The sequence below is a fragment of the Lachnoclostridium sp. Marseille-P6806 genome, assembly GCF_964238185.1.
Classification (GTDB): Bacteria; Bacillota; Clostridia; order Lachnospirales; family Lachnospiraceae; genus Brotaphodocola.
On record NZ_CAXSLG010000007.1, the window covers coordinates 1 to 57,671 of the forward strand.

A 57,671-nucleotide genomic window follows, 5' to 3' on the forward strand; every position below is an offset into this window, starting at 1 on the left:
TTCAGGGTTTTAAACACTGTTCAATCTTTCATTTTCAAGGTTCATTTCGTTGTTGCTTTTGTTCTCAGCAGCAACTCATTTATCTTATCACAGTCGCTTGCGTTTGTCAACAACTTTTTTTAATTTTTTTATTTTTCTTTTTCAGTCATTTTTTGACTAAAAATATCATTTGGAATAGAGAGCGGAGAAAGAGGGATTTGAACCCTCGCGCCGGTTGCCCGACCTACACCCTTAGCAGGGGCGCCTCTTCGGCCTCTTGAGTATTTCTCCGAATTCATAATTCCATATGAGTTGTCTGATTCATTTCTGTCTCAGACGCATTGACAATTATACTGGATAATGTTTTATTTGTCAACTATAATTTTATCAAAATTTTTCAGTTTTTTTCAGCAGCTTTTCAAAGCCCCTTTTCAGCTTATCTTTCTTTTGTTTTCATACAGACATTCCCTTATTCTGCGTATTCCTTTACAGCAGTTTCATAAAGATTGTTTCCCTGGCTGTCAATCACTACGATAACCGGAAAGTCCTCTACCTCCAGCTTTCTGATTGCCTCTGTTCCTAAGTCATCATAAGCCACTACCTGAGATGCCTTGATTCGCTGGGATAGCAGTGCTCCGGCTCCCCCCACTGCCGCAAAATACACGCAGCTGTTGCGCACAATTGCCTCTTGTACAGCTTTCGTACGTTTTCCCTTACCAATCATTGCCCCCAGGCCTAAATCCAGCAGAGCCGGGGTATACTTATCCATACGGCTGGCTGTTGTCGGACCTGCCGATCCAATGGGACGCCCTTCCCTTGCCGGAGACGGTCCCATGTAATAGATAACATTTCCCTCTAACTCAATAGGAAGAGGTTCCCCTGCATCCATGGCATCCTGCATTCTTTTATGTGCTGCATCACGCGCGGTATAGATAGTTCCTGTCAAATATACATAATCTCCTGCTTTCAGGCTTTTTCTGTCTTCCAGAGATACTGGTACGTTAATTCTTCGATTCATATGCTTCTACCTTCCTTTCCCTCTTTCTTAAATCACCCGGTGCACATGTCTGTTTACATGACAGCAAATATTTACTGCAACCGGAAGACCTGCAATATGGGTTGGATATGTTTCAATATTTACAGCAAAAGCTGTTACTGTTCCGCCCAGACCTCCTGGCCCAATTCCCAGTCCATTGATTTTTTCCAGCATTTCCTTTTCCAGCTCTCGGACATAAGGAACCGGAGACTCCTCCTTCAGATTTCTTGTCAGGGCATGTTTTGCCATAAGAGCACATTTTTCAAACGTACCTCCAATTCCCACACCGATCACCATAGGCGGGCAGGCATTGGGGCCTGCATCTCTTACAGCCGTTAAAATAGCCTCCTTTACCCCCTCAATTCCATCTGCCGGCTTCAGCATAAATACACGGCTCATATTTTCACTCCCGAATCCTTTGGGTGCCAGAGTGATTTCAACCTGATCCCCCTCTGTAATTTCATAATGAATAACAGCTGGAGTATTGTCCTTTGTATTTTCCCGATAAATTGGATCTTTAACTACAGATTTTCTTAGAAATCCATTGACATAGCCATTGCGCACACCCTCATTGATAGCTTCTGTCAGACTTCCGCCTTCAAAATGGACATCCTGCCCTGCTTTTACAAAAACCACAGCCATTCCGGTATCCTGGCAAATAGGAATCATCTCATCTCCGGCAATCTGAAGATTTTCCTGGAGCTGGCTGAGAATCTGACGGCCAAGGGGAGATTTCTCATTCTCTGCCGCACATCCCAGGCACTCCTTCATATCTTCTGACAAAAAATGATTGGCTTCTATGCACATTTCCTCAATGGCTTTGGAAATTACACCTGTATCAATGGTTCTTAACATATATTTTCCCTCCGAAATTCCCCTTTATGATTTCTTTTTTTATTCCTGTCTGCAAATCTGCTTCTACCAGAAACAGCCCGGCAAAACCGGGCTGTTTTGATGCGTGCCTGGCCGTCTCAGAAGGTCAGCCGTATATCAAAATTGATTATTCGTTTTCTATACTGTTTTCCTCCGGCTCTTCCTCCAGATGCAGCTCCTCAATACCGTCTCCCTCTGATTTCTTTCCGTCATCTCTTACCTTGGCAATGCTGGCCACGCGAATATCAGAATCCTGATCCACGTTCATAAGCTTTACGCCAGAGGTATTTCTTCCGATTACGGAAATATCATCTACGGAAATCCGGATCACAACGCCTTCTGTTGTAATCATCATAATATCATGATCATCATGAACCAGCTTGGCACCAATCAGATCTCCTGTTTTTTCCGTGATCCGATAGCAGAGTACGCCCTTTCCGCCCCTGTTCTGAGCCGTAAACTCCTCAATCGGAGTCCGCTTGCCCATTCCATAGGCAGAAACAACCAGAAGACTTTCTCCCTGCGTATGCATCTGCATCGCAACAACCTGATCGTCTTCGTTCAGCTTCATACCGATCACGCCCATCGATACGCGGCCGGTTACGCGAACGTCGGTTTCATGGAAACGGATACACTGCCCCTTTTGCGTTACCAGGAAAATATCCTTGGTATCGTCTGTTACCTTTACCTCGATCAGTTCATCATTTTCACGCAGCACAATAGCCTGAAGTCCGTTTTTGCGGACATTTCCATATTCCCTTAGTGGTGTTTTCTTCACCATTCCGTCCTTAGTTGCCATAAACAGATAATCTGACTCCTGATATTCCTTCATAGGAATAATAGCCGTGATCTTCTCACCCGGCTGCAGCTGAATCAGATTCACAATTGCCGTTCCTCTGGCTGTGCGGCTTCCTTCCGGAATTGCATAAGCCTTCAGACGGTATACCCGTCCCTTGTTAGTAAAGAACATGATATAATTATGGGTCTTTGTCAGGATCAGATCTTCAATGTAATCCTCATCAATGGTCTGCATTCCTTTAATTCCCTTGCCGCCCCGGTTCTGGCTCTTAAAGTTGTCTACGCTCATTCTCTTAATGTAGCCCAGCTTTGTCATTGCCACAATGGTATTTTCATTGGGAATCAGATCCTCCATGGACATATCAAATTCGTCAAATCCGATCGATGTTTTTCTGTCATCTCCGTATTTTCCGGAAATCACTGTGATCTCTTCTTTAATCACGCCCAGAAGCTTCTTCTCATCTGCCAGAATTGCCTTTAACTCGCTGATCTTTTCCATCAGCTCCTGATATTCATTTTCCAGCTTCTCCCGTTCCAGACCTGTCAGAGCCCGCAGACGCATATCTACGATTGCCTGAGCCTGAGCATCGCTCAGACCAAACCGTTCTGTCAGCTGAAGCTTTGCAGACTGCACATTGGCAGATCCGCGGATAATCCGGATAACCTCGTCAATATGATCCAGTGCGATCAGCAGGCCTTCCAAAATATGCGCCCGCTCCTCTGCCTTATTCAAATCATATCTGGTTCTTCTTGTAACAACCTCTTCCTGATGCTTCAGATAATATTTCAGCATATCCAGAAGATTGAGGATCTTCGGCTCATTATTTACAAGAGCCAGCATAATCACGCCAAAGGTATCCTGAAGCTGCGTATGCTTTAACAGCTGGTTCAGAACCACATTGGCATTTACATCGCGGCGCAGCTCAATTACAATCCGCATACCCTGGCGATCTGATTCATCTCTCAGATCGGTAATTCCGTCTACCCGCTTCTCCTTTACCAGATCTGCTATTTTTTCGATCAGGCGCGCCTTGTTTACCAGATAAGGAAGCTCTGTCACAATGATTCTGCTCTTTCCGTTGGGAAGAGTCTCAATATCAGACACAGCCCGCACACGGATTTTTCCGCGACCGGTTCTGTATGCCTCATCAATGCCCGCCTTTCCAAGAATTGTTGCTCCTGTGGGGAAATCCGGCCCCTTTACAATGTCAAGAATCTCCTCCATTGTAGTTTCACGGTCTTCCTCAATCCGGTTATCAATGATCTTTACCACAGCGCTGATAACCTCACGCAGATTGTGAGGCGGAATATTTGTGGCCATACCAACAGCAATTCCGGTAGTTCCATTTACCAGAAGGTTTGGGAAACGGGAAGGAAGAACGGTAGGCTCCTTCTCTGTCTCATCAAAGTTTGGAGCAAAATCTACGGTATCCTTGTTAATGTCTGCAAGCATTTCCATGGAAATCTTACTCAGTCTTGCCTCTGTATAACGCATGGCTGCAGCGCCGTCTCCGTCTACAGAACCGAAGTTTCCATGGCCGTCTACCAGCGGATACCGGGTAGACCATTCCTGAGCCATATTGACCAGGGCTCCGTAAATAGAGCTGTCTCCATGGGGATGGTATTTACCCATGGTATCGCCCACAATACGAGCGCACTTCCGGTGAGGCTTATCCGGCCCGTTGTTCAGCTCGATCATAGAAAACAGCACTCGTCTCTGAACAGGCTTTAAACCATCGCGCACATCAGGAAGTGCCCGGGCGGCAATTACGCTCATGGCATAATCGATATATGATTTTTCCATGGTTGACTTCAAATCAATATCGTGAACTTTATCAAAAATATTTGGTTCCATAATTTTCTCCTTACAATCAGATGTCCAGATTCTGTACGTATTTTGCGTTGGCCTCAATAAATTCACGCCGCGGCTCTACCTGATCCCCCATCAGGGTTGTAAAGGTCAGATCCAACTCTGATGCCACATCATCATTCATATTTACGCGAAGCAGAATCCGACGCTCCGGATCCATGGTCGTCTCCCAAAGCTGCTCTGCATCCATTTCACCCAGACCCTTGTACCGCTGAATTTTATTATTGTTGTCGCGGCCTACCTCTTTCAGAATCTGATTCAGCTCCTCATCACTGTATGCATACCAGATTTTTTTATTTTTCTCCAGCTTATATAAAGGCGGCTGCGCCAGATAAACGTGTCCCTGGCGGATCAGCTCCGGCATAAACCGGTATAAGAAGGTCAGCATCAGCGTACTGATATGAGCACCATCTACATCCGCATCTGTCATAATAATAATCTTATGGTAGCGGAGCTTGGAAATATCAAAATCCTCATGAATTCCAGTTCCAAAAGCCGTGATCATAGCCTTGATCTCAGCATTGGCATAAATTTTATCCAGCCTTGCCTTCTCTACGTTGAGAATCTTTCCACGAAGAGGAAGGATCGCCTGAGTATCCCTGGAACGGGCAGTCTTTGCAGAACCGCCTGCAGAATCTCCCTCTACGATAAAGATCTCACACTTTTCCGGCTCCTTGTTGGAACAGTCTGCCAGCTTTCCAGGCAGCGCCATTCCTTCCAGAGCCGTCTTCCTTCTTGTCAGATCCCGGGCCTTTCTTGCTGCGGCTCTTGCTCTCTGGGCAAGAACAGATTTCTCGCAGATGGTTTTTGCTGCAGTAGGATTCTGCTCCAGGAAATAGGTCAGCTGCTCGCTTACCACTCCGTCAACAGCTCCTCTTGCCTCACTGGTACCCAGCTTCTGCTTGGTCTGTCCCTCAAACTGAGGATCCTCGATCTTGACACTGATAATACAGGTAAGACCTTCCCGGATATCCTCTCCGCTTAGATTCGGTTCGCTGTCCTTTAAAAGCTTATTTTTGCGGGCATAATCGTTGATCGTTTTTGTCAAAGCATTTTTCAGACCAGCCAGATGGGTTCCTCCCTCTGGAGTATTTACGTTGTTTACAAAGCTGTAAATACTTTCCGTATAGGAATCATTGTGCTGCATGGCAACCTCTACGAACACTCCGTCCTTCGTTCCTTCACAGTAAATCACATCGCTGTAAAGGGGCACCTTACCCTTGTTTAAGTAAGTAACAAATTCCTGAATTCCGCCTTCATAATGGAATACCTTTTCCCGTTTTTCCTCCCGATCATCCTTCAGCAAAATCCGCAGTCCCTTGGTCAGAAAAGCTGTTTCCTGAAGACGGATTCTTAAAATTTCAAAATCATAAACAGTCTCTTCAAAAATCTCCGGATCCGGCAGGAAATGAACCTCTGTTCCGTGCTGATCGGCCGGGCAGGTTCCCACAACCTTCAGCGGATACATAACCTTGCCCCGCTCATAGCGCTGCTGGTAGATCTTACCGTCCTGATAAACACGTACCTCTAACCAGGTGGACAGAGCATTTACCACAGACGCGCCTACGCCATGCAGGCCGCCGGATACCTTATATCCCCCACCGCCGAATTTTCCGCCAGCATGCAGAATCGTAAAGACGACCTCAACTGCCGGAATTCCAGCCTTCTTCTGAACCCCTACCGGAATTCCACGACCATCATCCATAACAGTGATGGAATTATCCTGGTTAATGGTTACCTGAATATTCTGGCAATATCCGGCCAAAGCCTCATCTACCGCATTGTCTACAATCTCGTATACCAGGTGATGAAGACCTGTCGAAGAAGTGCTGCCAATATACATGCCAGGCCGTTTCCGGACTGCCTCAAGCCCCTCCAGAATCTGAATCTGGTCTGCTCCGTATTCTGCACTCATATTGTTTCCTCCTAGATTTATGTTTAGCTGTAACTGTTTATGGCGGGGCATCTTCTTGTTCGTCTTTGCCGAACAAGAAGCATCGGAGATTTCCCGCCGCCCTGAATAGTTACGTTGAATTTCTAATTTTCTCTTGTCACAGTTCCATCTACCACCTGAAACAATCTGTCAATCCGGAAACGGTTACTGACAAAGTCCTCCACTCCCGTACAGGTAATCATGGTCTGAATATGATGAATTGCCGATAAAAGCTGATTTTGCCGGTGTCCGTCCAGCTCGGACAATACATCGTCCAAAAGCAGGATGGGATAATCCCGCACCAGCTTTTTCACCAGTTCGATCTCTGCCAGCTTCAGGGAAAGGGCCGCTGTTCTCTGCTGCCCCTGAGAGCCGAATCTCCGGATATCAATTTCATCCAGAAAAAATCCAATATCATCCCTGTGCGGCCCAGTCAGCGTTGTTTTCTGCTTCCTGTCCTGAGCACGGCATTTTTTCAGTTCTGCCTCCAGCTGATCGGCAGAAGCATTGGGATCATAAACAATTCTGAGATTTTCCTTTCCTCCGGAAAGATTCCTGTGAATTCCATTGATCATATCATTCAGCTGATCGATAAACTCCTCCCGAAGCCGGATCACCTCTTTCCCATACTGAACCAGCTGTAAATCCCATACATCCAGGGTTTCCTCGTATTCTGGATGAAACATCAGCTCCTTTAACAGCCGGTTTCTCTGCATCAAAACCCGGTTATAGGAGGTCAGTGAATGAACATACAGCTTGTTTAGTTGACATAACTCAAGATCGATGAACCGCCTTCGCTCCGCAGGACCATTTTTTATCAAATTTAAGTCCTCCGGTGAAAAAAATACCACATTGACAATTCCAAAAAGCTCACTGGCCTTTCGTATGGGAACCCCATTAATAGCGATTCCCTTGGCCTTGTTTTTCTTCAGATGCATATCGATTCGATATGGTACGTCATTTTTTCGGATATTCAGTTTAATATGGGATTCATCCTCGTGAAAATGAATCAGCTCCCGATCTTTACTGCCCCTGTGAGACTTGGTGGTACAGCATACATACACCGCTTCCAGAATATTTGTTTTGCCCTGGGCATTATTTCCGTACAGAATATTGGTTCCGGGATCGAATTCCATATGTAATTCCCGGTAATTCCGGTAATTTTTCAGTTCAATTGACTCAATGATCATAATGTTATCCGGATCGTCTCTCCCTGAAAGAGTACTTCATCTCCGTCACGGAGCTTTTTGCCCCGCTGATATTCCACCTGGCCGTTGACCTTTACCAGTCCCTCTTCAATAGCATACTTGGCATCTACGCCGGACTCTACCAGTCCGGCTGCCTTCAGTGCCTGTCCAAGCTTAATGTATTCATCTCTTAACTTAATAATTTCCATTTTTCACTCCTGTTTTCAACCTTCATTAATAAAGTTTACCGGAAGGATCAGATAAATATAGGTTCCCTCCTCGTCCTTAATAAAGCAGGGGGATTTAGGATTCATCATATACAGCTCCACTTCCTCGTCATCGATCACCCGAAGGGCATCCAGAAGGAATTTGGGGTTAAATGCAATCATAATATCTTTTCCTGCTTTATAGGCAGACACATCAGCATTCATGGAACCGATGGTGGATCTTACCTTCAGGTTTACATTGCTGTCCTCTACATTCAAAATGATCGGTTTTCTGTCGCTGTCCCGGATCAGAATCATGGATCGATCAATGCTGTCCATAAATTCCCGCTTATTTACTTTAACCCGTGTTTCATAATCACTGGAAAGCATGTGATCGATCTTGAAGTATTCTCCATCGATCAGCCGGGATACCACCATAGTGTCGTCAAACTCAAATAGGATATGATTTTTGCTGAAAAAGATCTGAACCTCTTTTTCATTATCTCCACCTAAAATTTTACTGATCTCAGACAAGGTTTTTCCCGGAACGATCACCTTGTGGCTTTCATAGCTTTCCTTCAAAGCAATGTTGCGGATAGAAATTCGGTGTCCGTCTAAAGAAACCACTTTTAAAATATTTTCCTTTACCTCTAAGAGCTCACCAGCCATCATTTTGTTGCTGTCATTTGGTGAAATAGAAAAGATGGTCTGTCTGATTGCTTCTTTTAAGGTAAACTGGGACAGAGTAATATACTGATCCCGTTCAATATAAGGCAGATAGGAAAATTCCTCCCCATCTCTTCCAAGAATATTAAACAGGGCACTTTCACACTGAATGGTAGTATTAAACTTGTTATCAGAAGTAATGATTACCGGAGCTTCTCCATCCGGCAGTTTGCGGATAATTTCATAAAACAGTTTTGCATCAAGAGCAATTTTACCCCGTTCCAGAATGGATCCCTCTACTTTTGTTTCAATGCCAAGTTCCATATCATTGCCTGTCAGCTTGATCTGGTCTGCATCTGCATCGATCAGAATACATTCCAGGATCGACATGGTGGTCTTAGCGGGGATCGCTTTGGATACAATGCTGATACCGTTTAATAATGCGCTTTTCTGAAACTGGAGCTTCATGTTGATAACTTCCTTTCTGTCTGTTGGTGGTGCTTTATAAAGCAATATATAATTAAATTTCGTCGTAATCGTAGTAGGGGCTGTGGGTATGTGTAAAAACCGTTTTTCCCTTGAAGATCAAGGCTTCAGGTCCGTTTATAAGTATGTTGATAACTCTTGGGAAGTCTGGGTAATTCTGGTGGATTATCCACAGAGCTGATTTCCAGCGAGGTTTACATAAAAAACGTGATCGATCTGTTCCACAGGGTATCCACAGCTTATACCCTGGTTATCCACAGAAAAATGTGCATAACTACTAATTATTGTGGATTAATCTTCTTTTTTAGTATATCTATTGTGTTTTGCAGGGTCGGATTGCCTTCCAGATCAGCTGCAATTTTATCAATTCCATGAAGAATTGTAGTGTGATCCCGGCCGCCTAAGGATTTTCCGATGTTCTGAAGTCCTGTATCCGTCATATTCCGGCAGAGATACATGGCAATCTGGCGCGGATATACAATTTCCTTGTTCCGACGCTGGGAAATAATATCCAGCGGAGTCAGGTTAAAGTGATCGGCAACTACTTCGATAATAAATTCCGGAGTAACCTCCTTCTTGTCACCAGGGGCAATAATATCCTTTAAGGCCTTTTCTGCCAGTGCAATATTGATTTCCCGGTTTTTTTCCAGTTTGGACAGAGCCACGATTTTCGTAAGGGCTCCCTCCAGCTCACGAATATTGGACTTAATATTGGTAGCAATATATTTGATGACCTCGTTATCAATATTATATCCTTCCATTTCCTCCTTTTTACGGAGAATTGCCATACGGGTTTCATAGTCCGGGGACTGGATATCCACAGTAAGACCCCATTCGAAGCGGGAACGAAGCCGCTCTTCCAGAGTTTCAATCTCCTTGGGCGGTTTATCAGAGGAAATAATAATCTGTTTTTTCGCTTCGTGGAGGGCGTTAAAAGTATGGAAAAATTCTTCCTGAGTACTTTCCTTACCAATAATAAACTGAATATCATCGATCAAAAGTACATCATTATTTCTGTACTTTTCCCGGAATTCTGTGGTGGAAATGTTGTTTTTATTTCGAATTGCATCGATCAGCTCATTGGTAAATTTCTCCGAAGTAACATATAAAATCTTGGCTTTCGGATTGTTTTTCAGAATAAAATTGGCAATGGACTGCATCAGGTGAGTTTTTCCCAAACCTACGCCGCCGTAGATAAACAGCGGATTGTAAATTTCACCGGGAGATTCCGCAACAGCCAGGGAAGCTGCATGGGCCAGGTTGTTGTTGGCGCCGACTACAAAGGAATCAAAGGTATATTTGGGATTTAAGTTGGCATTTTGCAGGGTAACGGGGCTGACCGCGTTTGGCGTAGCATTGATCAGCTGATTATCGGAAACGCTGTCTCTGATAATTTCGTCCTCAACAATAAATTCCACGTTGTCACAGCGGATGCCTGTTACTTCTTCAATAGATACCTTCAGCATGACGCTGTATTTTTTCTTAATATAGCCAAGAAAATTGGCGTCGGGAACGATGATCTGAATAATATTCCCTGGCTGCTTAAGAGAATAGATCTCAAGCGGAAGCAGCCAGGTCTGAAAAGAAACGTTGGATATCTCATATTCGTTTTTTAAATAGAGTAAAATTTCGTCCCATTTTTCTTTTAGTGTTTCTAACATACCTTTGTCTCCTAATCTTTTTCAGGTGGTATTCACAGTTATTGTGGATATTCCGCAGAAATTTGTGGATACGCAAATAAACCCAATCTAAAACCATTGTATAACAAAACGGCCATTTTTTCAACGAAAAACGAAAAAATATGGCCGTTTTGGTGAAATTATCAACATGGTTATCCACAAACTGTGGATAAGTTATCTACAATATCAACAGGCTCTCTGGATAGCTTCTGCCATAATTTGGGCAGCCAGTGTGCCGGCCATGTTGATATCTGCCGGAACGTCTCCGGTGGAAACTGCATAAATGGAATCTCCGTCCGCCATGGTTGCAACCGGGTTAATGCATCGGGCATAGGCGCACCGTGTCATGGATGCGATTTTGCTTAACTGGGCTTTTGAGAATTTTCCATTGGTAATGATTGCTCCGATGGTGGTATTGGATGAGGTAAGCTCTGTTTCTCCAGTAAAGAGATCCGTCTGCTGGCTGAAGCGGTACAGTTCCTCGCAGGTATCGCTGAAATGTTTTCTTTCCGGATCCAAAAGACCTGCAATTTTTTGCCCGGTTTCCGGATTGAAAATATCACCCAGGGCGTTTAACACTACAACAGCAGCCATTTTTAAGCTGCCAACAGATACGGCGCAGAGGCCGATCCCTGATTTCATGGAACGCTCCATGCCGCAGATTTTTCCGACAGAGGCTCCGCAGCCTGCTCCGATGCTGCCGCAGAGGCTTTTGTTAAAGTCAGCTGCGCAGGAAAAGGTTTCCTGCAGAGAGGAGACATTTTTGATCCAGTCTTCTGCCTGAACACAGGCCTCGTAGCCCATGGCTGCATCGGGGCGGATATCGGCCCGGCCCATTCCCAGATCGTAAATACAGGACTGGCAGACCAGAGGAACATTGGCAAAGCCTGTGGGATAGCCCATACCGTGTTCTTCCAGGTAGCGCATAACCCCGTCGCTTGCAGCCAGACCAAAGGCAGAGCCTCCGGAAAGAACGATGGCATTCAAGGGATTATCCGCGGTGACAGGAGAGGTCAGGGGCGTTTCCCGTGAGGCAGGTCCGCCTCCGCTGATATCTACGCCGGCAGCTGCGCCCTGATCGAATATCAGAACCGTAACGCCGGTTTTTGCTTCTTCATTCTCTGCATGGCCGATGCGAAGACCGGGGACGTCCGTAATGGGAATTTCCCTTACAAAGGATGATGGTTTCATAAATAAGTTCCTCCTGTTGTTTGAATTCTATTCCTTCAAATTTATCACAGTTATTTATCGCTTCAATGCCGCTGCCAGAGTCCTGCTGACTGCGCTGCCGAGAACCGTGCACGCCGCAGCTTCAATGGCGCCCTGGATTCCAACAAACAAAATAACGAAAATCAGCGGATTGGATGCGCCGAGAGATGCAGCAAGTCCCTGAACATAATCAGTATTGTAGAAGAAAAGGATCAGAGAGCTCATAAAAAGTACAGTGTTTAAAAGCGGGCAGGCCAGACAGGCAATAAAATAAGAAGCATTTTTAAATCGCGGTCTGAGAGCTGCAAAGATCAGCCCGCAGAGCCATCCCTCCAGAACACGGGGAACCATGCAGGTAAATGCCAGAGCGAGCGGATTGATGGAAAGCAGCATGGAGCTGAACGGACTGCCGCCGGTCATAGCTGTGATCAGGCTGGTAATACCGAATGCCAGACCGCAGACGGCTCCGGCCAGAGGCCCCATAAGGACAGCGCCTACAGCCACAGGAACGGTAAGAAACGTAATGGTCAGTCCCGGAGTTCGAAGATAGCCAAGAGGCGAGAAGGCCATGACAAAGATAATGGATATCATCAGCGCAAGCTGAACCATACGCTTCGTCTTTGCCTGGTGAGCCAGGTTCTGTGAGGGGATACGGGAATTCATTGGTGTTGAAAGTCTTGCATTCATCTTTGTTCTCCTTTTTCTTTCTGATAAAACGGCAGGAAGCATGCCTGTTTTTCAGGTAATAAGCGACAGTTTTCTTTTGAATTAAAAAGATCTGCCTTTCATATGGAAATAAAAATGAACGAAATTTAGGAATGGAAAAAGGCGCAGAGATATCGCTGCACATGGATATGGAAGCTGGAAAACAAAAGTCAGGTTGCAGCCTCATAGGGTCCGCACATAAGATTTTCCCGCTTTTTATAGGTTTAAATAGAAAAAATAATCCGCAGAGTACAGGGGTCTGCGAGCCCTTTTGTCCTGATACATTTTCCTAAGAATAACGTTCGACCCTATTATAGCACAAACAAATAGGGAGGTAAATACGGTTTTTCTAAGGAAAACACGCCAGTTTTTCATAAAAACCCTTGACGAAGCCGTATGTTTTCTATATAATTGAGAAGATGTTTGATTATAATAGTCGTAATATGTTTGACAGATAAGCGATTAATATTAGAGGAGGTGTGCGCCATGAAAATGACTTTCCAGCCAAAGAACAGACAGCGGTCTAAGGTTCATGGTTTCAGAGCTAGAATGAGTACTCCGGGTGGAAGAAAAGTATTAGCTGCAAGAAGAGCAAAAGGCAGAGCAAAATTATCCGCTTAATGAATCTAAGGTCACAAGAAATTGTGGCCTTTTTTTTCACATATGCACTGGAAAAAGATTTTCAGTGCATGAGTATTCATTAAGCCTTTGGTAAAAGACTATGAAAAGATTTCCAAGTATCAAAAAAAATTCTGATTTTCAAAAAGTATATCGAACAGGAAACTCCCATGCCAACAGACAGCTGGTTATGTATGTAATGCGGGCTGAGAGCCAGGATACACGTATTGGCATATCCGCCAGCAAAAAAGTAGGAAACAGCATTGTCCGCCATCGGCTGACCCGTCTGGTTCGGGAAAGTTTCCGGTTACACAAAAACATGTTAGAGACTGGATTAGACATCGTTGTAGTGGTTCGCGCCGCTGCAAAAGAATCGGATTACAAAACTATAGAGCGTGCATTTCTGCACCTCTGCGGGCTTCATAACATTTTAGAGAATCGAAGTGAGAAAAATGATTAAAAAAATTATGATCCTTATGATTCGGGGATATCAGATTTTTCTGTCTCCGATGAAAGTATGGACTCACTGTATTTACACGCCTACGTGTTCTCAATACGCCATTGAGGCACTGGAAAAGTACGGCGTGGTGAAAGGACTATGGTTGTCTGTGCGGAGGATACTCAGGTGCCACCCATGGGCAGAAGGCGGTTATGACCCGGTTCCGTAACGTATGAGGAGGTAGCACATTGGATTATTTAGTTTTGACAAAGGTTGAGGGCATGTTTATGGGCCCCATTTCCCAGGTATTGGGATGGATTATGGACGCGCTGTTTCGGTTTACCAGCTCCTTCGGTGTTCTGAATATCGGTCTGTCCATTATTCTGTTTACTCTGGTAGTGAAAATTCTCATGTTCCCCATGACCATCAAGCAGCAGAAATCATCAAAGATGATGACGGTAATGCAGCCAGAGCTGATGGCAATTCAGAACAAGTATAAGGGAAAAACAGACAATGACTCCATGATGAGAATGAATGTGGAGACAAAGGCCGTTTATGAAAAGTACGGTACATCCATGACCGGCGGCTGTCTGCAGCTGGTGATTCAGCTTCCCATTATGCTGGCTCTGTATCGGGTAATTTACACAATTCCCGCCTATGTGGGACAGGTTAAGGAATATTTCCTGCAGGTAGTATATGCAATTACCGGCGCTGCCAATGCAGGTGCTCTTCAGGAAGGCGCTGCAGCCAAGCTGGTTCAGTTTGCTACGGATAACAATATTCCGCTTACTGGAATGACAACCATTGGCGATCTGACCGGCGTTACCGGCGAAGCTCTGGCCAACAAGATGGTAGATATTCTCTACAAATTAAATCCGGCTCAGTGGACCGAGCTGGGAAATGCATTTCCGGATGCAGCAAATGTAATTGCAGCAAATTCTGCAGTCATCGAAGGAATGAACTCCTTCTTCGGAATCAATCTGGCAACCAATCCCTTCAATGGTTCCTGGGTGCCGAGTATTGCATGGCTGATTCCGATTCTGGCAGGCCTGACTCAGTGGTTAAGCTCCAAGCTGATGATGTCTGCTCAGTCTCAGCCCAAGCAGGATGATAACAGCATGGGAACTCAGATGATGAAGCAGATGAACGTTATTATGCCTCTGATGTCTGTATGGTTCTGCTTTACTTTCCCGGCAGCAATCGGTATCTACTGGGTAGCCAGCAGCGTGTTTATGATTATTCAGCAGGTAATTGTAAATGCTTATCTGAACAGAGTGGATATTGACGAGATGATTCGCAAGAACGTTGAGAAAGCCAATAAGAAACGTGCGAAAAAGGGTCTTCCGCCTCAGAAAATCAATCAGAATGCAACTGCCAGCTTAAAGAGCATGCAGGCTGCAGCTGAAAAAGAGGAAGCCCTTCGCGCAGAGAAGCTGGAGAAGACGAAAGAACAGGTTGAGGCTTCCAACGCTTATTACAACAATGACGCAAAGCCCGGCAGTATTGCTTCCAAGGCAAACATGGTTGCCAGGTACAACGAAAAGCACAACAAATAAATAAGGGGGGCAGGAAACGATGGACGATAAGATTACAGTATCTGCAAAAACATTGGATGAAGCAATTACAAAAGCTCTCATTGAATTACAGACAACGAGCGATCATCTGCAGTACGAAGTCGTACAGAAAGAAAGTTCCGGCTTTTTGGGATTTATTGGGGCAAAGCCCTGTGTAATTCGTGCGCGGGTTATGAGTGAGGAAGAGGAAAGAAAAATTGCGGCAGAAAAAGCCGCTGCCGAAAAAGCAGCAGCGAAGGCCGCAGCAGAAAAAGCCGCTGCTGAGAAGGCAGCAAAGGCTGCGGAGGAGAAAGCGGCCAGAGAGGCGGCCCAGAAGGCTTCTGCAGCATCTGAAACAAAAGAAACAGCAGCTTCTGCAAACTGTGAGGAACGTTCTGAGAAATCAGGCGGCAGACCGGAAAAGCGGGAGAAAAAGGAATTCCAGCGTAGAGAAGGCAAAAAGGAGGCAGCTCCCAGACAGGAGACTTCCGGAAAGCCTGTCAGAAGTGCAGAGGCAGAGCCGGAGGAAAAGCTTCCAAAGGAAAAACCAGCAGGAAAGGTAAATGAAGAGGCTGTGAAAAAGGCAGCAAAGGATTTCCTGCTTCAGGTATTCGGCGCTATGGGAATGGAAGTGACCATTGACACTGTTTACAATGCCGGTGAGAGAGAACTCCAGGTGATGATGAACGGCGACGATATGGGTATTCTCATTGGCAAAAGAGGACAGACTCTGGATTCTCTCCAGTATCTGGTAAGCCTTGTAGTCAACAAAGAAACGGAAGGTTATCTGCGCGTAAAGCTGGATACAGAGAATTACCGGGAGAGACGGAAAGAAACTCTGGAGACACTGGCGAGAAATATTTCCTATAAGGTAAAGAGAACCAAGCATCCGGTATCCTTAGAGCCGATGAATCCCTACGAAAGACGGATTATCCACTCTGCCCTTCAGAATGATCGGTATGTGGTGACCCGCAGTGAGGGCGAGGATCCCTTCCGCCATGTAGTGATTTCCCTGAAGAAGGACAGCTACAGCGGCAGCCGTAAGGAGCGTTACGGTTCTCGCCGCAGCGACAGAAGCCACGGTGAGAAAACTTATGATAAGACAGCACAGAAAACTCAGGAAAAGGCTGAGTCTGTGACAGAAGCCAGCACAGAGCCTGCAGAGACAGGAACTGTACAGGAGTAAAATTAGAAAACGGGGGTGTCTGGTAGTGGTTTGACCACCACCGGATGCCCCTTTGTTATTGAGAGGTGAAATATGCTGAAGGACAGAAGCTCAGATACGATTGCAGCAGTTGCCACAGCCATGAGCAGTTCCGGGATCGGAATTGTGAGAGTCAGCGGCAGCGATGCATTTTCGATTGTAAATGAAATATTTGAAAGTAAAAAGAAGAATTTTGATTTGAGAAAAGCTCCCTCTCATCGGGTTCATTATGGTATGATAAAGGACGGAGAGGAAATTTTAGATGAGGTTCTTGTGATAGCCATGCGGGGACCCCACAGTTATACAGCGGAAGACACAGTGGAAATTGACTGCCACGGCGGTGTCCTGGTAATGAAAAAAATACTGGAGACAGTAATCAAATATGGAGCCCGTCCGGCAGAGCCGGGAGAATTTACAAAACGGGCATTTTTAAACGGACGGATCGATCTGTCACAGGCAGAGGCTGTGATGGATGTGATTCATTCAAAAAATGACTATGCCATGAAAAGCTCAGTCAGTCAGCTGAAGGGATCCCTTTCCAGAAAAATCCGGAAGCTGAGAGAGGATATTCTGTATCAGATTGCATTTATTGAATCTGCCCTGGATGATCCGGAGCATATTTCTCTGGAAGGCTATGAGGATGAGCTGATGGAGAAGCTGAATCCTATGATCGATCAGATGGAATCTATGGTTCGCTCTGCTGACAATGGAAAAATTGTCACAGAAGGGATCAAAACGGTAATTCTCGGAAAACCCAATGCGGGGAAATCTTCTCTGATGAATGTTCTGGTGGGAGAAGAGAGGGCGATTGTAACGGATATTGCCGGAACAACCCGCGACATTCTGGAGGAGCAGATTCGGCTTCACGGAATTACTCTGAATGTGATCGATACGGCAGGAATTCGGGAAACAGAGGATATTGTAGAGCAGATTGGAGTATCCAGAGCAAGACAGATGGCGGATCAGGCAGACTTGATTATTTATGTGGTGGACGGCTCCAGACCCTTAGATGAAAATGATGATTTGATTATGAATCTGATCCGGGACAGAAAAGCAGTGGTTCTTCTGAATAAAACAGATTTGAAGACTGTGATTTCCGAGAAGGAGCTGTCAGAAAAAACGGGGCTGGATGTGGTTGCCGTGTCAGCCAGAGAGGAAACAGGGATCGATCAGCTGGAAAATAAAATAAAAGAGATGTTTTATGAAGGGGATCTGAAGTTTAATGACGAGGTGATGATTACCAATGTGCGTCATAAAACAGCCCTGTCAGGCGCTTTGGAGAGTCTGAAAATGGTAAAGCAGAGCATAGAAAATCAGATGCCGGAGGATTTTCTCACCATTGATTTGATGGATGCCTATGAGAAGCTGGGCACAATTATCGGAGAAGCGGTGGAGGACGATCTGGTGAATGAGATTTTCAGCCGGTTCTGCACGGGAAAATAAATGGAAAAGAGGTTGTTGGTCATGCCGAATGTGGAAGAGACTTATGATATTGTGGTGGTAGGCGCAGGCCATGCGGGCTGTGAGGCGGCTCTGGCCTGTGCCAGATTGGGGCTGGAAACCATCATGTTTACGGTCAGCGTAGACAGTATTGCGCTGATGCCCTGCAATCCCAATATTGGCGGAAGCTCAAAGGGACATCTGGTGAGGGAGCTGGATGCCCTTGGGGGTGAAATGGGAAAAAATATTGATAAAACATTTATTCAGTCAAAAATGTTAAACCAGTCTAAGGGGCCGGCGGTTCATTCACTCCGTGCTCAGGCGGACAAGCAGGAATATACCCGCCAGATGCGCTGTACTCTGGAAAATACGGATCACCTGACAATCCGTCAGGCTGAGGTTACAGAAATTATGGCAGAGCATGGGCAAATTAAGGGGGTAAAAACCTTTTCCGGGGCTGTTTACCACGCTAAGGCTGTGATTCTGGCTACAGGAACTTATTTGAAGGCCAGATGCATTTATGGCGATGTAAGTATGTATACAGGGCCGAATGGCCTGCAGGCTGCCAATTATCTGACAGAGTCCCTGGTGAAAAACGGGATTGAAATGTACCGTTTTAAAACAGGGACTCCGGCTCGTGTGGATCGGCGCAGCATTGATTTTTCAAAAATGGAAGAGCAGTTTGGAGATGAGCGGGTGGTTCCGTTTTCGTTTTCAACGGATCCAGAGTCTGTTCAGAAGGATCAGGTTTCCTGCTGGCTGACCTACACCAATGAGGAAACACACCAGATTATCCGTGCCAATCTGGATCGCTCTCCTCTGTTTTCCGGTGCGATTGAGGGAACCGGCCCCCGGTACTGTCCGTCTATTGAAGATAAGGTTGTGAAGTTTCCGGATAAAAACCGGCATCAGGTCTTTGTAGAGCCGGAGGGTTTGTATACCAATGAAATGTATCTGGGGGGAATGTCCAGTTCTCTTCCGGAGGATGTTCAGTATGCTATGTACCGGACAGTTCCCGGGCTGGAGAATGTAAAGATTGTCCGCAATGCCTATGCCATTGAGTATGACTGCATTAATTCCAGACAGCTGAAGCCTACCCTGGAGTTTAAGGCGATTCAGGGGCTGTTCAGCGGCGGTCAGTTCAACGGAAGCTCCGGATATGAGGAGGCGGCTGTTCAGGGCTTTATGGCAGGCGTAAATGCGTCTATGAAGGTTCTGGGACGGGAACCCTATGTTCTGGATCGCTCTCAGGCCTATATTGGAGTGCTGATCGATGATCTGGTAACAAAGGAAAATCATGAGCCATACCGGATGATGACTTCCCGGGCAGAATACCGGCTTTTGCTCCGGCAGGATAATGCGGATCTCAGACTGCGGGAGATTGGCCATGAAATTGGCCTTGTCAGTGATGAGGATTATGAGCGGGTTCTACAGAAACAGCGGGATATTGAAGCGGAGACAGAGCGTCTGGAGAAGACAACGGTAGGGGCCAGCCCAAAGGTTCAGGAATTTTTAGAGCGCCACGGCAGCACGCTTCTGAAAACAGGAGCAACTATGGCAGAGCTGGTGCGCAGACCGGAGCTGGATTATTTTTCTCTGGCAGAAATTGACAAAACAAGACCACAGCTTCCGGCGGATACTGCAGAGCAGGTGAATATCAATATGAAATATGAGGGATATTTAAAACGCCAGCAGCAGCAAGTGACTCAGTTTAAAAAGCTGGAAAATAAAAAGCTGGATATTGATTTTGATTACAGTACAGTGAAGAGTCTGCGGAGGGAGGCAGTACAGAAGCTGAATCTGTATAAGCCCTCATCGATTGGACAGGCATCGAGAATTTCCGGCGTATCTCCGGCTGATATTTCTGTTTTGCTGGTTCATCTGGAACAGATGCGCCACGGGCAGAGAGGACAGGAAATATAAGTATTTTGCTTATATTTCCTGAATAGTTACCCCGGAAAGAATCAAAAACAAAAGAAAAATACAAGAAAAAGAATAAATATACAAATAAAATACGGATGTATACATATTGACAATAAAATAACAATATAATTTTCTGATGGTTGTCCTGGATGGAAAACGGGAAGATGCAGATGCGATGTGAGCAGATAACAAGAGATACATGCAGAAGACGTCAGATGACTTCTACTGAGACATCAGACGTCTTCTGAAGCGTTGTTTTTATGTGTAAATGGAAGTGCTTTTTTGGAATATGAATCCTGAATATATGGAAATTCGGGATAGAGAGAAGGTGGATTATGGAACAGAAATTTGTGGACAGGATGAGATGCGAAACGGAGGAGCTTGGGATAACTCTGAGTGATCGGCAGTTAGAACAGTTTTATCAGTATTATGAAATGCTGGTAGAGTGGAATAAAGTAATGAATCTTACAGCGATCACAGAAATGGAAGAGGTGATTACCAAGCATTTTGTTGATAGCTTGTGTATTGTAAAGTCAGAAAAGGATCTGGAAACTTGCAGTAAAAAGGTGATCGATGTGGGAACAGGAGCGGGATTTCCAGGAATTCCTCTGAAAATTGCTTTTCCTGGATTGAAAATCACTCTCTTGGACTCTCTGAACAAACGGATCAATTTTTTGAAGGAAGTGTGCAGCGCTTTAGGGCTTTCTGAAGTGGAGATGATTCATGGAAGAGCAGAAGATTTTGGGAAAAATCCAAAATATAGAGAGAAATTCGATTACTGTGTTTCCAGAGCAGTAGCAAATACAGCAACTTTGTCGGAATATTGTCTTCCCTTTGTGAAGATTGGCGGCGCTTTTCTTCCGTATAAATCTGGAAAAATTGAAGAGGAGCTGAAGGAAGGAACGAAAGCTATTGAAAGTATGGGAGGCACGGTGGAAAATGTAATTCATTTTTCTTTGATCGGCGCAGATGCAGAACGTACCCTGGTGAAAATTAAAAAGATTTCGGCAACACCGAAGAAATATCCTAGAAAAGCGGGCGTTCCATCAAAGGAACCAATCAAGATGTAATTGCTTTTTACAAAATAAAAAATGAAAAGGAAGAGTGTTTTCTGGCACGGAGTTTCGCGCTGGAATGCACTCTTTTTTCTTTCTTGCAAATAAAAGAAAATGCTAATCCTGTAGATGCATTACTGTAAAAAGGAATTTTGTTTGGGAAAAAGATTTGACGCAGATAAGCTTCCTTGTTAAAAAGGTGTGATGATATTGTGAGTTTTACGAGAAAACTGTAATGTTTCACGTGGAACATTTGAAATATAAAGCGTGGCGCGAAGTCTGGCTATGTATTATATTAAAAAAAGATGCATGGCATGAATGAATATACAGAATAAATATTCAAAAATAACGCATATTAAAATGTATAAATATTATGTAAAAATGTATATACATAAATGAGAGAAAGGCAGAAAAAAGGGAATAATAGGAAAAAGAGGAAGGGGAAAGCGAGAGGGAGGAGCTGCCGCAAGCTGTTATAGGGGACAGATTCAGAGTAGTAAAACCTATTAGAATATGATAAAACGCAACCATTCAGGATAGGGGGAGAGCTGTCGGAAAAATCCGCTTACAAGCAAATTTGATACAGATTTTCCTGCCAGTTCTCGCATCGGAGGAATCTCCGGTGCTTCTTGTTCGGCTTTGCCGGACAGGAAGATGATTCGTCCTGAACAGTTACGATAGAATTAGTAATAGGAACGCAGGGCAAAAAATAATCGGAAAGGAGAGCATATGTATGACAACAAGAAAGGAAAATATCGTGATCCCAAAAGAAGCTTATGTAATCTGGGGAAAATTGTCGGCATTTGAAAAATATCCTGAGTGGAGAGCAGATGCGAGTGAAATAGAAATGATCGATGAAAAATGTTTTAAAGAGAGCAATCGAGAGGGATATAAAACGATTTTTACCATCGAAAAGTCGGTTCCGTTAACGTGCTTGAAGTTATGTTTGGAAAACGATAGCATGACAGGATATCGGGAGTTTTTGCTTGATTCCAGGGGAAATGAAACAGAGATTGAAATAACGGAAAGTGTAACATCAAAAAGGCTCTCTACAAGACCGATTGGGAAAAGTGTGTCTGAGCGGGTTTACTTACAGCAGGATTTAGAAAAAATCGTGGAAGATTTGAAGAGGATTTAATTGTAACTGTTCAGGACGGGGTGTTTCCTTTTCCGGCAAAGCCGAATAAGAAGATGCCTCGTCCTGAATAGTTATATTTAATTTTAAAATTTGGTATGTATTTCAGGGTAAAAACAGAAGAACGGATTTGAAAAAATGAAATACAGCGGAAAGTATAGATGGTTTCGTGGTTGATTCTTTAAGGGGTGTCAAGCGCCTGCACTATGAAAATTCAGAGAAAAGACTCATATGAAAACAAAAGTCTTTTCTCTGAATCTTTGCTGGGTAGGTAGATTTTACCTATATAATTAAAGCAGTAGAAGAATCAAATTAGTGTCTGTCCGGCACGATTTCGATCCAGTATCCGTCTGGATCCAGGATAAAATAGATTCCCATTTTTTCGTTTTCAAAGCAAATGACTCCCTGATCTTTGTGGAGCTGATGGAGACGATCGTATTCATCTGTTTTAAAGGCGAGATGAAATTCGCATTCTCCTAAATTATATGGCTCGGTTCGATCGCGAAGCCAGGTTAATTCCAGGGTAAAGTCGCTGCTTCCATCGCCTAAATAAACCAGTTTAAAGGAACCGTCTTCAGCCACTTTTTCTCTTACTGGCTCTAAATTCAAAGAATCTTTGTAGAATTTCAGGCTTTTTTCCAGATCAAGAACATTAAAATTAAAATGATTAAATGTTGTCATAAGCGAACCTCTCTTTGCGTTTGATTAAATGATTGTTTTTTATAACTGTTCTGAATAGTTACGTTTTTCATTATGAAAAATCATTCCTATGAAAGATAAACCCTCAGCAGCTATGGAAGTGCAGTGCGGATGCCAAATGACAGGATTAGCAGCTTGTTGTAAAACGAATTACGCAGTACAGGTTTAAAGGTTTCATAGAGATGCATCATAAACTTATTTAAAATGTTTCACGTGAAACATTTTGAAATTTGATGTTTGTTATAAAAATCTGCTGCAAAATAGTTTTACGACTTTTACGTAAAGAATGTTTCTACAAGATGCAGCACTTTTTCTGGAGATTCCAAATGAGGAAGACCTTTTGTTTCTGGGATAATAGCAGTTTCTATAGCAGGATTGCAGTCTTTATATTCATCCAGCCGTGTCTCGATATCGGAAACAGCAGAGCCGCCAATGATATAGAGACTATTATCGATCTTCCGAATCGCATTGGTAATGTTGCATTTGGTGTAATTACATTTAGAACTGGCGTAAATGGCCTTGGGAGCATTGCCTAAATGGGCTGCTTCATAGTAGCTGTCTATCAGTTTGGGTTTTACGGAAAATGGATTATAAAATCCGTGGGAGCATACTTCTTCTGCAATGATATGTTTGCTGGCTGCGATATGATAGAGCAGTGTTCCGATCACAGGCAGTTCAACCATAAATTTATACATTTTTGCCAGCTTGCCGGGAATCAGGCTGCAATCCAGAATTCTAAGCGGATTGATAAGCATAATCTGATCGAATAAATCCGGATCACTTGCACAGGCCATAACAGGGATAGAAGCAGATTCTCCAGAAGCAATAACATTTGTCCGATGGCCAATAACAGATTTAATGAAATCTGAAATCAGCTGTACATACAGATAATTGGTATAAGTCATGTTTATTTTTTCTGATCGACCACATCCCAGCAAATCTATGGTGTAAACCGTATAATGCTCTTGAAGCAACGGTACTAATTGACTCCACTCATGTCCACTGGCTGCAGCATGAATATCATGGATCAAAAGCAGTGGTTTTCCACTTCCTGTTTTTGTATAGTGGATGTTTCCCAATCGCCATTTATAACATAGGGATTTGGGCTCAGAAAGTAAATTTTTTGAAATAGCTGAAATCTTTATGCATTTATTGATTGCAGCAATCGATGCGGTTGTTCCGGCAGAAATAAGGAGTAAGGTGAAAAGCTTGTTTTTGGTACGCATAAATACCTCCCCTGAACAATATTGAGCTGCAAAAAGCTCAGTCTTTTCCTATTAGTATAATACAATTTTGCGTCATATACAACGAGAAACGAGGAAAAGTTGACGTACTGCTGAATAATTTATGGGGATTTTACGAAAATTTCATGAGAATAATTTTCTGATATACATAGGAAAAGATGGAAAAGTATGTTATACTTAATACCAATACAGATATTACTATACTATAGTAGCTGTTCAAAAAAGCGCATTTCCTGTTTTTAGACAATCGGTCAGGTTTATCTCCGCTTCTGGATAGTTACCAAGAATAAAGGAAAGAATATGGGAAGAATAATAGCAATTGCAAATCAAAAGGGTGGAGTAGGGAAAACTACAACAGCCATTAATTTGTCCGCCTGTTTAGCAGAGGCTGGACAGAAGGTACTTGCTGTGGATTTTGATCCGCAGGGAAATGCCACCAGTGGCCTTGGTTTTGAAAAGGGATATATGGATAAAACTGTTTACGAGCTGCTGATGGATGAATGTCAGTTGGATGAGTGTATCGTGAAGGAGGTTCAGGAAAATCTGGATGTCCTTCCATCTGACGTAAATCTGGCAGGAGCTGAGATTGAACTCCTTGATGTGGCAAATAAGGAATCACTGCTGAGAGCGGAACTGGAAAAGGTAAAAGATAATTATGATTTTATCATTATCGATTGTCCTCCTTCTCTGAGTCTTCTCACAATCAATGCACTGACAGCATCTGATACTGTTCTTGTTCCGATTCAGTGCGAGTACTATGCTCTTGAAGGATTGACACAGATTCTTCAGACTATTGATTTGGTGAAGAAAAAACTGAATCCGAAGCTGGAGTTAGAGGGAGTTGTGTTCACCATGTACGATGCGAGAACCAATCTTTCTCTGCAGGTGGTTGAAAATGTAAAGAAGCATTTAAACAGAACTATTTACAAAACAATTATTCCGCGGAATGTTCGTTTGGCAGAGGCACCCAGCCATGGAATGCCGATCAATCTTTATGATACTCGATCAACGGGAGCAGAAAGTTACAGAATGTTAGCAGCAGAAGTGATCAGCAGAGGAGAGGTATAATGGCACAGGCAAAGAGAGGACTTGGAAAAGGATTGGGAAGAGGACTTGGAGCTTTGTTTGGAGAAGATGTTGTTGAGGAAGTTGTTATGGATAAGAGAGGCAGCCATTCTCACGAAAACTCTGACAGCGAAGAAGAAAGAGTTTCTCGAGGAAGGAAACATACATCAACATCCAATGTGAAATCCAATGAGAAGAATCAAGATTCCACTTCTGAAAAAGTTGTACAGAAGAAAGTGGCAGAGGAGAAGATGTCTCAGACCCAGAGCTTATCTGGTGAAGTAGAGAAGCTGGAACCAAAAACACAGCCAGATGTTTCACGTGAAACATTATCAGATGGTTCTGTTGACAGAGCATCTGTTTTAGATTTTTCACTTGAACAGCAGGCGATCGAGAAACAGATTTCGGCATCTGAAAAAGGGGAAGAAACGCATGGCGAAATTTATGTGAAGCTTTCCAAGATTGAGCCAAATCGTTCCCAGCCAAGAAAAAATTTCGATGAGGAACAGCTTCAGCAGCTGGCAGATTCCATGAAGCGGTATGGTGTACTGCAGCCGCTTCTGGTACAGAAGAGAGAAAATGGATTTGAAATTATTGCAGGGGAACGTCGCTGGAGAGCTGCCAAGATGGCAGATTTGAAGGAGGTTCCTGTGGTAGTCCGGGAATATGATCCGCAGCAGACCATGGAAATCGCGTTGATCGAAAATGTTCAGAGAGAAGATTTGAACCCGATTGAAGAGGCTATGGCATATCAACAGCTGATTCAGGAATTTAATTTGAAGCAGGAAGAAATTGCGGAGAGAGTATCCAAAAGCAGAACAACGATTACTAATAGCCTGAGATTGCTGAATCTTGCAAAAGAGGTACAGCAGATGCTGGTTGAAAACCGTCTTTCCAGCGGACATGCAAGAGCGCTTTTGTCTTTAGAAGATCCCAAGCTGCAGATTGAACTGGCTCATAAGATTGAACAGAATAAAATGAGCGTTCGTGAAGTAGAAAAGGCTGTAAAGCTGATGGGAAAAGAAAAGAAACCGAAAAAAGAAAAACAGGTAGATGAAGCGCTTGAGCTGGTATTTCGGGATCTGGAAGAACGGATGAAAACGGTTATGGGTACGAAGGTAAATATTAGCCGAAAGGATAAATCAAAAGGAAAAATTGAAATTGAGTATTATTCGGAGTCGGAGCTGGAGCGTATTGTAGAATTGATTGAATCCATCCGGTAAGGGATATGCAAAAGACAGGAGTGAACAAAGATGGAAGGAAGTATTTTGAATAACCTGGGATTTGATCCCGTCTATCTTATCATTGCCCAGTCGGCTATCACATTGATACTGCTGGTCGTTGTTATTGTGTGTATAGTTAAGATAAAAAAGTTATACCGGCGGTATGATTATTTTATGAGAGGGAAAGATGCGGAATCAATGGAGGAAATGATCATAAAACAGATGGAGGATATTATTGATCTGAAATCTCAGGATCGGGCCAATAAAGATTCTATTCGCACAGCTAATAAGAATTCCAGAGCGTCTTTTCAAAAAATGGGTATTGTAAAATACAATGCGTTTAAAGGAATGGGCGGAAATTTGAGCTTTGCTCTGGCATTACTGGATTATACAAATACAGGTTTTGTGATTAACTCTGTTCACAGCAGAGAAGGGTGTTATCTCTATATTAAAGATGTAGATAGAGGTCAGACAGATGTTGCCCTTGGTAATGAAGAAAAAATGGCGCTGGAACAGGCCTTAGGCTATAAGGAAAAGAATATAGCTGCTCAGTAAGACAGCAAAAAAGCGCAGGGCAAATAGCCTGGAGGATAGCAGATACCAAAGCACAGGCAGTCTTGAAGTGGAAGAGAGAAGACACCAAAGCACAGGCAGCATTGAGGTGGAAGAGAGCAAACACCAAAAGCGCAGGCAGCCCTGAATTGAAAAAGAGCGGACATCAAAACCATAGACAGTTTGAAGTGAAAGAGAGAGGAACATAAAGGCGAGCAGGATAAGAGAAACGTGCGTGTGGCTGCAAATAAAAAAAGAAAATAGGACGATATCAATGAGGGGGGGCATTTGAAGAATGTTCCTCTTCGTTGTTTTATAAAAGAAGTTTGGCCTATGAAATAAAAGAACCATGAAATAAAAGGACTACGAAATATAAAAGAACTACGAGATAAAAGCTCAACAAGAAAGCCCAACAAGAAAACCCCAACAATAAAACTCCAACAAGAAAAACCTAACAAGAAAAACTCAATTAAGAAAACCTTAACAAGAAAAGCCCGACAAGAAAACCCCAACAAGAAAGACTAATAATAAAAGCCCATGCGAGAATAGGCGCTACGCACCGGAATTGCGACTTTCCCAGAACAGAAAGTATACTCCATTTATGGACTGTAAGAAAATAAAATAAAAATTACAAAATCATCACTGGTAGGGCGATATATCGCCCTAAGATCTTCCAAAATTCGACTAAACTAGTCCATAATAAGGAGGATTCTTCTGATGACGATAAGTGAAGCAACAAGCTATAGAATTACAGAATTATGTAAGGAAAAAAAGCTGAGTGGATATTCCGTTACCTATAAGGCCGGGATTCCTGCGTCAACTTATAAAAGTATTGTAAATGGAAAAAGCAAGAATCCGGGAATCGTTAATATCAACAGAATAGCAGATGGTCTTGGCGTAACGATTCGCGAGTTTTATGATTCTGATATTTTTGATGATCTGGAGCCGGATGAATAATTTATCAGAAGAAAGAAGGAACAACGTAAACCAGGCCAGGGAGCCCTTAGAAGAAAATCTGACAGATTCATAATATCATTATTTCGTATTCTATTTAAAAAATTTCACTCTTCACCGCGGTAATTCATGAAAACAAAATCAGGGTTTTATACATTTTGCATATAAAAGAATGAAAAAAAGTTTAAAAATTAGATATCATTTCATTGACAATTATTTAACGAGCAAGTATAATGCTTATAGTGACATTGTTAAAAAAATATCGACTTTTAAATGAGATATTTTATGTCGGACTTGAATATAGGAAACAGAAAAAACTTTTAGGATATCATTACTTTTATCATTATTTTATGGAGGATAAGTGACAATGGCAGAGAAGCAGACAATTGCAGTTCCCGAAATCATTGACAATGTAGAAGCTCTGGAAGTAAAGATGCAGGCAATGCGTGAGGCTCAGAAGATTTTTGCTACCTTTACTCAGGAGCAGGTCGATAAAATTTTCTACGAGGCAGCATCTGCAGCCAACAAAATGAGAATCCCGCTGGCTAAGATGGCAGTGGCCGAGACCGGCATGGGTGTTGTAGAAGATAAGGTTATTAAAAATAACTATGCAGCAGAGTATATTTACAATGCTTACAAGAACACCAAAACCTGCGGTGTGGTAGAAGAAGATAAGGCGTACGGAATCAAGAAAATTGCAGAGCCTATCGGTCTGGTAGCAGCAGTTATTCCTACTACAAACCCGACCTCCACTGCTATTTTCAAAACTCTGATTTGCCTGAAAACAAGAAATGCAATTATTATTTCCCCACATCCCCGTGCAAAAGAATCTACCATTGCAGCAGCAAAGGTTGTTCTGGATGCAGCTGTTAAGGCTGGCGCACCGGAGGGAATTATCGGATGGATTGACGTACCGTCTCTGGAGCTGACCAACACAGTTATGAAGGATGCAGATATTATTCTGGCAACCGGCGGCCCGGGTATGGTTAAGGCAGCTTATTCTTCCGGAAAACCGGCGCTGGGCGTAGGCGCAGGAAATACCCCGGTTATTCTGGACGACACTGCTGATATTAAGATGGCAGTAAACTCCATTATTCATTCCAAAACCTTTGATAACGGTATGATTTGTGCTTCTGAGCAGTCTGTAACTGTCCTGGCATCTGTTTATGATGAAGTAAAGAAAGAATTCGCATACCGCGGTTGCTACTTCCTGAAGCCGGAAGAGCTGGATAAGGTAAGAAAGACCATTCTGATCAATGGTTCTCTGAATGCAAAGATTGTAGGACAGAGCGCTTATAAGATTGCACAGCTGGCTGGCGTTGAGGTTCCGGTTGATACCAAGATTCTGATCGGTGAGGTTGAGTCTGTAGATATCAGCGAGGAATTTGCTCATGAGAAGCTGTCTCCGGTACTGGCTATGTACAAGGCTGAGACCTTTGACGAGGCAATCGTAAAGGCTGAGCGTCTGGTTGCAGACGGCGGTTACGGACATACTGCTTCCCTGTACGTTAACGTAAATGAGCAGGAAAAGATTATGAAGCACGCAGAAGCAATGAAAACCTGCCGTATCCTGATTAATACTCCTTCTTCTCACGGCGGTATCGGTGATCTGTACAACTTCAAGCTGGCTCCGTCTCTGACGCTGGGCTGCGGCTCCTGGGGCGGCAACTCTGTATCTGAGAACGTAGGCGTGAAGCATCTGCTGAACATTAAGACTGTTGCTGAGAGGAGAGAGAATATGCTGTGGTTCCGCGCACCGGAGAAGGTATACTTTAAGAAGGGCTGTCTGCCGGTAGCCCTGGATGAGCTGGGCACTGTTATGCACAAGAAGAGAGCATTTATTGTAACAGACTCCTTCTTATATATGAATGGCTACACCAAGCCGATTACTGACAAGCTGGACGAGATGGGTATTGTTTACCAGTGCTTCTCTGATGTTCAGCCGGATCCGACCCTGGCAAATGCACAGGCTGGTGCAAAGGCTATGACTGCTTTCCAGCCAGATGTAATTATCGCACTGGGCGGCGGTTCCGCAATGGATGCAGGTAAGATCATGTGGGTAATGTACGAGCATCCGGAAGTAGATTTCCAGGATATGGCAATGCGCTTCATCGATATCCGGAAACGTGTATACACCTTCCCGAAGATGGGTGAGAAGGCTTACTTTGTAGCAGTTCCGACTTCTTCCGGTACAGGTTCTGAGGTAACTCCGTTTGCTGTTATTACAGATCAGGAGACTGGCGTGAAATATCCGCTGGCTGACTATCAGCTTCTGCCGAATATGGCAATCGTAGATACTGACAATATGATGAGCCAGCCTAAGGGACTGACCAGCGCATCTGGCGTAGACGTTCTGACTCATGCTCTGGAGGCTTATGCTTCTGTTATGGCAACTGACTACACAGATGGTCTGGCTCTGAAGGCAATGAAGAACGTATTTGAATACCTGCCCACCGCTTACAGCGACGGCAGCAATGTAGAGGCAAGAAGCAAAATGGCTGACGCTTCCTGCATGGCTGGTATGGCATTTGCAAATGCATTCCTGGGTGTATGTCATTCCATGGCTCACAAGCTGGGCGCATTCCATCACCTGCCTCATGGTATTGCAAACGCACTGTTAATTTCCCTGGTAGTAGAGTTTAACGCTGCTGAGTGCCCGAGAAAGATGGGAACCTTCTCTCAGTATCAGTATCCGCATACCAGAGCAAGATACGCTGAGTGCGCACGTTTTGTAGGTATTCAGGCTGCAAATGACGAAGAAGCTGTTAAGAAGCTGATCGATAAGATCGAAGAGCTGAAGGCTGCTGTAGGCGTAAAGAAAACCATCGCTGAGTACGGCGTAGATGAGAAGTACTTCCTGGATACTCTGGATGCAATGGTAGAGCAGGCATTTGATGACCAGTGCACAGGCGCAAACCCGAGATATCCGCTGATGAGCGAAATCAAGGAAATGTATCTGAGAGCTTACTACGGAAAATAAGAGAAATACAGAAAAATATAATAAAATACAATAAAACAAAATCAGAGACTGAATGCGGAGAAACCGAAGATAGCGGAGACTCCCATCCAGTCTCTTTTTTATGTCATAGGAAAGAGCATCCTATGACATAAAAACGCTCCGCGAGGATCGCCATGCGGCGGCAGAGAATTTTGTTGCAGAAGCAACCCGCCGCAGGCGGAGAAGCTCGCTCGCGAGCTTCTTTTCACAGCTTTAAAACTACATCTACACAAAATTGTCCGTTATCATAAGAAAACTGCGACATACCATTGTATTTTTCAGCCAGTGTTCGGATGGAATACAGGCCGATTCCATGTTCCCTCTGTGTCTGACTGTTTAGCTGGCTTTTGGTAGTCTGGTAAATGCCGGATTCCTTTTTCAGGTTTCCGTCAGAGCTGTTGGAAGAGACGATATACAGACTGTTTTGTTCCAGAATTTCAATAGTCAGAATGAAATATCGCTCTTTTTCCGGAACTGTCCGGCATCCCGCAATGGCATTTTCCAGAATATTTCCCATCAGACTGGACAGATCCAGAGTGGAAATTGTCAGAGGATCAGGAATGGAAATGTGCCATTCTGTACGGATTTCTGCCGACTGCGCCATGGCATAATAGTGATGAAACAAGGCATTGAGTACTGCGTTTTTGCAGAAGGGGCGCAGCTTGTCCAGCGTCAGCACCTGCTGTTCATAGTCTGCTAAATATTTCTTCAGATTTTCCACGTCTCCGCTGTTTGCCAGGACAGAAAGCGCGTGGACAGAATGCTTAAAATCGTGGCGCAGGTGCCGCGTCTGCTCCATATGGTTATAAAGGATGTTGTACTGTTCCGCCTGGATTTCAAGAAAATGCGTCCGTTCCTGCTGGCGAAAGGAGTCGATTAAAAGAGTAACCGTATGATAGAAAAGAACGCAGAGAAACAGGAGAAGCCCCAGGAGCAGCGTGATACAGATCAGGAATATGAAAAAAACGCGGTTGACATGCAGGGTTTCGTAGGAATGAGGAATACACTGGATATTAAACAAAAGAAAGAAGCCGGAAACAGGCAGGGTAATATACCAGATGTGCTCAATGTCCAGACATTCGATCAGGTGGGCAAGTTTTTTGCTGAAAGAAAAAGAAAGAATCAGCGTTAAAAAAAGAGAGGCAAAAAGCTGAAACAAAACAGTATCAAGAAAAACATCCAGATACGTTCCATAGGGATGGAACCAGGCGCTAAAGGCAATAGAATAGAGGTAACAAAAGGACAACAGGGAGCAGTTGAGGATATAAACAGCAAGTGCCTTGGAAAGAGACACGTTCAGCGTTTTCCAGTAAAACAGAAAGAATATAGCAATAACTGGAAACATGACTGCATTGGCACCAATATGAAAAAACGTCAGAATCCATGCGGCAGCAGGAATGAAAAATAGATATACGAGTCCAAAAAGTCCTGCTGTGCGGGCGGGAGAATAGCGCAGCTTGGTTTTCATGGGAAGATAGCACAGGAGAGCAGCAGGAATCAGAACAAGAAATTGAACAAAACTTGCCAGAAAATTCATGGTAGGATCCTCCTTTATAATGTAAGAAGAAATTTTTCGGAAAATGTCTGTTTTGCAGGAATGCGGAGAAAAACTCAGGTGTGCCTGTGATGATGTTCGCTGCGAAGCCAGGAGAAATGGTATTGGCGAAGCGCATTTTCCAGCTTCTGGCTGTCCCGGACGCGAACAGGAAAGCTTGTGCCGTCAGTCAGAATGCAGGCTTTCTTTGTAAGGGCATGTATATAATCTGCATTGACAAGAATTCCCCGGTTAACTGACAGAAAACGCGGATCATGACCGGTAAGCCGAAGAAAATTTTCAGCAGTCATACGGCTGCGCAGATGTTTTCCGTCCTTTGTGCAAATATCCAGATAATGGGCATCATTTACCACAGACACAATATCAGACAGCAGAAGAGGAATCGTCTGCCGGCCGCTGACAATGTTGATACAGGGCGTCTGCTTTGGAAAATGTTTCTGGGCATCATCCAGGACCTGAAAGAGCCGTCTCTCAGAAAAAGGCTTGGTAATATAATCAAAGGCATGAAAAGAAAAGGCATCAGGCATAAAATCACTGGAGAAAGTGAGGAAAACCAGAAGACAGGCGTGATCGATTTCCCGCAGCTTTCTGGCCGTGTCAATGCCATTAATCCCTTTCATAAAAATATCCATAAAAACAATCTGATAAACGCCAGGCTGAAATGTGTTCAGAAACTCAGCTCCTCCCAAAAAGCAGGTAAGCTCTGTCGGTTCGCCGGTTCTGGTTTCAAAATCCTGGCAGAGAATTTTCATTTGTTCTATGCAACTCTGCTCATCATCTACGATGGCAATTTTCATGAGAATCACGTCCTTTTCTGTTTTATTTTATCATAAAAATATGGGGGAGTTCCAGTATTCTCTTTGTCTTTTCGAGGCCAGAAAATGTATGTTCGTGCCAAACGGATTGTTTTTTATAGGAAAAACCAATATAATAACTTCAGGGAAGGAATGATTGATTATATTAAAAAAAAGATAAAAAAGCAATAAAATGTACATAAAAAGTGCAGAATTTATGGCATTTCTGCGCATTTTATGTTATTCTATTTTTGTGACTGAATGCGAATGGAGAATTACACATTTCATTGGCGTTTTTTTGACAATCAATAGAGAATTCCTGCTGGTGTACTATATTTTTTCGGGGGGGGATAAAATGGAATTCCAAAAACAGACAGTGTTGGAGGTCTGTATGCTTGGAGGTTTTTCTGTTACCTATCAGGGAAAAGAGATTCTGATAGGAAGGAAAAATACCTTAAAATTTATCCAGCTTCTGCAGTTGATTTGGCTCAGGGGAGAAAGAAGAATTTCTAAAAAAGAGCTGATTGACGCGTTGTATGACCGAAGAGAAGTGGCGGACGCCAATAACAGCATCAACAATCTCCTCCATCAGGTAAAAAAACAGCTTCCGGCAGCGGGACTGCCAGACTGCAATTATATTATTCGTATAGAGGGAGATTATATGGCGGGAACAGAGATTCCAGTAAGAACCGATGTTCAGAGTTTTGTGGAGCTGGCGGAAGCCGGGGACAGAGAATTGAATGAAGAGAAAAGCGCCTGTTATTATAAGCAGGCGTTGGCTCTGTATAAGGGAGAACTGCTTCCTGATATTTCCACGGAGATATGGGTTATTGAGGAGAATCTGCAGCTGAAGATGATTTTTGATACCTGTGTTCAGAGACTGGCAGATTATTTCAAACGAAACGGAAAGGATGCAGAACTGGAAGCATTGTACGAAAAGGCTGTCAGGCTGTTTCCTTATGAAAATTGGCAGCTGGATCAGATTGATGCTCTTTTAGCAAAAGGAGAAAATGAGAGAGCTCTGGAGATTTATCATCAGATGGTTCAGCTGTATTCAGATGAAATGGGACTGGATCCTACACCGGAGATGCTGGAATGTTATGAGAAGATCAGCCAGAGTTCCCATGCGCTGCCGGGAGATATGGAATTTATTAAACGGGAATTGAGTGAAAAGAAGGAGGAACGCAGGCGGGGAGCATATTTCTGCGATTACCGGACCTTCACTGAGATCTGCCATGTTTCAAGAAGAAATATGGAACGTCTGGGAAAATCCATTTACCTGATGCTTTGTACTCTGAGCGATTATGAGGGGAAGCCGATCCAGAATCAGGAAAAGCTGAAGCTTCGCTCAGCGGATCTGGAGCAGGTGATTTGCGGATGTTTGAGAGAAGGAGATACCTTTACCAGATATAACCAGTCTCAGTATCTGATTATGCTGGTTGGAACCAATAAAGAGAATTGTGAGATTGTATACCAGAGAATCAAAAACCGGCTGAGGGAGAAGATTCAAACCAAGGCTTCCATCAGCTATACAGTGGCGTCGCTGGCAGATTTAAAAGATATTTAAAAAGAAATATAAGACAGATGAAGAGCAGGTAAGTGCAAAAAAGCGCTTATCTGTTTTTTTATACATTTTTTAAAAATTTAATATTTTTTAAGAGTTTCTTTAATAATCTGTCTGGTAAAGTGTCATATATAAGAGGTGAGAAAAATGGGGACAGTCGTTTACAATCTGTATGCACCCAATCTGATTTGTATTGGAATCGATGGGGGAAATAATGGAGAATATACTGGACGGATTTGGCATCAATATTCAGATGAGCCGCTGTCCTTTCAAGGAACCATGGAGATGGTACGGTCGATAGAAAATCTGTTTAATCAGTGGAATTTTCCACAGAGTTCTACAGACAGCCGTTCCTTTTCAACAAAGAAACCCGTTGCCGGAGAAGTACAGGGGAAAGGGGTCGAACTTCAAATGGATGCATCACGTTTACACAATAAAAATGGAGGAAAGGGAACCTTTGTCGTACATGTCAGGTACCGGCAGAATGCAACCTGGCAGGGAGACGTCATCTGGGCAGAAAAAAATGAACGCCAGAGCTTTCGCAGTGCGCTGGAGCTTCTGAAGCTGATCGACAGTGCGTTGGACAGTAAGGAAGGGGAGGAATTGGAAAATGATTAAAACAGAAAGACTGAAAGATACAAAAATAAAGAAGAGGGAGGGATAACAGACAATGGGAGAAAATTCCAGGATGCAGAATCACATAAACGAAATAAAAAGAAAAACTCAGCATTTTTGGAGTCATAAGGGAAAACGGTTCTGTGCGGCAATGCTTTGTGCCAGTATGGTTATGGGAAATGCAGGCAGTATTGCAAATGCATCCAATGTGATTGTTTCCGGAGAAAGCGGTCTGGCAACTCCCAGCAACACAGTCAATGCAGCAACGCCGTCCAACGGAAGTGAGCTTCATCGTTTCCAGACGACGGGAGAAGAACTGTATGAGGCTCTGCAGAATGCGATTGCCGGAGACGCGCGGGCAGATGTGGAATTCACAGGCGGGAACAGAGAAGAATATGAAGACTTTTTCCTGGAGCCGGGAGATTATTATGAATTAAAGCTGGAAAATGGGAAAAAGGGAAATCAGGCAGAGCTGAGAGTTTTTGCCAGAATCGAAGAAAGCGAACTGGTTGGAAGCGAACAGGATGATTATGTAGTAGACGGCTCAGAAGAGCTGATGCTGCTGGTTACGAATCATTCAGATGGGGATCAGAAAGCCATCGTTGCAGTTGACGAAAAGCATACTCCAGAATTCGTGATACCGGTAAATGTAAAGTCGGATGCAGAGCTGATAACATCACCATCTCCTGTGATTGATACAACAAAAACAGGCGAGGCAGCTGAAACAGCAACACCTTCTAATGGAATGACAGCAACGCCCTCTGACAGTGAAGAACCGGAAACAGAGGCTCCAGAGGAAAAACCGGCAGACGAGCTGGAAGGCGAGCTTTATGAGCTGACCAGTGTGAAGGAGGGAACGGCAGTCGGTTTCCTTACGACAGCCGGAGAACTGGGACTGGATGATATGGCTCTGATTGCTACAGATTCCAACGCTCTGACCCGTTACAGTATGCCGGTAGACGGCGCGGAAAATATTCTGGTAGATGTGACAGCCAAGAGAGGAACCCTTCCTGAGGGCGCTGAGCTGAGAGCCAGATATCTGACAGAAGATGGAAATGAATATCAGGACGCAAAGAATGCCCTGGACGAAGCCAATGAGGAATACGGTGGAATGATGGCTTTGGACATTGGCTTCTGGCTGAATGACGAAGAGATAGAACCGGAACCTGGAAGCGAGGTTCAGGTCAAGATCAGAATGGATGCAAATCTTCTTCCGGATGATGTAGATGTGGGAACGTTAAAGGTTCAGCATCACGCAGAAACGGATCAGGGCATCCGGATAGAGACTGTGGCAAAGGCAGTGACTGTAGAAGAAGCAGCAGCTTTGGAGACTGAGGATGCCGCGACAGAGATTCCGGCAGCAGAGCCTATGACCATGTCTCTTATGAGCCTGAGCGCAGATGCAGTTCCACTTGACGAAGAAATCCTTGATGATGCGATCATCGAAGAGGCGGATTCGGAAAGCCCGGTCGAGACGATTATGGATACGGTTGACACAGAGCCGGGAACACTGAAGGTCATTGAGACAGACGGCGAGGCAGCTGTGGTTGAGACGGCGTTTGTGGTGGACGGGTTCTCGTATTTTACCATAACCTATAGAATAAACAGCAAAAAAGTACATCTGGTTGATACCAATGGCCAGCCGGTAAAGGGTGCCTCCAGTGTCAATTTAGGAAAACATGAAGTAGACTACCAGACCTGGACAAGCATAGAAACCATAGCCGGTGAGTTTGTAAAGGAGATAGATGGATATCGTTTCCAGAGCGCTCATGTAGGAAGCTGGCAGGGAGCGGAACTTAAATGGATTTGCTATTACAGTTCACGTAGGGGGTGGAGATACAGCAACGAAAGCAGGAAGCCAGATGATGATGAGAGAGAAAAAAGTCTTGAGAAAGATATCTATATTGTATATGAAAAAGTAGATACAACACCAGCAAAGACAGTTGAAACCGTAGACATTACGGGAAAGATGCAGGTAAACCTGTTTAACTACAATGCAAGAGATGTTAATTTCAGAGATGGAGTATTTCATTTCGTTGATACTGGCTATGGAAACACAGAAGACTATAAATGGAATCACTATATTTACGGTGTTATCCAGAACGTAGTTGAGGATCAGCTTTCTAATGGTTATCCTAAATTAACCTCAAAAAACGCAGCAAACCGAAGTTTGAGCTATCTGTTTAATCCATATAACAACAAGGCTGTGGAGTCTTATGCAGATACAGGAAGCATCTTTTTGCAGTCTGAATATGATGACAGCGGATATTATTACTATAATGCTGCTGAGAATTTTGCAAAATATAACAGGGATACCGACGATTTTACCGTATATAATAAGCCGACAGAGTCTAAGGCAAAATTTCTGCCGTTTAATGATATGAATGCTGACGGAGAGATAACAAAGGGTGAAGACTACCTGTTCGGAATGACAGTAGAAGCAAAATTTATTCAGCCCAAGAAAGGTCAGGCTGTCTGGACAAAACCAGATGGAACCATCACACAGGATGACATGGTCTTTGAATTTGACGGTGATGATGACGTATGGGTATTCATTGATGATGTTCTTGTTCTGGACTTAGGTGCGTTGCACGCTTCAGCAGCAGGTCATATTAACTTTGCAACAGGCGAGGTTCAGGTTGATAACAACGGAAAAGGAGACAGATGGGAGGCAGAGGATCTGTATTCTATTATGAAAGCCGCTGGAAAATCAAGCCAGTGGCTGAATGAGAATTTCCAGATTCAAAACGGCAAGCGGATATTTAAGGATTATACGGATCATACCTTTAAGTTTTTCTATCTGGAACGCGGACGCGGAGATTCAAACTGTAAGATTAAATTTAATCTTCAGACCATTCCTACCGGAACAATTAACTTTAAGAAAAACCTGGAGTATGCCAATGTCCAATATGCGGAGGATCTGGACTTTACGTTTAAAACATTTATTGATTATGACGGAGAGGACGGAAATTACGAAGTATATCGAGGTCATTACTATATTTACGATATTACCAAACCGAATGTGCCGATTTCAGAAGGAATTGCGGAGGATGGAATTATTCACTTGAAGCATAATCAATCAGCACAGCTGGACGATGAAGCAATTCTTGATACCAGCAGATTTTACGTTCAGGAAATCGGAGCGACCAGCGACAAATACGAGGTTTCCATTGACGGAGTGAGAGTTGATGTCGTAGATGAGAACGGAAACATTATCCCTAGCGGAAGTACTTCCGGAGAAGGATTTGCTGCCCAGACAGACGATATGCTGGTAAGCGAGAATCCGTATATCGAATTCAACAACAAGGTAGTAACAGAAAATCAGTTCAATCTGAAAATTGAAAAGAAAATGGCAGATGGACAGCTCTCTGATGACAGCTATACAATTCATGTGAAGCTGGGAGGTGTTCCGTACAGCGGCAAATACATCTGGTATCAGAATGATACGGAAATCTATGAAACAGTAAAGAGCGCCGAAAACGGAAACATTGTCCTGAAAGCAGGAGAACATGCAGTAATTAAAGGACTGGTAGGAGGAACCAAAATAGAAATTACGGAGAATCCTCCGGGCGCTGATTATTTTGCGCCGGTCTATACGCTGGACGAGAGTTCTCCGGCGGAACAGGTGGAGAGCGACACAGATTCAATTTGCGTAATTGCAAAAGAAGGAAAAGAACTGGGGACTTCTCCTGTTGTAAGCATTAGAGTAACCAATAAAAAGAATGTTAGAGATTTGACTGTTAAGAAGGTTGTAGACGGACAGCTGGGAGATCGGGATAAGGCTTTTGAATTTGTAATAAAGAATGCAAATCAAAATCCAAGCGGAGGTTGGCATTACGAAAAATCCGATGGAACAACAGGAATCATACCGGCTGATGGAAAATTTACCTTAAAGCACAATGAAGACATTATGATAACCGGTCTTCCTACAGATCAAAGTATTCTCATAGAGGAGACTGATTACAGTGCAGAATGGTACAGAACCTTTTACAGTACAGATGAAAATGGAAATTTCCAGGAATCCAGAAGTTATACATATGAAACAGGCTCACAGAGTAAAAAAGTTATTTTTAAGAATAACAAACCTCTGATAGTGCCGACCGGAATCTTCACGGACAACCTGCCCTATCTGATGATGCTTGCTATGGCAGCCATCGGTCTGACAGGATTTGGCCGAAGCAGAAAGCGGGTGAAGAAATCCCGGGACGATGACTAAAAAGGAGAGTTCTGCTTATGAGTGCAAAGAACATGGATGACATCGCGGAACTTTTCAAGGGAATGAAATTCCGAAAGAAGCTGCTTGGCGGTGTAAGCGAGATGGATGTGTGGAAGAAGCTGGAACAGCTTCAGAAAGAATACCGTTCTGTATATGAAATTCAGCAGGAGCGATATGAAGCTCGTTTGCAGGAAAGGGATGAGGAGATTGCTTCTTTGAAAAAGAAGCTCTCCGAGGGCCCTGCCCATGAGTAAACGAAAGAAGGAAAAGGCAAAGGAGCCGTTGACCCCGGAACGGGTAATACGGGCCAGAATCCACAGGCTGGCAGATTGGAGCGAGATTGTTTCGTTCTTTATCAAGCTGACATGGATGACTGTTTTCATGGTTTTGCTGTTTGGAGTATTCTTCGGAATTACTCCCATGAAAAACAATGATATGTCGCCGAGAATCAGCTCCGGAGATTTGCTTTTGTATTACCGGCTGGAAAACAAATTCCATTCTCAGGATGTGGTTGTGTTTGAGAAGGATGGAAAGCAGTATGTGGGCCGGATTGTCGCCGGAGGCGGCGACAGTGTGGAGGTAACAGATGATTCCACACTGAAGATTAACAACAGCACCATGTTTGAATCGGATATCTTTTATCCCACTCCTAAATATGGAGATGAGGTTGCCTATCCGGTGGCGCTGGAGGAAAATCAGTATTTTATTCTCTGTGATTACCGAAACGGCGCAAAGGACAGCCGCTATTTCGGAGCAGTCAGTCAGAGTGAAATCAAAGGAAAGGTTCTGGCAGTGCTTCGGCGCTCCAGCCTGTAAAAGCAGTTTAGATTTTATTTTAAAAATATTGCCCCATAAGGCGGCAGTAAATAAACATGTACAAAAAAGGAAAGTGAGGATATAATTATGAAGAGAAGAATGAATAAGAGAATGGCAACAGCAGCTCTGGCAGGCGCAATGGTGTTATCTATGAATGGAATGAGCGCTTTTGCCGCAGTAACAGAGTTTAATTTGACCAAGGAAGTTACCACAGATGGAAACACCCATGCGCCGAATACTGCTTTCAGCTTTACAATAGAAGAAGGCGATGCAAGTACTTTTGAAGGCGCAGTGGTTTCTGCCGGTGTTAAAGATGGCTTGACTTTAGATACAGCGAATAATTTCAGCTTTGCTCCTGGCGATGAGGTGTCAGCTTCTTACACCAAAACAGGAAAAATCAAGGTAGACGCAACCAAATTTACAGAGCCTGGAGTTTATCATTATCTTGTAACAGAAACAAAGGGCACCTATAATGGAGTCACCTATGACGTAACTCCGAGACACGTTTATGTATATGTAGTTAATGGAACAGATGGTTATGAGGTAGAGGCAGTTAAGGTAGTAAAAGACGGAGAGAAGGATAAGGCTGATGATCTGAAGATTGTCAATATTTACGGCGATAGTACACCGGATGATGATATCCATGATTTCATCATAAAGAAAACGGTAACTGGTAACCAGGGCAATAAAAACAAGGAGTTCTCCTTCACAGTTACGATTGACGGTGATGATACAGATAAAGCAGGCAAGGAGAAGTATAAGGCTGTAAAGACACCAAAGACTGGCGATCCGGAAATTATGCATATTACAGATGAAGAGGCTGCAACCTTTACTCTGATGGACGGCGAGACCCTGCATATTTACGGTCTGTCTGAAAATGATGAATATACGGTAACAGAGGCTGATTATTCAACAGAGGGATATACCACTTCCGTAAAAGACGAGAATGCAAAGGGCAAGCTGACATCAGATGATGTGGTTGTAGAATTCATCAATGACAAGAATGTAGGTCCCGCAACCGGCGTTGCAATGACATTTGCTCCCTACGTTCTCTTAGTAGCAGCAGCAGGCGGTCTGGGCGCAGTGGTTCTGGGCAAGAAGAAACGCGAGGATGATGAGATTTAATCAAAACGAATGACAGGATTTTAAGAAACCATAAATTTTAAAATCTAAAAGACGCTGCTCTGGCAGCGTCGTCTCCCCACCGGATATTCTGAGGGGGGAGACGACGTGGGAGCAGTGAAAATAAGGCATAATTGTGACTGTTCAGCAGGTCTGCGCACTTGCTGCGCCGACTGTGAGAAAGCATGGGATTTTTGCTCGTGACTGCGAAGGTACTGAACAGTTGCGCAGAATTCTGGATTAACAGGAGGACTGGAGTGGAAACAGCTGTTAAGCTTGCTCGAATTGGAAATTTTATATTAAGCCTGATGGCCGTATGCATGATGATTCTGATGCTGGCTTACGGCGGTTATTCTCTCTGGGATAATTACATGATTAACAGCGGAGCATTCCTGACCAGTGACTTGCTGAAATACAAGCCGCCGGAAAACAGTGATGCCGAGGATAATCTTTCCCTGGAGGAGCTGATGGCGCTGAATCCGGAAACCCGGGGCTGGCTTACCATTGACGGAACCCACATTGATTATCCTGTGGTTCAGGGCGAGGACGATATGAAATATGTAAATACGGACATTTACGGGGAGTTTTCTTTGTCTGGCGCTATTTTCCTGTCCTGTATAAACAGCCCGGATTTTTCAGATCATTATAATCTGATGTACGGACACCATATGGATAATGGGGGAATGTTCGGGGATGTAATGGAATTTGTTGAAACAGATCATTTTCAGTCTCATGAGACAGGTACACTCTATCTTCCTCACAAGACCTATGGGATTACCTTGTTTGCCTGTATTCAGGCGGATGCCTATGACAGGATTATTTATACTCCTGGAAAGGAATGCGATATGCAGGTGCTGCTGGATTATCTGAAAGCGGAATCAGAGCAGTATCGGGATATCGGTGTAACGGCGGAGGACAGGATTGTTGGAATGTCTACCTGTGTGGATGCAACAACCAATGGCCGCATGATTCTTTTTGGCCGTCTGGAGGAGAAATAAGCACGAAGGAGGTGCAATGAAATAGATATGTGTCAGAAATTAAGAAACCTGGTTTTTCATACACTTGTTCCGGCAGTGCTTGCGGCGTTGCTGCTTCCAATTATGGCGTTTGCACAGGTGAGCTCCTGCAGTGTTTCCATACCGGTAGAGATCAAGGTTACCGGCAGCAGGATCCCGGCAGATGCTCCTTACAGACTTGTGCTCAAGGCAGTTACGCCGGAAGCGCCGATGCCCCAGTCTGAAGAACTGATTGTGGTAAATGGAGGAAGGTCGGAGTTTGGACCGATGGTTTATACACAGACCGGCGATTACCAGTATCAGATTTACCAGAACTCGGATCCGAGAGATCGTTTTACCTATGACAAACGAGTTTATAAGGTAACGGTTCGTGTTACGAATGGGGAAAATGGCGAACTGGAGACGCAAGTTTGGGCGTCAGACGAGGCTGCGGGGGATGAGAAAACAGAGAGTATTGTGTTTACCAATAGTTACAGACGTCCCGGCGGTGGTGGCGGTGGCGGAGATTCGGATCCGGATCCAGACCCAAGTCCCAACCCAAATCCCAATCCGGGGCCTGGAGGACCTGGTACAGAACCGTCCGGAGGAGACGGACTGACGGAAATCAGCGACAATGAAACTCCTTTGGGAGGCTTAACTCAGATTTTTGAGGAGGAAGTTCCTTTAGGTGGACTTCCGAAAACTGGCGATACGACAATGCTTTCTTTCTGGATTCTGCTGGCTGTGCTGTCCGGATGCGGACTGGCTGCTCTTGCCTTTATCCGAAAGAGGATGGATTGACAGATCTTATTCAAATGGAATAATGGATGATATGTGAGGCGGCGGGTACAGCCGCCTCGCTTTTTCCAGTATGACGGATATTTTGTCAGTCTGTGGTGAGGGTTCACAAGGGACAGGGCTGCCGGTGAACCCTATGGCAATTACTCAGGACTTCGTCGTGAGGGGGACGAGAAGAAGGGAAATCACAGAGGACAAAAAGAGACATGATATCAATGTGAGAGGGGAGAGATAATCTCCCCTGCTCGATTTTTAGGGAAGTGATTCCTGGGATAAAAGAGCTGTGATAAAAGAATGGTTATAAAAGGGGAAGTTTTTGCGGAAAAACGGAAAGGAGAAGCTTTTGAAGAGAGAGGGAATGGATACGGAAAAAAGTCTGAAGAAAACGATATGGCGTTTTATGGTGATTTTGTGTCTGATTGTGTTTGCTGTTTCTGTTTTTGGAATTGTGGGGACACTTTTGAAGGCCAATCGTGAGAAAAGTACCTTTGATGATTTGATTGAAATGGCAGAGGCGGATGTGGGTGTAGAACAGGGAAATATTGACAGTGATGCTGCGGCAGAAATGGAAACAACGGAAGCTTCCGAGGCGGGACAGACAAATTCTGATCATACCGGGGGAGTGATGGAGGAAAAGCCGAAGCGGAATTATGGACTTTTAAAAGAGAAGAATCCAGATTTTGCCGGGTGGCTCCGGATTCCTGATACAAAGATTGATTATCCTGTTATGCATACTCCTGATGATATGCAGTATTATATTCGCCGGGATTTCTATGGAGAAAGCTCTGTAAGCGGCACACCCTTTATCGGAGATTTCTGCAGTACAGACAGCGGCAGTATGATTATTTATGCCCATAATATGAAGAATGGTACGATGTTTGGTGAATTGGATGAGTATGAATCTGAAGATTATCGGAATAAGCATTCAGTTTTGGAGTTTTATACGCCGGATGAGAGCCGCCAGTATGAAATTTTTGCCGCATTCCGGACCGAGCTGGTGTATGAAAATCAGGAGGGTTTTCGCTATTATGAGTACGTGGGGGATATGACAGAAGAACGGTTTGACGAGTTTATGAATCAGCTTCGTCAGCACTCTTTTTATAATACCGAAAGCTGGCCGGAATATGGGGATCAGCTGATTATTCTGTCTACCTGCAGCTATTATACAGAAAATGGCCGGTTTGTTGTTGTGGCGCGGCGAGTGGAGTAGCGAATAGAACAGCAAGTGTATAACTGTGCGCGCGCGGATTTTGAAATGGAGGAGGAAATGAAATAGTGTAGACTGTGGAGTGCTGTGAAGCAGAGTTTTGTTTCATTGTTCCTGGTGAAGATAGTTAAGAGAGGGAAGTATCAAAAGGCTGGATGATACTTTTCTCTCTTTTTTATTTTGTACCTGAGAATGAAAATGATATATTGTCTGGTTTTGGGCTATTCCGGGGTGGGATTGTGCATTTTTGGAGGAAAAAAGGGATTTCTGCACAAAGAGAGGCTGGGATTGTGCATTTTCGGAGGGAAAAAGTGATTTCTGCACAAAGAGAGGCTGGGATTGTGCATTTTTGGAGGAAAAAAAGGATTTCTGCACAAAGTGGAGTTAGGATTGTGCATTTTTGAAGGAAAAGCGGGAAATTTGCAAAATGAGGGGCTGGGATTGTGCATTTCAAGAAGGAAAAAAGGATTTCTGCAAAATCAATATCAATAAAAAAGATGCATCGGAATGGGAGATTGGAACAGAGACGGAGCAGATATCATGTTTTGTGAAGTTTTATTTGACAGAATTACTTTAGTATGCTACTATGGTAGAGCGATGCGGTGGCAGGGGAGTGAAATGCCGCCGAAGTGGTAAAGGAGGAGCATATTATGAAAAAAAGATTTGTGAGTGCATGTATGGTTGGTTTGTTGGCAGTATCGCTGGCAGGATGCGGCGGCGCAGGGAATTCTGCTGCTGAAGCAGCAAAAACAACTGCAGAGGAGCCTAAAACCGAGGCAGCGACCACTGCCGCAGAATCTTCAGAAACATCCTCAGAAGCGGCATCAGAGGCTTCTGAGAGCAGTGCGGAAGCTGATGGGGCAGAAGAGGGTACCTTTACCGTTGGATTTGACCAGGATTTCCCGCCGATGGGATTTGTTGGTGATGACGGCGAGTATACAGGCTTTGATCTGGAGCTGGCACAGGAGGTTGCTTCTCGCCTGGGATTGAAATATGTTCCTCAGCCCATTGCCTGGGATGCAAAGGATATGGAACTGGAAGCAGGTACGATTGACTGTATCTGGAATGGATTTACGATGAACGGACGTGAGGATGCTTATACCTGGAGCGATCCTTACATGGACAACAGCCAGGTGTTTGTAGTGACAGCAGATTCTGGTATTTCAACTCTGGCAGATTTGGCAGGAAAGGTTGTGGAGGTTCAGACAGATTCTTCTGCAGAGGCGGCCTTGAAGGACAATCAGGAGCTGAGCAGCAGCTTTGGAACCTTGCAGACGGTTGCAGATTATAATACTGCATTTATGGATCTGGAGATGGGCGCTGTAGATGCGATTGCCATGGATGTAATTGTAGCTGGTTATCAGATTGAGCAGAGAGAAGACGGAGATAACTATGTGATTCTGGAAGAGACTCTGGCAGCAGAGGAGTACGGCATTGGCTTTAAGAAGGGCAATGAAGAGCTTCGAGACAAGGTACAGACTACTCTGGAGGAGATGGCCGCAGATGGTACCATGGCAGAGATTTCTAATAAATGGTTTGGCCGTGATGTGACTGTAATCGGAAAGTAAGGCTATTAAGGCTGAAAGGATTTAAGGGAGAACGCGATTAAGGAAGAAAAGATTGCTGAAGCGTATGTGATATGAGGGAGCAGCAATCATAAAAAGGATTCTGTCTGACCAAGTGGAGAAGCGTCGGATGGAATGTAAGAAAAAAGAAGCAGAAGGAGCAGCGGGAATTGATATGGAACTAAGTGTGATAATTGCCAAGCTGGCGGAAGGAATGTTTGTCAGTATACAAATTTTTATAATGACACTGGTGTTTTCGCTGCCCCTTGGGCTAGTGGTTGCCTTTGGAAGAATGTCAAAGAATGCCATTCTGAGGAATGCAGTAAAGGTTTATATTTCCATTATGCGCGGAACACCGCTGATGCTGCAGCTGATGATGGTATATTTCGGGCCGTTTTATTTGTTTCGAATTAAGGTGGGAAATGGTTTTCGGCTTTGGGCTGCATTTATTGGATTTGTGATCAATTATGCCGCGTATTTTGCAGAGATTTACCGCAGCGGAATTCAGTCCATGCCTGCAGGACAGTATGAGGCGGCCAAGCTGCTTGGATACAGCAGAACGCAGACCTTTTTCCGGATTATTCTTCCTCAGGTAATAAAGCGGATCCTGCCGTCTGTGACGAATGAGGTGATTACTTTGGTTAAGGATACGTCTCTGGCCTTTACCATTGGTGTGTTGGAGATGTTTACCCAGGCTAAGGCTCTGGCGTCTTCTCAGACCAGTATGATTCCCTTTGTGGCAGCAGGTCTGTTTTACTATGTATTTAATCTGATTGTGGCAGTGGTTATGGAGTATACGGAAAAGAAGCTGTCTTATTATCAATAGATTCGGAGGAATATCAGCATCATGAATTTACTGGAAATGAATCATGTGAAAAAGTCATTTGGTGGGCTGGAGGTGATACGGGACATTTCTCTCCATGTGGGAGAGGGAGAGATTGTTTCCATTATCGGGCCGTCCGGATCCGGCAAATCTACGCTGCTGCGGTGCGCTACTATGCTGGAAACCATGGACAGCGGCGAGCTGATATATCTGGGCGAGCGGGCAGCCTGGAACAATGAGAAAGAGGAGACGGTGTATGCTCCGAGGCAGGAACTGCGGAAAATCCGTCAGAATTATGGACTTGTGTTCCAGAATTATAATCTGTTTCCGCATTTTTCCGTTTTGAAAAATATAACAGATGCGCCGGTGACGGTTCAGAAGCGGGATAAAAAAGAAGCTGTAGAGACGGCTATGGAGCTTTTGAAGAAGATGGGGCTGGAGGACAAGGCGGATGCCTATCCCTGTCAGCTTTCCGGCGGACAGTGCCAGCGTGTAGCGATCGCCAGGGCTTTAGCTTTGAATCCGAAGATTTTGTTCTTTGATGAGCCGACGTCAGCTTTGGATCCAGAGCTGACAGCAGAGGTGCTGAAGGTGATTAAGTCTCTGGCTGATCTCCATATTGCAATGGTTATTGTGACTCATGAGATGGCCTTTGCACGGGATATTTCTGACAGGGTTATTTTTATGGCGGACGGTGTGATCGTGGAGGAAGGACGTCCGGAGGAGGTGTTTGCTTCTGAAAATGAACGGACACTCAGCTTCCTGGGACGATATGGCGAAATGCTGAAGGCAGAGAAACAGTAACTGTTCAGGGGAGGATATCTTCTTGTCCGGCTTTGCAGGATAAGAAGATACCCGTCTTGAATCGTTATGAGAAATAAAAAGCAGAACTTGTACGAAACTGGTATTTTGTGTTACACTAGAGATAATGGAGTCGAATGTGAGTGATGGCTGGGCGTCTTTTCAGAAGGATTCCCAGCCATTTGCTGTATTCGGAGGAGACAATAAAAGGATTTGCGGCAGTTTGGTTTATTTTGAACAGCTGCAGGAAGTTCAGAAAAGAGCGGAATAGGAAATGGAATCAGCAAAAACGATTTATGATATTGCCAAAGAGGCTGGTGTATCAGCCAGTACAGTGTCAAGGGTGGTAAATAACAAACCGGGGATCAATGAAAAGACCAGGAAAAAAGTTCAGCAGCTTTTGGAAAAGTATAATTATATTCCCAATGAGGCGGCCAGGGGACTTGTAACCCAGTCATCCAGGATTATCGGAATTTTGATTGAAGATATCCGGGTATTTCATCATACGGAATCAGCTTATGTGATTGAACAGGAGATGACCCGACTGGGATATACCTGTATCACTTTAAGCACCGGACCGGATCCCAAAAAGAAGGCAGAATATATTCGGCATCTGGAGCAGAGGCGGGTAGAGGGCGCTATTTTGATGGGCTCAATGTTTGGCAGCAGCGAGGTTGAGGCAAGTATTCGTGAGCACCTCAGCGGAATTCCTATTGTGATAGTAAATGGATATCTGGATCTGCCCAATGTATATTCGGTTTTGGCTGATGAGGAGCGGGGAATTGAGGAATGTGTGGAGCTTCTGGCGCGTAAGGGGCGCAGGAACATGGCTTTTGTACTAGATCTGGAAACTCCTTCTAACAATAAAAAGAAACGTGGATTTATGACAGCAATGATGCGTCAGGGGATTCCTCAGGAACAGCAGCTTTTATACCGGGCGGATGAGGAGGAGGCTTCTTTTCCAGATCCTCACAATACGATTCGGCGCGGAGCGGAGATAACGAAGCGGCTGCTGAGGGAAAATCCTCAGGTGGATGCGATTGTCTATTCTGTGGATATGCTGGCGATTGGCGGGCTGCAGGAGATGGAACGTCAGGGAATTGCGGTGCCAGGGCAGATTGCCGTTATGGGAGTGGACAACACGATTTATGGAGAGATCTGTAAGCCGCAGCTGTCTACATTGGATAATAAGCTGGTAGAGGTAAGCCGCAACGCCTCTGGTATTCTGCTGAATGCTCTGGAAAAGAAAGTTGTATCAAAAAGAATGATGGTTTGTACGGAAATTATTGAGAGAGAATCAACGTAAATATTTTTTGTTTCTATCTGGCTGGGAAATGGGCAGTTGTCCGGTTCCCGGCTATTTTTATGTCATAGGAAAGAGCGTCCTACGACATAAAAACGCTCCGCGAGGATCGCCATGGGTTGGAAGAGAATTGGATAATGAGACGACCCGCCGCAGGCGGAGAGGCTCGCGAGCAAGCTTCTTTCTTGTTCCATAGGAAAACTCGTCTTGTGGTATAAAACTGGCTGTGGAGGTGTACTGGGGTGGAAGAAAATATTACGGAAGCAGCAGAAAATATTGTTGAAATAGCCGCAATTTGGCGCGAAGGGGACATTGTAAAGTAGGCGGGGAATTTTTGTGGGACAGTTTGTAATCATCACATGTGAACCCCGGAGAAGAGATTTTGCATATATAGAGGAAAAAGCCAGATTCTGCACAAACTTGAATGAGAAGTTTACAGTTTAAGTGGAAGAAGTGGATTCCTGTTTAAAATTTGATTCGCGTTAAAAATTTTATGAATAATTGTGTGACAAAAGAAAAACACGCGCATAGCTTTAAATGATTTCTCGGGAGATACATAGGCGTCATGAGGGAGAACTATGAGCGTTAAGGTGGGTGTTTTTTTAAAAACGCCAAGCAATCGATTGCTATAGAAATATTGAATTATATGAAATGTGTACAAAACTAAATGAAATAAAATGTGGAAAATACATATTGAAAATATGAAAAACCTCTGGTATTCTATAAAAGAAGTTAGCAATCGATTGCAAAGATAAAACAAAAACAGAGATTTTCAAATGGATTATTTAGAGCGGAGCAAGAGCTGGATAGAAGCAAGAACCGCAAATAATTGCAAGAGAATGCAGAAAGCAGCAAAAGGCGTGCAGAAAGCAGTAAAGAATGCAGAAAGTAGCAAAAGGCGTGGAGAAAGCACCGGGAACAAAGGAACGTGCAAAATTCACAGGAAAGAAAGAGGAGAAACCATGATTTACGGACATATTCATACGTCGGAGAGTGCGGCGGCTTACTCTGAGACAATCAGAAAGGCAATTCAGATTCTAAGAGAAACAGATGTGACAGATATGCATCACGGAAAGTATCCGTTAGATGGTGACAGACTGATTCTTCAGATTAACGAGGTGACCACAGGTCCGAAGGAGACAAAGCGCCCGGAGGTACACAGAAAATACATTGATGTACAGTACATGGTTCACGGACATGAATATATTGGTTTTTATCCGGATCAGAAAATCAGCATGGTAAAAGAGGACAGACTGGCTGAGGATGACGTGCTGTTTTATGAGGAGAATGACCGGGTGAATGAGATGATGCTTCCTATGACAGACGGCTGTTACGCAATCTTTTTCCCGGAGGATGTACACCGTCCCTGCTGTCAGATGGGTGAGGCAGAAGATGTGAAAAAGATAGTTCTGAAGGTAAGAGTTGATACATTATAAAGCGAGAGCCTGAGAAAGCAAGAGCAAGAGAAAGTGAGAGAAAAGGAGAAAAAAGATGAGAGTAAAATATGAGGTTATGGTAAATGAGTTTGAGCGTGTTTTGAAAAAATATGGTTTTAATGAGAAGAATGCAAAGGATGCAGCGCAGATTTTTGCTCAGAATTCTCTGGCTGGCGTATATTCTCACGGTTTAAACCGTTTCCCAAGAGTCATTGAATATCTTCAGAAGGGTGAGATTGATCCCCAGGTGACAGCGGACTGTGTTTTGAGTATGGGCGCTTTTGAGCGTTGGGACGGTCACAGAGGCTTTGGTCCGTTAAATGCAAAGCAGGCGATGGACCGGGCTGTGGAGCTGGCAAAGCAGTATGGCATCGGTATTGTTGCTCTGGGCAATAACAACCACTGGATGCGGGGCGGAAGCTATGGCTGGCAGGCAGCAGATCAGGGATGCATCGGAATCTGTTGGTCTAATACCTGTCCTAATATGCCGGCCTGGGGCGGTATGGACAGAAAGATTGGAAATAACCCGCTGATTTTTGCAGTACCCAGAAGCAATGGAGAACATGTGGTGATTGACTGTGCAGTATCTCAGTTTTCTTATGGTAAGCTGGAGGATTGCCGTTTGAAAGGAATTCAGCTTCCTGTTCCCGGCGGATATGACACCAACGGCAATCTGACAACAGATCCGGGTGAGATTGAGAAAACCTGGAGAGTGCTTCCCATGGGATACTGGAAAGGCAGTGGTATTTCTATTGCGCTGGATCTGATTGCAACCGTTTTGTCCAATGGAAACTCTGTTCAGAAGATCGGTACCTTTGGAGATGAGGTGGGTTTGACACAGATTATGATTGCTATTGACCCGTCTAAGGCCAATACACCAGAGCTGACAGACGAAATCGTGACGAAGATTGTAGATGATATCAAATCCTCTGTTCCGGTTAAGGAAGGCGGAGAGGTATATTACCCAGGCGAGCTGGAGTTAAAGAGCATTAAGGAAAACATGGAGCAGGGAATTCCTGCAGTAGAGGAAAAATGGAATCAGGTTCTGGCTATGTAAGAAAAAGGCTGGGCAGCAGCCCGGAGCAGCAGGAAACGGGAACGGCAACCTGGAGCAGCAGGAAAGGCCAAACAGCAGCCCGGAGCTGTAGGAAAGACCAGGGCAGATACCAAAAACAAAAATAAGCATCGGACAAATACCTGATGATAAGCAAGATGAAAGAGAACGTATAAGGAGAGGATCATGGGAAAAGCGGCATCTTTATGGGGGGCGGCGCTGGTGGGAGCAGCAGTTTTGGCTTTAAGCGGCTGCAGCGCAGCGGAAAGCAGAGATACAACGATTATCCGTGTGGCATTTAATCAGTCAGAGTCACATCCAGAATACATTGCCATGACGGAATTCGGAAAAAAATTCAGTGAGGCAACGAACGGGAAATATGAGGTTCAGATTTATCCTAATGCCATTATGGGAGATCAGGGGCCGGTTACAGAGCTGGTGAGAACTGGCGCCCTGCAGATGGCTATGGTTCCTGTTTCTGTTCCGGAGGGCTATAACAGAGACTTTGCCATTGTCTCAGCTCCGTATCTTTACGATAATACGGCACAGCTTCTAGCTTCTGCAGGCAGCAAAAGAGGGAGTATTTGATACATTATTTGAAACAACAAAGAAATTTAATTTTGAGGTGGTATCTTTGTATACATCTGGAGCAAGGGCTATTTACACAGATAAGCCGATTTTGACTCCGGCGGATCTGGCCGGTTATAAAATCCGGGTTCAGGATTCCGACACCTATATCCGTATGATTAATTTAATGGGCGGTGTAGGAATTGCAATGGCCCAGAGTGAGGTGTATACGGCAACTCAGCAGAAGGTAATTGAGGGCGGAGAAAATTCTGAGCGGGTGTACATGGACTTTAAGCATTATGAGGTGGCTCCTTATTTCAGCTATACCAATCATCTGGTTATGGCGGATACAGTAATTGCCAACAGGAAATTTGTAGAAGATATGGATGAGGAAACCAGAGAGATTTTTTACCGCCTGATGGACGAATCTATGGAACGGGAATTTCAGCTGATGGATGAGTCTGTGAAGCAGGGCCGTCAGGATGCAGAGGAAAAAGGCGCTCAGTTTGTCTATCCAGATGTAGAGGAGTTTGAGAAACGGTGTCAGCCCTTGCTGGAAGAGATTGCAGATCAATCTCAGGTAACGCGGGATATTTATGACAGAGTTCAGAAAATCAAAGAAGAAATGGAGGTACCTAAAGCATGAAAATAATTCGATCGATGTTTGATAAATGTATAGAAGCTGTAAGCATTGGGATTTTTGCGCTGATGGTGCTTCTGGTAACTTTTCAGGTTTTTGTCCGCTATGTGTTAAACAGTCCCAGCGCATTCAGTGAAACTTTGACCCGGTATCTGTTTGTATGGCTGGTTTTGATTACGTCTACCTATGCCTTTGGAAAACGGGATCATATGTGCATCAGTTATCTGAAGGACAAGCTGCCTTTAAAGGGACAGCGGATGGTTAATATTCTGATTGAAGCAATTACCTTTTTCTTTGCAGCGGCAATTATGATTTACGGAGGTGTCCGGATCTCTGCCATGCAGATGGTTCAGCTGGATTCTGTTTTAAAAATTCCAACCGGACTGATTTACTCGATTATCCCTATTAGCGGAGTGGGAATTGCATTTTATTCTCTCTGTAACCTGATGACAGAATATACGATGTTAAAGGAGGGCAAATAAATGTCTCTGGCAGTAATCAGCGCAATTATTATGACAGTCCTTCTGATTGTGATGCTTGTTATGGGCGCATCCATCAGTATTGCGATTGGTCTTTCCTCTGCGGTGGCAATGCTTTGTATGCTGCCGGTGGATATTTCTCTTATTACATCGGCTCAGCGAATTTTTACAGGAGCAAACTCCTTTTCTCTGATTGCGATTCCGTTTTTTATTCTGGCAGGAAATATTATGAATAATGGCGGAATTGCCGTTCGCCTGGTGAATGTGGCAAAGGTATTGTCTGGCCGGATGCCGGGCGCCCTGGCTCAGTCCAATGTTGTTGCAAATATGATGTTCGGTGCTATTTCCGGATCCGGCGCTGCGGCTGCGGCTGCTATTGGAGGCACCATGGGTCCTCTGGAAGAGCAGGAGGGTTATGATAAGGTGTTCAGCACGGCTGTAAATATTGCTTCTGCGCCTACAGGAATGCTGATTCCCCCGTCCAATCTGATGATTGTATATTCTACGGTAGCAGGAAGCGTATCTGTAGCGGCACTGTTTGTGGCCGGTTATGTTCCCGGAATTTTGTGGGGAATTGGCGTGATGGCTCTGGTAGCTTATTTTGCAAAAAAGAAAGGCTATGTCAGTGAAGAGCGGGTAGATTTGAAGACTGCTTTACATGTGATTGTCGATGCTATTCCCAGTCTGCTTCTGATTGTAATTATTATTGGCGGAATTCTGGGCGGCGTATTTACGGCAACAGAAGGATCAGCGATTGCTGTTGTCTATGCAACCGTGCTGTCTCTGATTTATAAAAATATTAAGCTTCGGGATCTTCCGGGAATTATCCTGGAATCTGCAAAAATGACGGGAATCATTACATTTATGATTGGTCTGTCCTCCATCATGTCCTGGGGAATGTCCTTTACGGGAATTCCGGATATGATCGGAAGCGGAATCCTGGCTTTGACCAGCAATAGATATGCGATTCTGATTCTGATGAATATTATTATCCTGATCGTAGGTACCTTTATGGATCCCACTCCGGCAATCCTGATTTTCACTCCGATTTTCCTGCCGGTATGTCAGAGCTTTGGAATGAATCCCATTCATTTCGGAATTATGATTTCTTTTAATTTGTGTATTGGAACGATTACTCCGCCGGTTGGTTCTATTTTGTTTACCGGATGTAAGGTAGGCGGCGTATCCATTGAAAATGTTATGCGCCAGCTCCTTCCATATTTTTTCGTTATTTTACTGCTTTTAATTCTTGTAACCTATGTTCCGGCGGTTTCCATGACTCTGCCCACATTGGCAGGATTGGTATAAAAAAGAAGCTCGCTTGCGAGCTTCTTTAGCTTGAACCGATGGGATTAATGGCTTTCCAGCCGGGAATAGTAAAGAACTCCGCCCAGAATGACAAGTCCGCCTGCAATCTGCAGAATGCCTGGAATTTCGCCAAAAAGAAATACGGCAAACAGGGCGGCAACTACAGGCTCGCACAGCTTGGAGGCAGAGACAAAGGTGGGGGACAGAAATTTCAGACACCAGCTGAAAATACTGTGCCCCAGAATTGTGGAAAATATGGCCAGAAGCAGCCCCACAACAATGCCGCTGGCCCCGTAGCCGGTCAGAGAATATCCCTGGAAGAGGGTGATAAGCACCAGCGCAGCTGCGGAAAACAGGTACACAATAAAGGTATAAATAGTGGTAGAGGTATTTGTCCGTGCCACCCGGCCAATCAATGTGTAAACAGCTACCACAATGGCTGCCAGCAGCGCAAGAAAGTCTCCGTAAAGGTAGTTTCCCTCTGAGGAGGAATCTGACCAGGCAATGAGCATACTTCCTGTCAGGGTAATGACAATGGCCAGAACGGCTTTTGCAGACAGCCTTCCTCCCAGAAAAAGGCAGAAGCCCAGGGCAACCCAGATGACCTCTGTACATACAATGGTGGTAGAGCTGGCTACAGAGGTGTGGTGCAGAGATTCAAACCAGAGTACAAAATGCAGGGCAAGAAAGATACCGCTGACGGCGCAGAGAAGCGCCGTCTTTTTGTCTGTGGAAAACAGCTCTTTGCGCCTTGGTTTGGAAAAAAATACAACCGGAGCCATCAGGGCAACGGTCCACAGAAGCCGGTAGGCGGCAGTTACGACGGATGGCGCCTGGGAATACCGGACAAAGATTGCAGAAAGAGAAATTCCCATAATTCCGACAGCAATCATAATCATCGGATGCTTTTCTAAGTATTTCATAAGAACCTCCTGAGTTTATGCTGAAAACAAAGGTTATTTTAGCACAAGCCCAGGAGTCTGTATATCCTTATATAGCTGTGATTTGAAAAATTCGCTTCAGCCCTGCATGGCTGAACTGCTGCAAAACTTCTATTATCAGAACTGATGTCCCGGCTGAGTCATGGACAGAAGATTCAGACCGTTTTCCAGCTGTTCCTGTGTGAGAAGACCGGAATTTTGTACCAGTTCCCGGACCGGAATGCCGGTTTCCAGAGACTGTTTGGCAATGTCTGCTGCCTTTTTATATCCGATATAGGGACAGAGGGCGGTTGCCAGAGAAACACTGGATTCTACCAGCTGTTCGCACCGCTTTCTGTTGGCTGTAATGCCAAGGATACAGTTGTCAATGAGTGTGCGGACAGCTCCGGTCATGGTGTCAATGGATTCAAAAATTTTGTAAAATACTACAGGCTCAAAGGCGTTTAATTCCAGCTGGCCTGCTTCAGCAGCCAGGGTAACCGTAGTATCATTGCCGATTACGTTGTAGGCTACCTGGCTGACTACCTCCGGAATAACCGGGTTGATTTTGCCGGGCATAATGGAGGAGCCGTTCTGTTTGGGCGGCAGATTGATCTCTCCGATGCCTGTTTTGGGGCCGCTGGAAAGAAGCCGCAGGTCATTGCAGATCTTCGACAGGTTGACAGCGCATGTTTTCAGCATGGAAGAAGTAAATACAAAGCCGTCCAGATTCTGGGTTGCATCGAACAGATCCTCAGCCTGACTGCAGTCCGTGCCGCATACCAGGTTGATGTTTTTGATAATGTGGAACAGGTAAATGGGATTGACGTTGATAGCAGTTCCCACAGCCGTTGCTCCTATATTGAGAACGCGGATCTCTTCTTCTACCTGCTGAAGGCGGCGGATGTCCCGGGTAATAACCGCAGCATAGGCTTCAAAGGACTGACCCAGACGAATGGGAACAGCGTCCTGAAGCTGGGTGCGCCCCATTTTAACCACATCATCAAACTCTACGGACTTGTCCATAAGAGCCTTGTGAAGGCGCTTTAATTCCTGAATCAGACCTGGCATCAGCTCCAGAATGGTCAGCTTTCCGGCGCAGGGAATCACATCATTGGTGGACTGCGCCATATTGACATGATCATTGGGGTGGACGATGGAATAATCGCCTTTTTTTCCGCCCAGAAGCTCAATGGCTCGGTTGGCAATGACCTCGTTGGCGTTCATATTGGCAGAGGTACCGGCACCGCCCTGAATGGCGTCTACAATAAACTGACTGTGCAGCTTTCCGGCTATGATTTCATCACAGGCGCGGATAATGGCCTGACCGATCTGCTCATCAAGAACATGGGCAGTCATATTGGTCATGGCTGCGGCCTTTTTGATCCGGGCCAGATTGTTGATAAAAGCAGGATGAAGAGGGCATCCTGTAATATTGAAATTATGTTTTGCCCGAAGACTCTGCACACCGTAATATGCTTTTGCAGGAACCTCCATAGTACCGATGGAATCTGCTTCCAGACGAGTCAACATAAGTAAATGCCTCCTTATATGTTAGATAAAATTGTAATAACAGCTCAGCCATGCATCTTCTTACCCATTTACCATGGAAAGGAAGGGGGGATGGCATGGCAGGGGAGGGACTCTCTCTGATTGCAACATAACACTGAATTGAGGCAATGTAAATACCTTTTAGAAAAAACGAAAAAATGAAGATAATAAACAAATAAACGTATTTTTCTTAAAAAAATTAATATAAAACTTAAATTAATTAAGTGCCAAAAAGAAAAAAACGGAGAAAAAAGAAGTGAAAGGCAGTTCTCCAGTCCAAGAGCCGGAAATGAAAGGGGAAAATCTTGAAAAATGCTTGCAAAATCAAGATTTTCCTGTACAATGAAAGTGATACAGAGGATGGGGACAGCAGATGCCCCCATTTTTTCTGATGTCATAGGAAAACACCTGTGATATTAGAAAAATGCTCGCAGGCGAGCTTCCTTCTGATGTTTTCGTGAGAACAAAAAACAGATTGATTTGAGAGGAAGAAAGGTGTTAAAACATGATTAGTGCAAATGGTGTTACCCTCCGGGTAGGAAAAAAGGCATTGTTTGAAGATGTAAATATTAAATTTACAGAGGGCAACTGCTACGGCCTGATCGGTGCTAATGGAGCTGGAAAGTCTACATTTTTAAAGATTCTTTCTGGACAGTTAGAGCCCACCAACGGAGATGTGGTGATTACGGCAGGACAGCGGTTATCCTTCCTGCAGCAGGATCATTTTAAATACGATGAGTTTCCGGTTCTGGATACGGTTATTATGGGAAACCAGAGACTGTATGAGGTAATGAAGGAAAAAGATGCTATTTA

At 44.3% G+C, this 57,671-nt stretch carries 50 protein-coding genes and 1 tRNA gene (1 of these 51 running past the window's edge); 34 read left to right on the top strand and 17 right to left on the bottom strand.

Features of this window, described 5'->3' with window-relative positions; translation table 11 throughout:
* Positions 1–182: 182 nt before the first annotated feature.
* The 11 genes from ACESON_RS09935 to ACESON_RS09985 form a co-directional block, all read right to left on the bottom strand.
* Positions 183–270 (bottom strand) — tRNA-Ser (locus tag ACESON_RS09935).
* 178 nt (positions 271–448) lie between these two features.
* Positions 449–997, bottom strand: a complete 549-nt coding sequence (locus tag ACESON_RS09940) for a Fe-S-containing hydro-lyase (RefSeq protein WP_177958115.1) — start codon at positions 995–997, stop codon at positions 449–451.
* A gap of 27 nt (positions 998–1,024) precedes the next feature.
* Positions 1,025–1,870: a fumarate hydratase gene (locus ACESON_RS09945; protein ID WP_373109614.1), complete on the bottom strand. Its 846-nt coding sequence runs from the start codon at positions 1,868–1,870 to the stop codon at positions 1,025–1,027.
* A gap of 145 nt (positions 1,871–2,015) precedes the next feature.
* The gene (gene gyrA, locus ACESON_RS09950; RefSeq protein ID WP_177958117.1) at positions 2,016–4,541 is read right to left on the bottom strand and encodes a DNA gyrase subunit A; all 2,526 of its coding nucleotides are present in this window, start codon (positions 4,539–4,541) and stop codon (positions 2,016–2,018) included.
* Between the two features lie 16 nt (positions 4,542–4,557).
* The gene (gene gyrB / locus ACESON_RS09955; protein WP_373109617.1) at positions 4,558–6,471 is read right to left on the bottom strand and encodes a DNA topoisomerase (ATP-hydrolyzing) subunit B; all 1,914 of its coding nucleotides are present in this window, start codon (positions 6,469–6,471) and stop codon (positions 4,558–4,560) included.
* Positions 6,472–6,593: 122 nt separating this feature from the next.
* Positions 6,594–7,679 carry a DNA replication/repair protein RecF gene (gene recF, locus ACESON_RS09960; protein WP_373109620.1) on the bottom strand — a complete coding sequence of 362 codons (1,086 nt, stop codon included), beginning with the start codon at positions 7,677–7,679 and terminating at the stop codon, positions 6,594–6,596.
* Positions 7,676–7,885 (bottom strand): RNA-binding S4 domain-containing protein, encoded by a 210-nt coding sequence (locus tag ACESON_RS09965; protein ID WP_177989789.1) that lies wholly within the window; start codon positions 7,883–7,885, stop codon positions 7,676–7,678. Before ACESON_RS09965 ends, recF begins: the two co-directional genes overlap by 4 nt.
* A gap of 15 nt (positions 7,886–7,900) precedes the next feature.
* Positions 7,901–9,016 (bottom strand): DNA polymerase III subunit beta, encoded by a 1,116-nt coding sequence (dnaN, locus tag ACESON_RS09970; RefSeq protein ID WP_177958121.1) that lies wholly within the window; start codon positions 9,014–9,016, stop codon positions 7,901–7,903.
* Between the two features lie 299 nt (positions 9,017–9,315).
* Complete coding sequence (gene dnaA / locus ACESON_RS09975) at positions 9,316–10,695, bottom strand: chromosomal replication initiator protein DnaA (RefSeq protein ID WP_177958122.1); 1,380 nt, start codon at positions 10,693–10,695, stop codon at positions 9,316–9,318.
* Between the two features lie 204 nt (positions 10,696–10,899).
* Positions 10,900–11,904 (bottom strand): P1 family peptidase, encoded by a 1,005-nt coding sequence (locus ACESON_RS09980; RefSeq protein ID WP_373109624.1) that lies wholly within the window; start codon positions 11,902–11,904, stop codon positions 10,900–10,902.
* Positions 11,905–11,958: 54 nt separating this feature from the next.
* Positions 11,959–12,609 (bottom strand): ECF transporter S component, encoded by a 651-nt coding sequence (locus tag ACESON_RS09985; protein WP_373109626.1) that lies wholly within the window; start codon positions 12,607–12,609, stop codon positions 11,959–11,961.
* A 504-nt stretch (positions 12,610–13,113) separates the two neighbouring features.
* On the opposite strand from ACESON_RS09985, the gene rpmH reads away from it, so the two are divergent.
* The 9 genes from rpmH (at position 13,114) to ACESON_RS10030 (ending at position 21,997) form a co-directional block, all read left to right on the top strand.
* A complete protein-coding gene (gene rpmH, locus ACESON_RS09990) occupies positions 13,114–13,248 on the top strand; it encodes a 50S ribosomal protein L34 (RefSeq protein ID WP_118532075.1) in 135 nt (44 codons plus the stop codon).
* Positions 13,249–13,348: 100 nt separating this feature from the next.
* Positions 13,349–13,705 carry a ribonuclease P protein component gene (gene rnpA / locus ACESON_RS09995; RefSeq protein WP_177958124.1) on the top strand — a complete coding sequence of 119 codons (357 nt, stop codon included), beginning with the start codon at positions 13,349–13,351 and terminating at the stop codon, positions 13,703–13,705.
* On the top strand, positions 13,698–13,913 hold the full coding sequence (gene yidD, locus ACESON_RS10000; RefSeq protein ID WP_177958125.1) for a membrane protein insertion efficiency factor YidD: 216 nt from the start codon (positions 13,698–13,700) through the stop codon (positions 13,911–13,913). Before rnpA ends, yidD begins: the two co-directional genes overlap by 8 nt.
* Before the next feature lie 19 nt (positions 13,914–13,932).
* Positions 13,933–15,240 (top strand): YidC/Oxa1 family membrane protein insertase, encoded by a 1,308-nt coding sequence (locus ACESON_RS10005; RefSeq protein WP_373109629.1) that lies wholly within the window; start codon positions 13,933–13,935, stop codon positions 15,238–15,240.
* Between the two features lie 19 nt (positions 15,241–15,259).
* Positions 15,260–16,423, top strand: coding sequence for an RNA-binding cell elongation regulator Jag/EloR (gene jag, locus ACESON_RS10010; RefSeq protein WP_373109630.1), 1,164 nt, complete (start codon positions 15,260–15,262; stop codon positions 16,421–16,423).
* Between the two features lie 72 nt (positions 16,424–16,495).
* Entirely contained in the window at positions 16,496–17,884 is a 1,389-nt protein-coding gene (mnmE, locus tag ACESON_RS10015; RefSeq protein ID WP_177958127.1) for a tRNA uridine-5-carboxymethylaminomethyl(34) synthesis GTPase MnmE, read from the top strand.
* A 21-nt stretch (positions 17,885–17,905) separates the two neighbouring features.
* The gene (gene mnmG / locus ACESON_RS10020; protein WP_373109632.1) at positions 17,906–19,804 is read left to right on the top strand and encodes a tRNA uridine-5-carboxymethylaminomethyl(34) synthesis enzyme MnmG; all 1,899 of its coding nucleotides are present in this window, start codon (positions 17,906–17,908) and stop codon (positions 19,802–19,804) included.
* 335 nt (positions 19,805–20,139) lie between these two features.
* A complete protein-coding gene (gene rsmG / locus ACESON_RS10025; RefSeq protein ID WP_373109634.1) occupies positions 20,140–20,874 on the top strand; it encodes a 16S rRNA (guanine(527)-N(7))-methyltransferase RsmG in 735 nt (244 codons plus the stop codon).
* A gap of 718 nt (positions 20,875–21,592) precedes the next feature.
* Complete coding sequence (locus ACESON_RS10030) at positions 21,593–21,997, top strand: SRPBCC family protein (protein WP_373109636.1); 405 nt, start codon at positions 21,593–21,595, stop codon at positions 21,995–21,997.
* Between the two features lie 309 nt (positions 21,998–22,306).
* Here the strand turns inward: ACESON_RS10030 and ACESON_RS10035 are convergent, their stop codons facing one another.
* Positions 22,307–22,675, bottom strand: coding sequence for a VOC family protein (locus ACESON_RS10035; RefSeq protein WP_177276423.1), 369 nt, complete (start codon positions 22,673–22,675; stop codon positions 22,307–22,309).
* A gap of 293 nt (positions 22,676–22,968) precedes the next feature.
* A complete protein-coding gene (locus ACESON_RS10040) occupies positions 22,969–23,919 on the bottom strand; it encodes an alpha/beta fold hydrolase (RefSeq protein ID WP_177276422.1) in 951 nt (316 codons plus the stop codon).
* Between the two features lie 318 nt (positions 23,920–24,237).
* Between ACESON_RS10040 and ACESON_RS10045 the strand changes: the two genes are divergently transcribed.
* From ACESON_RS10045 to adhE, 5 genes are all read left to right on the top strand, one after another.
* Positions 24,238–25,005 (top strand): AAA family ATPase, encoded by a 768-nt coding sequence (locus tag ACESON_RS10045; RefSeq protein ID WP_177958955.1) that lies wholly within the window; start codon positions 24,238–24,240, stop codon positions 25,003–25,005.
* A gap of 248 nt (positions 25,006–25,253) precedes the next feature.
* Positions 25,254–26,225 carry a ParB/RepB/Spo0J family partition protein gene (locus ACESON_RS10050; RefSeq protein WP_373109829.1) on the top strand — a complete coding sequence of 324 codons (972 nt, stop codon included), beginning with the start codon at positions 25,254–25,256 and terminating at the stop codon, positions 26,223–26,225.
* A 30-nt stretch (positions 26,226–26,255) separates the two neighbouring features.
* On the top strand, positions 26,256–26,780 hold the full coding sequence (locus ACESON_RS10055; RefSeq protein ID WP_177276419.1) for a DUF4446 family protein: 525 nt from the start codon (positions 26,256–26,258) through the stop codon (positions 26,778–26,780).
* A 714-nt stretch (positions 26,781–27,494) separates the two neighbouring features.
* Positions 27,495–27,734: a helix-turn-helix domain-containing protein gene (locus ACESON_RS10060; protein ID WP_177276418.1), complete on the top strand. Its 240-nt coding sequence runs from the start codon at positions 27,495–27,497 to the stop codon at positions 27,732–27,734.
* Positions 27,735–28,098: 364 nt separating this feature from the next.
* Entirely contained in the window at positions 28,099–30,711 is a 2,613-nt protein-coding gene (gene adhE, locus ACESON_RS10065; RefSeq protein ID WP_177276417.1) for a bifunctional acetaldehyde-CoA/alcohol dehydrogenase, read from the top strand.
* A gap of 223 nt (positions 30,712–30,934) precedes the next feature.
* Here the strand turns inward: adhE and ACESON_RS10070 are convergent, their stop codons facing one another.
* Complete coding sequence (locus tag ACESON_RS10070; protein WP_373109639.1) at positions 30,935–32,266, bottom strand: ATP-binding protein; 1,332 nt, start codon at positions 32,264–32,266, stop codon at positions 30,935–30,937.
* A 74-nt stretch (positions 32,267–32,340) separates the two neighbouring features.
* The gene (locus tag ACESON_RS10075) at positions 32,341–33,081 is read right to left on the bottom strand and encodes a response regulator (protein ID WP_177958958.1); all 741 of its coding nucleotides are present in this window, start codon (positions 33,079–33,081) and stop codon (positions 32,341–32,343) included.
* 352 nt (positions 33,082–33,433) lie between these two features.
* On the opposite strand from ACESON_RS10075, the gene ACESON_RS10080 reads away from it, so the two are divergent.
* The 19 genes from ACESON_RS10080 (at position 33,434) to ACESON_RS10170 (ending at position 54,387) form a co-directional block, all read left to right on the top strand.
* On the top strand, positions 33,434–34,645 hold the full coding sequence (locus ACESON_RS10080) for a BTAD domain-containing putative transcriptional regulator (protein ID WP_373109640.1): 1,212 nt from the start codon (positions 33,434–33,436) through the stop codon (positions 34,643–34,645).
* A 144-nt stretch (positions 34,646–34,789) separates the two neighbouring features.
* Entirely contained in the window at positions 34,790–35,260 is a 471-nt protein-coding gene (locus tag ACESON_RS10085; RefSeq protein ID WP_373109641.1) for a hypothetical protein, read from the top strand.
* A 70-nt stretch (positions 35,261–35,330) separates the two neighbouring features.
* Positions 35,331–39,473 carry a hypothetical protein gene (locus ACESON_RS10090; protein WP_373109643.1) on the top strand — a complete coding sequence of 1,381 codons (4,143 nt, stop codon included), beginning with the start codon at positions 35,331–35,333 and terminating at the stop codon, positions 39,471–39,473.
* Positions 39,474–39,490: 17 nt separating this feature from the next.
* Positions 39,491–39,727 (top strand): hypothetical protein, encoded by a 237-nt coding sequence (locus ACESON_RS10095; RefSeq protein WP_177958961.1) that lies wholly within the window; start codon positions 39,491–39,493, stop codon positions 39,725–39,727.
* Positions 39,720–40,289, top strand: a complete 570-nt coding sequence (gene lepB / locus ACESON_RS10100) for a signal peptidase I (RefSeq protein WP_373109645.1) — start codon at positions 39,720–39,722, stop codon at positions 40,287–40,289. Before ACESON_RS10095 ends, lepB begins: the two co-directional genes overlap by 8 nt.
* An 87-nt stretch (positions 40,290–40,376) precedes the next feature.
* Positions 40,377–41,414 (top strand): Spy0128 family protein, encoded by a 1,038-nt coding sequence (locus ACESON_RS10105; protein ID WP_373109647.1) that lies wholly within the window; start codon positions 40,377–40,379, stop codon positions 41,412–41,414.
* Positions 41,415–41,668: 254 nt separating this feature from the next.
* Complete coding sequence (gene srtB, locus ACESON_RS10110; RefSeq protein WP_373109649.1) at positions 41,669–42,409, top strand: class B sortase; 741 nt, start codon at positions 41,669–41,671, stop codon at positions 42,407–42,409.
* A 27-nt stretch (positions 42,410–42,436) separates the two neighbouring features.
* Positions 42,437–43,207 (top strand): Spy0128 family protein, encoded by a 771-nt coding sequence (locus ACESON_RS10115; protein WP_373109651.1) that lies wholly within the window; start codon positions 42,437–42,439, stop codon positions 43,205–43,207.
* A gap of 313 nt (positions 43,208–43,520) precedes the next feature.
* Positions 43,521–44,414, top strand: a complete 894-nt coding sequence (locus ACESON_RS10120; RefSeq protein WP_373109653.1) for a class B sortase — start codon at positions 43,521–43,523, stop codon at positions 44,412–44,414.
* A 647-nt stretch (positions 44,415–45,061) separates the two neighbouring features.
* Positions 45,062–45,979, top strand: a complete 918-nt coding sequence (locus tag ACESON_RS10125) for an amino acid ABC transporter substrate-binding protein (RefSeq protein WP_373109654.1) — start codon at positions 45,062–45,064, stop codon at positions 45,977–45,979.
* A gap of 172 nt (positions 45,980–46,151) precedes the next feature.
* On the top strand, positions 46,152–46,802 hold the full coding sequence (locus tag ACESON_RS10130; RefSeq protein WP_177958990.1) for an ABC transporter permease subunit: 651 nt from the start codon (positions 46,152–46,154) through the stop codon (positions 46,800–46,802).
* A 21-nt stretch (positions 46,803–46,823) separates the two neighbouring features.
* Positions 46,824–47,603, top strand: a complete 780-nt coding sequence (locus tag ACESON_RS10135; RefSeq protein WP_177958968.1) for an ATP-binding cassette domain-containing protein — start codon at positions 46,824–46,826, stop codon at positions 47,601–47,603.
* A gap of 271 nt (positions 47,604–47,874) precedes the next feature.
* Positions 47,875–48,906: a LacI family DNA-binding transcriptional regulator gene (locus tag ACESON_RS10140; RefSeq protein WP_373109656.1), complete on the top strand. Its 1,032-nt coding sequence runs from the start codon at positions 47,875–47,877 to the stop codon at positions 48,904–48,906.
* Between the two features lie 959 nt (positions 48,907–49,865).
* Positions 49,866–50,339: a YhcH/YjgK/YiaL family protein gene (locus ACESON_RS10145; RefSeq protein WP_373109659.1), complete on the top strand. Its 474-nt coding sequence runs from the start codon at positions 49,866–49,868 to the stop codon at positions 50,337–50,339.
* 55 nt (positions 50,340–50,394) lie between these two features.
* Complete coding sequence (gene yiaK, locus ACESON_RS10150; RefSeq protein ID WP_373109661.1) at positions 50,395–51,396, top strand: 3-dehydro-L-gulonate 2-dehydrogenase; 1,002 nt, start codon at positions 50,395–50,397, stop codon at positions 51,394–51,396.
* A gap of 183 nt (positions 51,397–51,579) precedes the next feature.
* Positions 51,580–51,981 carry a TRAP transporter substrate-binding protein DctP gene (gene dctP / locus ACESON_RS10155; protein ID WP_373109663.1) on the top strand — a complete coding sequence of 134 codons (402 nt, stop codon included), beginning with the start codon at positions 51,580–51,582 and terminating at the stop codon, positions 51,979–51,981.
* 46 nt (positions 51,982–52,027) lie between these two features.
* The gene (gene dctP / locus ACESON_RS10160) at positions 52,028–52,606 is read left to right on the top strand and encodes a TRAP transporter substrate-binding protein DctP (protein ID WP_373109665.1); all 579 of its coding nucleotides are present in this window, start codon (positions 52,028–52,030) and stop codon (positions 52,604–52,606) included.
* Positions 52,603–53,082: a TRAP transporter small permease gene (locus tag ACESON_RS10165; protein ID WP_373109667.1), complete on the top strand. Its 480-nt coding sequence runs from the start codon at positions 52,603–52,605 to the stop codon at positions 53,080–53,082. Before dctP (ACESON_RS10160) ends, ACESON_RS10165 begins: the two co-directional genes overlap by 4 nt.
* Positions 53,083–54,387, top strand: a complete 1,305-nt coding sequence (locus tag ACESON_RS10170; RefSeq protein WP_177958974.1) for a TRAP transporter large permease subunit — start codon at positions 53,083–53,085, stop codon at positions 54,385–54,387. It abuts the gene before it with no gap.
* 44 nt (positions 54,388–54,431) lie between these two features.
* Here ACESON_RS10170 and ACESON_RS10175 read toward each other — a convergent pair whose 3' ends face one another.
* The gene (locus ACESON_RS10175) at positions 54,432–55,310 is read right to left on the bottom strand and encodes a DMT family transporter (RefSeq protein ID WP_373109669.1); all 879 of its coding nucleotides are present in this window, start codon (positions 55,308–55,310) and stop codon (positions 54,432–54,434) included.
* A 135-nt stretch (positions 55,311–55,445) separates the two neighbouring features.
* Entirely contained in the window at positions 55,446–56,840 is a 1,395-nt protein-coding gene (locus tag ACESON_RS10180) for an aspartate ammonia-lyase (RefSeq protein ID WP_373109670.1), read from the bottom strand.
* 523 nt (positions 56,841–57,363) lie between these two features.
* On the opposite strand from ACESON_RS10180, the gene ACESON_RS10185 reads away from it, so the two are divergent.
* Positions 57,364–57,671, top strand: partial view of an ABC-F family ATP-binding cassette domain-containing protein gene (locus ACESON_RS10185; protein ID WP_373109672.1) — the beginning only. 1,330 nt of this gene lie beyond the right edge of the window; the window shows 308 of its 1,638 coding nt (coding positions 1–308); it begins with the start codon at positions 57,364–57,366; the stop codon falls past the right edge of the window.

Excerpts from the sequence above, each read along its gene's own strand:
- ACESON_RS09940 (WP_177958115.1), bottom strand. The coding sequence starts at position 997 with ATGAATCGAAGAATTAACGTACCAGTATCTCTGGAAGACAGAAAAAGC.
- ACESON_RS09945 (WP_373109614.1), bottom strand. The coding sequence starts at position 1,870 with ATGTTAAGAACCATTGATACAGGTGTAATTTCCAAAGCCATTGAGGAA.
- gyrA (WP_177958117.1), bottom strand. The coding sequence starts at position 4,541 with ATGGAACCAAATATTTTTGATAAAGTTCACGATATTGATTTGAAGTCA.
- gyrB (WP_373109617.1), bottom strand. The coding sequence starts at position 6,471 with ATGAGTGCAGAATACGGAGCAGACCAGATTCAGATTCTGGAGGGGCTT.
- recF (WP_373109620.1), bottom strand. The coding sequence starts at position 7,679 with ATGATCATTGAGTCAATTGAACTGAAAAATTACCGGAATTACCGGGAA.
- ACESON_RS09965 (WP_177989789.1), bottom strand. The coding sequence starts at position 7,885 with ATGGAAATTATTAAGTTAAGAGATGAATACATTAAGCTTGGACAGGCA.
- dnaN (WP_177958121.1), bottom strand. The coding sequence starts at position 9,016 with ATGAAGCTCCAGTTTCAGAAAAGCGCATTATTAAACGGTATCAGCATT.
- dnaA (WP_177958122.1), bottom strand. The coding sequence starts at position 10,695 with ATGTTAGAAACACTAAAAGAAAAATGGGACGAAATTTTACTCTATTTA.
- ACESON_RS09980 (WP_373109624.1), bottom strand. The coding sequence starts at position 11,904 with ATGAAACCATCATCCTTTGTAAGGGAAATTCCCATTACGGACGTCCCC.
- ACESON_RS09985 (WP_373109626.1), bottom strand. The coding sequence starts at position 12,609 with ATGAATGCAAGACTTTCAACACCAATGAATTCCCGTATCCCCTCACAG.
- rpmH (WP_118532075.1), top strand. The coding sequence starts at position 13,114 with ATGAAAATGACTTTCCAGCCAAAGAACAGACAGCGGTCTAAGGTTCAT.
- rnpA (WP_177958124.1), top strand. The coding sequence starts at position 13,349 with ATGAAAAGATTTCCAAGTATCAAAAAAAATTCTGATTTTCAAAAAGTA.
- yidD (WP_177958125.1), top strand. The coding sequence starts at position 13,698 with ATGATTAAAAAAATTATGATCCTTATGATTCGGGGATATCAGATTTTT.
- jag (WP_373109630.1), top strand. The coding sequence starts at position 15,260 with ATGGACGATAAGATTACAGTATCTGCAAAAACATTGGATGAAGCAATT.
- mnmE (WP_177958127.1), top strand. The coding sequence starts at position 16,496 with ATGCTGAAGGACAGAAGCTCAGATACGATTGCAGCAGTTGCCACAGCC.
- mnmG (WP_373109632.1), top strand. The coding sequence starts at position 17,906 with ATGCCGAATGTGGAAGAGACTTATGATATTGTGGTGGTAGGCGCAGGC.
- rsmG (WP_373109634.1), top strand. The coding sequence starts at position 20,140 with ATGGAACAGAAATTTGTGGACAGGATGAGATGCGAAACGGAGGAGCTT.
- ACESON_RS10030 (WP_373109636.1), top strand. The coding sequence starts at position 21,593 with ATGACAACAAGAAAGGAAAATATCGTGATCCCAAAAGAAGCTTATGTA.
- ACESON_RS10035 (WP_177276423.1), bottom strand. The coding sequence starts at position 22,675 with ATGACAACATTTAATCATTTTAATTTTAATGTTCTTGATCTGGAAAAA.
- ACESON_RS10040 (WP_177276422.1), bottom strand. The coding sequence starts at position 23,919 with ATGCGTACCAAAAACAAGCTTTTCACCTTACTCCTTATTTCTGCCGGA.
- ACESON_RS10045 (WP_177958955.1), top strand. The coding sequence starts at position 24,238 with ATGGGAAGAATAATAGCAATTGCAAATCAAAAGGGTGGAGTAGGGAAA.
- ACESON_RS10050 (WP_373109829.1), top strand. The coding sequence starts at position 25,254 with ATGTCTCAGACCCAGAGCTTATCTGGTGAAGTAGAGAAGCTGGAACCA.
- ACESON_RS10055 (WP_177276419.1), top strand. The coding sequence starts at position 26,256 with ATGGAAGGAAGTATTTTGAATAACCTGGGATTTGATCCCGTCTATCTT.
- ACESON_RS10060 (WP_177276418.1), top strand. The coding sequence starts at position 27,495 with ATGACGATAAGTGAAGCAACAAGCTATAGAATTACAGAATTATGTAAG.
- adhE (WP_177276417.1), top strand. The coding sequence starts at position 28,099 with ATGGCAGAGAAGCAGACAATTGCAGTTCCCGAAATCATTGACAATGTA.
- ACESON_RS10070 (WP_373109639.1), bottom strand. The coding sequence starts at position 32,266 with ATGAATTTTCTGGCAAGTTTTGTTCAATTTCTTGTTCTGATTCCTGCT.
- ACESON_RS10075 (WP_177958958.1), bottom strand. The coding sequence starts at position 33,081 with ATGAAAATTGCCATCGTAGATGATGAGCAGAGTTGCATAGAACAAATG.
- ACESON_RS10080 (WP_373109640.1), top strand. The coding sequence starts at position 33,434 with ATGGAATTCCAAAAACAGACAGTGTTGGAGGTCTGTATGCTTGGAGGT.
- ACESON_RS10085 (WP_373109641.1), top strand. The coding sequence starts at position 34,790 with ATGGGGACAGTCGTTTACAATCTGTATGCACCCAATCTGATTTGTATT.
- ACESON_RS10090 (WP_373109643.1), top strand. The coding sequence starts at position 35,331 with ATGCAGAATCACATAAACGAAATAAAAAGAAAAACTCAGCATTTTTGG.
- ACESON_RS10095 (WP_177958961.1), top strand. The coding sequence starts at position 39,491 with ATGAGTGCAAAGAACATGGATGACATCGCGGAACTTTTCAAGGGAATG.
- lepB (WP_373109645.1), top strand. The coding sequence starts at position 39,720 with ATGAGTAAACGAAAGAAGGAAAAGGCAAAGGAGCCGTTGACCCCGGAA.
- ACESON_RS10105 (WP_373109647.1), top strand. The coding sequence starts at position 40,377 with ATGAAGAGAAGAATGAATAAGAGAATGGCAACAGCAGCTCTGGCAGGC.
- ACESON_RS10115 (WP_373109651.1), top strand. The coding sequence starts at position 42,437 with ATGTGTCAGAAATTAAGAAACCTGGTTTTTCATACACTTGTTCCGGCA.
- ACESON_RS10125 (WP_373109654.1), top strand. The coding sequence starts at position 45,062 with ATGAAAAAAAGATTTGTGAGTGCATGTATGGTTGGTTTGTTGGCAGTA.
- ACESON_RS10130 (WP_177958990.1), top strand. The coding sequence starts at position 46,152 with ATGGAACTAAGTGTGATAATTGCCAAGCTGGCGGAAGGAATGTTTGTC.
- ACESON_RS10135 (WP_177958968.1), top strand. The coding sequence starts at position 46,824 with ATGAATTTACTGGAAATGAATCATGTGAAAAAGTCATTTGGTGGGCTG.
- ACESON_RS10140 (WP_373109656.1), top strand. The coding sequence starts at position 47,875 with ATGGAATCAGCAAAAACGATTTATGATATTGCCAAAGAGGCTGGTGTA.
- ACESON_RS10145 (WP_373109659.1), top strand. The coding sequence starts at position 49,866 with ATGATTTACGGACATATTCATACGTCGGAGAGTGCGGCGGCTTACTCT.
- yiaK (WP_373109661.1), top strand. The coding sequence starts at position 50,395 with ATGAGAGTAAAATATGAGGTTATGGTAAATGAGTTTGAGCGTGTTTTG.
- dctP (WP_373109663.1), top strand. The coding sequence starts at position 51,580 with ATGGGAAAAGCGGCATCTTTATGGGGGGCGGCGCTGGTGGGAGCAGCA.
- ACESON_RS10165 (WP_373109667.1), top strand. The coding sequence starts at position 52,603 with ATGAAAATAATTCGATCGATGTTTGATAAATGTATAGAAGCTGTAAGC.
- ACESON_RS10170 (WP_177958974.1), top strand. The coding sequence starts at position 53,083 with ATGTCTCTGGCAGTAATCAGCGCAATTATTATGACAGTCCTTCTGATT.
- ACESON_RS10175 (WP_373109669.1), bottom strand. The coding sequence starts at position 55,310 with ATGAAATACTTAGAAAAGCATCCGATGATTATGATTGCTGTCGGAATT.
- ACESON_RS10180 (WP_373109670.1), bottom strand. The coding sequence starts at position 56,840 with ATGTTGACTCGTCTGGAAGCAGATTCCATCGGTACTATGGAGGTTCCT.